The following is a 56694-nucleotide window of genomic DNA, read 5'->3' as shown; positions in this document are numbered from 1 at the left end:
CGATCCCCGGTGGCTTACCCATGGGATCACCCATCGTCAACAGGCGCCAAGGCCTGAGAGGGTCAAACACAGCCGTTAGTGGCTAAGGAGTTAACAATATGAGCAGCAATCCCAACCCAGCCCCAGTTAATCCACTGCCACCGGCCGTGGTCGCGCTGGTACTGATCATCATGGGGATCGAGGCCGCCTTTTCGCTGGGAACCCGCGGTATCATCGGTGGCCCCGGTGCGGTTGGCTGGCGGTTAGAGGCGCTGCAGGTCTATGGATTCTCCTCCGAGATATTCTGGTGGATGTGGGAGACTGGTCATTGGCCAATGGAACACCTGATCCGGTTCGTCTCATATGCTTTTGTGCACGGTGCCTTTACGCAGGCATTGTTTGTCTGCGTGTTTGTGCTGGCCATGGGCAAAATGGTGGGCGAGGTCATGGGGGATGTGGCCATGGTGGTGATTTTCCTGCTGTCAGGTATCGGCGGTGCGGTTGGCTATGCGGTGTTGGTGAGCTCTCAGTTCCCACTTTTTGGCGGATTTCCCGCCGTTTACGGTCTGATCGGTGCCTTTACCTTTATCCTGTGGCGGTCGCTGGGGATGGTTGGGGCACAGCAAAGCCGGGCCTTTACGCTGATCGCATTTTTGATGGGCATACAGTTGCTATTTGGCCTGATCATGGGCGGGCAGAAAGACTGGGTGGCGGACCTAGCTGGATTTGCCACCGGATTTGGCCTGTCGTTCTTTCTGGCTCCCGGCGGTTGGGCGCGGATGCGCGGCAAGATTCATCGGGATTAAACACTGGGGTCTCCCGCCCCCTGTGGGCTCATCAAAGATGAACCAAAAGGCGATGGGCATGGCGCCGCGCTGATGCGCGGCGCGGTCGCCAAAGGAGGCCCAATTCAGTATCGCGGTGGCTTTAACTGCGGTTTCCCCGTCGCAGGGCACGCTTGAACTCACCCAGTTTGAAGGCCCCCAGTACCTGACCTGCGCCAAAGTAGCTGACGGCCCCCAAGACAATCAGGCCAAGCAGGGCCAGATAACGCCAGCTGGGCAGGTTGAAAGCCCAAGCAAACTGGGTGGTGACAGCAAATAAAACCGCACCCATCACAGCCGACGCCGCGATGATACGCCAAATGCGATGGTGAAAGCGGGCGTCAAACCGGGCAACTTCGCCCATACCACGTGCGCCGAACATCAACATGGCCACCATGACCCAGCCTGCAGCCGTAGCCGCGATGGCGGGGGCGATCCAGCCAACAAAAGGTTTCAGACCAAAGGCCAGCCCTGCATTCACCACCATTGCAACCAACGCATAGTGGAACGGCGAGCGGGTGTCCTCGCGTGCGAAGTACAAAGGCTGCAACAGCTTGTGCAGCACAAACGAGGGCAGGCCAACGCCATAGACAGCCACCGCCATCGCAATGGCTGCCACATCCTCGGGGCCGGTGGCTCCGCGTTCATACAGCACCGAAATCAGCGGCACTGGCATCACCAGAAACGCCACGGTTGAAGGGATGGTCAGCATCAACGAGAACTCACCTGCGCGGGACAGAGCATCCCTTGCACCGGTCTCATCCCCGGCGCGCAACCGCCGTGACAGATCCGGTAGCAGCACAATGCCCACAGCAATGCCAACAACGCCTAGCGGCAGCTGATACAGCCGGTCTGCGACGAACAACCAACTCACAGCGTTTTCTATATCCGAGGCTACTAACTGGCCGACCACCAGATTGATCTGGGTGACGCCCATTGCCAACGCAGCGGGAACGGCAACACGTACCAAGTTTCGCATCTCAGGTGTCAGTCGTGGACGTCCGGGGCGCAGGCGAATGCCGGCTTTTTCCGTGGCGCGCCAAACCAAAGCCAACTGTGCCACGCCCGCCACTGGAATAGTCCAGATAAGCCAGGTGATTACCTCGCCGCCCACAACGGCACCCGCCACCATCGCGGTACAGGCAAAAATATTCAGCAAAACTGGCGCGGCTGCAGCAGCAGCAAAGCGCCCAGTGGCATTCAACACGCCCGAAAACAACGCCGCCAGCGACATGAACAGGATATAGGGGAACACGATGTAGCCAAAACCAACGGTCATGTCGAACCGCGCATCCCCAGCAAAGCCATTGGCAGTGGCCCAGACCAACCCCGGCATGAACACCATGCCCAGACCCACCAGCACCAAAACCGCCATTAACAGCAGGTTGAACGCCGCCTGTGCAAACCCTTGCGCGTCCTCGCCGACCTCTAGCTTTTTGGCGAACATCGGCACAAAGGCGGCGTTAAACGCGCCCTCGGCAAAGAATCGACGGAACATATTGGGCAGGCGAAACGCTGCAACGAACGCATCCATCACCGGGCCGGGGCCAACATAGGCCGTCAGCAAGATCTCACGGGCAAAGCCCAGCACCCGGCTGGCAAGCGTCCAGAACCCGACGGTCAGAAACCCGGATAGTAGTTTTATGGGTTTCATGATTGAGCCCGTTTTGCACCTTCGGTGATTGCCTCACGCAGCTTCTTCTCAAGAAATTTCTGCTTTGACTCTGCGTAGTATTTCAGCCCGAACATGTCTTTCACGTAGAATGTATCCACTACCTGTTCGCCATAGGTCGCGATCACCGCATTGGCGATATAAACGTTCGAGGTGGATAGCGTGCGGGCAAGGTCAAACAGCAGCCCAGGTCGATCGCGGGTGTCGACTTCGATGATGGTGTAGATTTCTGAACCATCGTTATCAAAGGTGATATGGGTCGGCACTTTAAACGCCCGTTCGCGTTTCTTGATTTTGTCTCGCGAACTCAGCGCATCCCGCGCCACGACCTCACCATTCAGCGTTTTGCGGATCATCTGGCTTAGGCGCGGCAGGCGTGCGGCCTCAAATGGGCTGCCGTCGGCGTCCTGTATCCAAAAGGCATCGGTGACATAGCCGTCTTTGGTGGTGTACGAGCGCGCATCAACAACATTGGCGCCAACCAGTGCTAACGCCCCGGCTACGCGTGAGAATATTCCGGGGTGGTCAGGCATAACAAAGCAAGCGCGCGTTGCGTCCCGGTCTTCGTCGGGGAACAGACGGATTACAATCCCGGTTGGATCGTCGCTTTCCTCTAGCTCGCGCAGCATTTCCGCAAAATCGACATGGGCCGTCAAGTGCAGCCCCTGCCAATAGGGAGAGTAATGACGAGCAGCCTCTTTCTTGAGCAGGGCTTTGGGCCAATCCGGCAGTGCCTCGCGCAGGTTCTTCTTGGCTCCGGCGCCGCGGTGCTCGCGGTTCAGTGCCTCCATACCGTTTTCCAGCGCTTCGCGGGTCTGTTTGTACAGCGCGCGCAGCAGGGCCGCTTTCCAGTTGTTCCAGGTATCGGGACCAACACCGCGAATGTCACAAACCGTTAGCACAGTCAGCAGGTCCAGCCGTTTCACCGTTTTCACGGCCTTGGCAAAGGCCCGCACTGTCCGTGGGTCGGCAATGTCTCGTTTTTGCGCCATGTCCGACATCAGCAGGTGATACCGCACCAACCATTCCACGGTTTCGCTGTCGGTTTTGCTAAGGCCCAGTCGCGGGGCCACTTTGCGGGCGATCTGTGCGCCTAGGATCGAATGGTCAACCGGCTGTCCCTTGCCGATGTCATGCAGCAGCATCGCCACCATCAGTACCTTGCGGTTCAACCCCTTGCGCATAATTCTAGAGCTAAGGGGTAATTCATCTTCCAGCTCTTCGCGCTCAATTGCAGCAAAGTTTGAGATCACCTGAATGGTGTGCTCGTCCACTGTGTACGAGTGATACATGTTGAACTGCATCATCGCCACGATAGGCGCAAACTCTGGCAAAAAGGCCGACAGGACCCCCAGTTCGTTCATCCGTCGCAGCGCCCGCTCCGGGTTACCGTGTTTTAGCAGCAGATCCAGAAAAATACGCCGGGCTTCGGGCGTGTTGCGGAAATTGTCGTCGATCAGGTCAAGATTTGCAGTCACCAAACGCATCGCATCAGGGTGAATGAGCATACCTGTCCGCAGGGCTTCCTCGAATAGTCGCAACAGGTTTAGCGTGTCGGTCAGGAATTCGTCTGGGTCAGCAATATCAAGCCGGTTATTGACCACCTTGTAGCCCGCTTTGGTACGGGGTCGACGCCGGAACAGACGCTCAAGCAGCGGCGCACCTTTCTGGTGGGTGGCCTCCAGTTTGGTCAGGAAGATGCGCGTCAGGTCTCCCACCGTAGTGGCCTGGCGAAAGTAATCTTGCATGAAGATTTCCACCGCTCTGCGCCCGGCGTTATCTTGGTAGCCCATCCTGTCGGCAACCTCGACCTGCATATCGAACGACAGCACTTCGGTTGGCCGCCCGGTCAAAAGATGCAGATGGGACCGGACCGCCCAAAGAAAGTTCTCGGCCTTGGCAAACAGATCGAATTCCTCGGGTTCGAACAGGCCCAGTGGCACCAGCTCGGCCGTATCCTGCACCTGATACAGATACTTGGCGATCCAGTACATCGACTGCAAATCGCGCAATCCGCCTTTGCCTTCTTTGACGTTCGGTTCAACCATATACCGCTGGCCTTGCTTGATATGGCGCGCCTCACGCTCACTCAGCTTGGCCTCAATGAATTCATGGGCAGTGCCCTGAAACAGATCAGCTTTTAGTCGCTCATCCATTTCATCGCCCAGCAATTCGTCCCCGGCCAGAAACCTGTGCTCCAGCATGGCAGTGCGAATGGTGAAATCTTCGCGCCCCAAACGCAAACAGTCCTGAATTGTGCGACTGGCGTGACCGACCTTCAGCTTAAGATCCCACAGGATATAAAGCATCGATTCAATGACACTCTCGGCCCAGGCCGTAATTTTGTAGGGTGTCAGGAACAACAGATCGACATCCGATGACGGGGCCATCTCACCCCGACCATAGCCGCCAACAGCTAGTACGGCGATCCGCTCACTCCGGGTTGGGCTACCCAACGGGTGCATCAGCTCGCTAGCCGCATATAGCGCCGAGGTGACAAGCCCGTCAGTAAGATACGTGTATGATCGTGTCGCTGGCCGAGAGTCGAAAGGCGACTTGGCAAAGCCCTCGGCAATCACTTTTCGCCCAGCCTTGTTGGCGTCCCGCAGCAGCGCGACGACCTCGCTCCGAAGCGATGCGTTTTCCCGGTCTGTTGCTAGTTCGGCAATCCGCTCTCGAATCTTCGTTGTATCGAAGATCAAAAGTGGATCGCAGACCAATGGCCCAGAGGCCTGAGGATGGCGGGTTACGGCATCAGCCGCCGAATCACGATCCTGCGCCGGAGAAGCTGCTTGGGGCTGGTTCAATGACAACCACCTTCTGTTCTTGGATTGTCGCAACCGCGAGGCCACGTTCATTTGTGCCATCTGGGCGCAGACGGAAGATACCACTAACCCCTTGGAAACCGGCGCCTTGCGTCAGGGCGGCTCCGGTCAGGGCATCTGATTTACCAGCACCGACCAGCGCACCAATGGCCGCGATACCATCATAGGCCAGGCCACCGACAGAGTGCGGTGCGCTGCCATAGGTAGCGCTGTAGCGATCACGGAACTGTGCAGCCTTTGCTGGATCGGGTAGGGCAAACCAGCCGCCCTGAACACCGGGCAAGGCCAGCGTTTGCGCAGGAATATCCCAGCGGGTCAGTCCCATGTACTGAGTGGTCGCCGGGTCAAGCCCTGCTTCGGGGAGCAGTTGCGTCAAAAGAGGCAAAGCCCCAGCCGTGGTCGCTGTCATAAACACCGAGGTGGCCCCGTTGCTCGCCGCTGTATCCCGAATTGTCGGAATCGAGTTGATCACATCCTGTTGCGATAGCTCATAACTGACACTGCCGACAACATTGGCAGAGGTCGCGGCTGCGGCGCTTTGGATGGCGTTTCGGCCTGCCTGCCCGCTGGCATCATTGCCGCTGACCACCAGCATGTTGCCCTTGCCCTGACGTGCCGCATAGCTGGCAAGCCTCCGGGCTGTGTTGTCATAGGTTGCACCAAGGATGTAAACGTTACCACCTGCAATGGCAGAGTTGTTAGAAAACGCCAGAACATTCACGTTGCGTTTGGCCGCAGCCACACCCGCAGCATTTGCTGCCTCGGCATACAGTGGACCCAGAATAATTCGGGCGCCGTCACTTACCGCCTGTGTCGCTGCCGTCGCTGCGGTCTGCGCATCGGCGGCAGTGTTGTACACTTTCAGATCAATCTGAATGCCCTGCAGGTCGGCAATGGCCATGCGGGCTGCGTTTTCCAGGCTTTGGGCCAGGACCTCGTCTCCGGGCTGGCCAGAGCCACGCGGCACCAGCAATGCCACAGGGACCGGTTTAGATGTGTTGATAGTTGGCCCGCCACCAGTGCTAATGGGGTCGCAGGCGGCAAGAGCAATAGAAGAAACAGCGATAATAGCCGCGAGTGCGACCTTGCGGGTAGGCTTGAAAAAAGCAAACATAATAGACTTAAAACTCCCTGGTCCGGCAATGGTGTGCCGTGTTGGTGTTAGGGGTGAATAATAAACGACGATAAAGGCGGGTCCAGCGTTGAATCACCAGAATGTCAGATTGTCTCCGGGGCTGTACTTTGTTGCCACTCCAATAGGCACAGCACGCGATATCACCCTTAGAGCGCTGGATGTTTTGGCATCCGCTGACGTGATCGCCGCCGAAGACACCAGATCCCTGCGCCGCCTGATGGAAATTCATGGTGTGCCACTGGGCGACCGTCGGGTCATTGCTTACCACGACCACAGCGGCGCAGGCGCCCGTGCGGGCCTGCTTGCGGCACTCGCCGAGGGCAAATCTGTCGCCTATGCCTCCGAGGCAGGAATGCCGCTTATTGCCGACCCCGGCTATGATCTTAGCCGCGACGCAGCCGAGGCAGGTCATGCGGTCACCGTCGCTCCGGGGGCCTCAGCAGGGCTGGCCGCGCTGACGCTTGCAGGCCTGCCGACCGATGCATTCTTTTTTGCTGGGTTTCTGCCAAATGCCAGTGGTGCCCGACGCAAACGGCTGGAAGAGGTCAGCCGCATTCCCGGAACGCTCATCTTTTACGAATCACCCAAGCGCATAGCGGCCTCGCTGGCGGACATGGCAGAAGTACTGGGGGATCGCCCTGCAGCCCTGTGCCGTGAGATTACCAAAAAGTTCGAAGAGGTTCGCCGCGCTTCGCTAAGCGAACTGGCCGCGCAACTGGCCAAGGCTGGCGTAAAGGGTGAAATTGTCGTGTTGGTCGACCGCTCCCGCACCAAAGACGTGAATCCCGATGATCTGGAACAGGACCTGCGCGCGGCGTTGCGTGATAACTCGGTCAAGGATGCAGCGGATATTGTGTCGAAGCTGCACGATCTACCCCGTCGCAAAGTCTATCAAATGGCGCTGCAGCTGCCCAAGGACGAAGGGTAGGATATGGCTGGACCACGGGATCGTATTGAACGTGGCCAACAGGCCTATCTGTCAGGCGCCGCCGCCGAAGATCAGGTGGTCAAGCTCTATGAAAAACAGGGCTACAGTGTGGCTGCACGCCGCTGGCGCGGTGCGGGTGGCGAGATTGACCTGATCCTTCGCCAAGGCGCAGCCCTAGTCTTTGTCGAAGTGAAAAAAAGCAAGACAAGCGCCCGTGCCGCCGCGCGCATCACGCAGGCCCAGATAGAGCGGATCTACGCCAGCGCGGGGCAATTTCTGGACAATGAACCCGCAGGCCAGCTAACAGAATCTCGATTTGACGTTGCTTTGGTTGATGGCGCTGGCCGCATTGAAATCATCGAAAACGCTTTTGGGCAGGGCTGACCCATTGAACATGGGCTGATGCTGGGCCATGTATCTGACCGACAGATAAGGGATAGACGCATGAAGATCGCCTTTCAGATGGACCCAATCGGGGACGTGGACATCAACGCAGACAGCAGTTTCCGGCTGGCCGAAGAGGCACAGAAACGTGGGCACGAGCTGTTTTTCTACGGGCCGGATCAGCTTGCCTACCAAGAGGGTCGTATCACCGCTCGTGGTCAGGATATGACCGTACAGCGCGTTGCCGGAGATCCAGCCGTCCTTGGCCTAGAACGAGAGGTGGACCTGGCTGATTTCGATGTGGTCTGGCTGCGTCAAGACCCTCCGTTCGACATGCACTACATCACCGCCACCCATTTACTGGATCGTCTCAAGGGGCAGGCCTTGGTAGTGAACGACCCGTTCTGGGTGCGCAACTACCCAGAAAAACTGCTGGTACTGGATTTCCCGGACCTGACACCACCAACAACCATCGCCCGTGATCTGGATACCATCAAGGCGTTCAAAGCCAAACATGGCGACGTGATCCTAAAGCCGCTGTACGGCAACGGTGGGGCAGGGGTGTTCCGTCTGGATACCAACGACCGCAACCTGACCTCGCTGCACGAGCTGTTCACAGGCTTTAGCCGGGAACCATTGATCGTGCAGAAATTCCTGCCTGACGTCAGCAATGGCGACAAACGGGTTATTCTGGTCGATGGCGAGCCAGTAGGTGCGATCAACCGTGTACCTGCGGCAGGCGAAACGCGATCAAACATGCATGTCGGCGGCCGCCCTGAAAAGATTGGCCTGACCGAACGTGATCTGGAAATCTGCGCTGCCATCGGCCCGCTGCTGAAGGAAAAGGGCCAGGTTTTTGTCGGCATCGACGTGATCGGTGACTACCTCACTGAAATCAACGTGACCTCTCCGACTGGCATTCAGGAACTAGAGCGTTTCGACGGTGTGAACATCGCCGAGAAGATCTGGGAAGCGATTGAAGCCAAGCTTTAACTCATAGGGTTCGCCCGGCCAATTGGCCGGGCAGCACCTGACATGCCTATCCAGCATCTGCGATCGCGTATCGTTACCTCAAAGAACAACAATGACCACGGTGCCCACCACCGTCAAAACCGCACCCAAGGTTGCTTGTGCGCGTGGCATATGGCCTTCCTTGAACCAGAGGATTGGTAGAACAAGCACTGGCGATAAAGACCCAAGTACAGCCGCAATGCCCGCATCGAAATTTGCAAAGGCATAAAGCAACAAAGACGAAGACACGCCGTAGCCTATGAACCCTGGCAATATCGTTCGGCCAAGTAACCGTGGTGACAACTCACTCTGGCTCTGAAACATCTTGGACGGCCACAGCGCTACAATTGAAATCAGAAATGCGGCCCCCAACAGGCGGATGGCTGATGCAGCTATTGGCTCAGTTCCTGCAAGCATCGCTGGCTTAATGACGAGAAACCCGAACCCCTGAAGGCCCGTTGCAGTTATGCCAAGCAGCACGATTGTTGATATCCGGCCCGTCGTCACATCGCTGTCAGAGCGTTTGTTGCCACCGAAAAAGATCGCAAGACAGACACAGGACAGGGTGATGCTCGCCCCTAGCAAGTCCATGACTGATGATGTTTCCTGCAGCCAAAAATATGCCATTGCAGCAACCAGCGGCGCTTTGAGAGACAACAATAACTCCGTGCGCCTTGGGCCGCCTCGTCGCAGGCATTCGATCATCGCGAGATTTCCCAAAACGATGCCGAAACACGTACTGGCAGCAAAATGCGGCCAGTAAGACCATTCAACGGACTGCCAGTACCCAAGACCAGTACAGGCGACTGCAAGAATAGCTGCGCAAGATATCAGCTGAATACGGGTGAATTCAAATGAACCGAGTAATTTTGCTGGGCTTTGTGCAAGGACAATACCCGTGGCCCACCCGAATGAAGCACTCAAAGCTGCGAGAACTGGAAGAATAATCATGGCAACGCCTGACAAGTTTGCTACATAAGGCGTAGCAATACGGCGCTACATAAAGAGTAGCAATAGGAGTCAGCCATGTCGACACAAATTCCCACACCGGGAAAACCAGTCAGGGGATCGCAATCGGGCAAGCCAATCATGGCCTTGTTCGATCTGCTGGGGCGAAGCTGGGCGCTTGGGGTGATCTGGCAGCTATCACGCGGTCCAATGACATTTCGCGAGATCCAAACCAGCTGCGAGAGGGTTTCCCCAACAGTTTTGAACAAACGTCTAAAAGAGCTGACATCAAGCGGTTTAGTCGCGCGTGGAGACACAGGCTACGAACTGACTGCCACTGGGGAGGAACTATTCGGATTGCTCGAACCTTTTGGCGCTTGGTCAAAACAATGGGCTGACAGCCTGCAGGAAAGTGATCCCCACGCATAGCGCCCAACGGGAGTTTTGCCGACCCAGCCCGCAATGGCTTCAGCCATGACGAAAGATTTAAGCTGAGGTGGCCAATCTGAAACTCAGCGCCTCCGCCACATCTCTGCGCCGAATGTCAGTCACGTTATCAAGGTCTGCAATGGTTCGGGCCACCCGCAGGACCCGGTGATACCCCCGCGCCGTTAGGCCGAATCGTTCGGCGGCGCGCTTCAGCAGGTCTCGGCTCTCGACGTCTGGTCGTGCGACCTGTTCCAACAATTCCCCCTCGACATCTGCGTTCTGCCTCAGGTCAGAGAAGTCTTCAAACCGCCTGCTTTGCACGTCCCGCGCGGCGGCAACACGTGCGGCCACCTCGTTAGTGCTATCACCATCTGCCGGGAGATCCAGATCGCTAAAGGCAACCGGTGGCACCTCAACCCGCAGATCAAACCGGTCCATGAGTGGGCCAGAGATCCGTCCCATGTAATCCTCGCCACAGATCGGAGCACGGGAACAGGCGCGGGCTGGGTCCGTCAGGTAGCCGCACTTGCAGGGATTGGCCGCCGCCACCAACATGAACCGGCTGGGGTATTTCACATGCGCATTGGCGCGGGCAATCATCACTTCGCCAGTTTCAATTGGCTGGCGCAAAGTTTCCAGCACAGCACGATTGAACTCTGGAAATTCGTCTAGAAACAAAACACCATTGTGGGCCAGACTGATCTCGCCCGGTTTTGCCTGCCGTCCGCCACCAACTATCGCTGCCATTGATGCGGTGTGGTGTGGCTCCCTGAACGGACGTGTGCGATTGATGCCACCTTCTTCGATCATTCCGCATAGGGACTGAATCATCGATGTCTGCAGTGCTTCGGTTGGCGTCAGCGGTGGCAAGATGCCCGGCAGTCGTGCCGCCAACATTGATTTCCCTGACCCTGGCGTGCCTACCATCAGTATGTGGTGACGGCCCGCCGCGGCGATCTCCAGCGCGCGTTTGGCTCGTTCCTGTCCCTTGACGTCCCTTAGGTCTTTGGTTGGGGCAGGGCTGCTCACCTCGCCCGGTCGGGCCAAATCGATCAACATTTGCCCGGTGAAATGGCGCACCACGTCGGCCAAACTGGCAGCCCCCACGACCTTCGCCGCCTCCACCCATGCCGCCTCCGCCCCTGATGCTTGTGGGCAAAGAAGCGTACGGTTCTTCTCGGCAGCGGTCATCGCGGCCGGAAGCGCGCCAACTACAGGAACCAATGTGCCATCAAGGGACAACTCACCCAATGCGATGGTTTCGGCGGCGGCATCTGCCGGGATGATTTCGATAGCGGCCAATAGTGCGAGCGCAATTGGCAGGTCGAAATGACTGCCCTCTTTGGGCAAGTCAGCAGGTGAAAGGTTTATGGTGATCCGTTTTGAGGGCAGCGCAATCGACATGCTGGCGAACGCTGACCGTACCCGATCACGGGCCTCTGACACCGCCTTGTCGGGTAGCCCAACCACCGAAAACGCGGGCAGGCCCGGCGCCACTGCGCATTGCACCTCAACCTGGCGGGCTTCGACCCCTTGGAACGCAACGGTATAGGCGCGTGCGGTCATCTCTCCCTGCTCCCTATCGTTCAGTCCGAGATGGTTGAGAGATATGGTTTCCAAGGGGTTAATGCGGTCGTCATTTCACAATGAAATCGACCTTATCCGTCCAAACTCCAGGGACGATTTGGCAGGTCTATTTCATAGGGCATAGGATCATACTGCACCTCCTGCGCCTGTTCCTGCCATTTCAAGACAGCGGGGTCTGACAGCAGGGTCTTGCAGTAGGCGCGTGATGCCTCTGACACCGGCAGGTCATACCCAACGATGCGCGCGGCTACGGGTGTGTAAAAGACTTCCGCCAGTGAATACTCCCCAAACAGGAAACCATCTGAGCTGCCGGAAATGGCTCGGGCATGGGCCCAAAGGGTTTCCACGCGCGCTAGGTCGGCTTTGACGGCATCGGATGGGACAAAGCCCTTCCAGACATGGCGAAATTGCATGGCGCAATCGCTGCGAAGCGCACCAAATCCACCGACCATTTCGGCACAGAGCCAGCGCGCGGTTGCCCGTTGCGCAGGGTCACTGGGCCACAGGCCAGCCGTTGGGTTTTGTTCGGCCAGGGTTTCCCCCATTGCCAAGGATTCCCCAACAACTAGTCCGTCTGGCGCGCGAAGGGTCGGAACCAATCGAGCTGGTGCCAATTCTTCCATGTCTTCGGCCATGGTGCCGGAATACAACCCAATCATGTGGGTGTTATGCGGGATTGCGAATTTTTCGAACATGAGCCAGCCGCGTAAAGACCAACTGGAGAACATGCGGTCACCGATATAAAGATCATAAGTCATGACCGCAGCATAGGGCTGCAAAAGGTATCACGTAAAATGATGATTTATGGTGCCCACCATCAAGGGCAGTGATTGATCTTTCCAAGGCTCCAGCCGCCGGGGCCTCTGCTGATTTCGCTCACTGACAAATTATCAATTCGATGGCCAAACGCTTCTTCGGCGCTCAATTGGTCAGACCGCTGTACTTGGGTCAATATCTGCCCAAAGTGACCGACGACAATCAAACACCTGCCTGAGTGAGCCTGTTCAAGGCAGTCAATGGCTGTATTCACCCTTGCGCAGACTTGATTCCAGCTTTCGCCGCGCGGAGGAGCCACATCTCCTGGACGTTCCCAATAAGCGCTGATCCGTTCCGGGTCCTCCGCGTCAATTTCCGCCCAGGTTCGCAGTTCCCAGTCGCCAAAATGGATTTCACGCAGATCTGGATTGTGCGGCAGGCGCTCTCTACGCCCTTGAATAGCGTCGGCGGTGTCTATTGCACGGCTTAGGTCCGATGAAACAACAAGCGCGTCCTGTGGCAGGTATGCGTCCAGACGTGATAGCGCAGCGATATCAGACAGATCTGCGGGTAGGTCCGACCAGCCGACCATACACTTGGCATGGGTTGGACCATGGCGAACCAGAAACAGGTCGGTCGTCACAGCGTCCCTTTCAATGCCAACGGCAACCCTGCGGTGACCTGAATAACCCGATCCGCCTGCGCCGCCAAAGCGATATTCAGACGCCCCTGCACCTCGCGGAATTGGCGGGCCAGCGCGTTATCCGGTACAATTCCCATTCCGACCTCATTTGACACAATTACGAGTTCAGCTTTGCAACGGGAAATTGCACCTAGCAAATCCTGCTGCGCAACTTGCAGGTCACTTCCGGTCAATAGGTGATTTGATAACCACATTGTAGCGCAGTCCAGCAGGCAAATAGTTTGTCTACCTAAAGAGTCAAGTACCGCAGAAACGTTCAAATGCTCCTCATAGGTTGTCCAGCCTTCGCCTCTTTGCACCACATGTTTGTCTATTTTAACGCGCATTTCATGATCAACTATTTGTGATGTGGCTAGGTAAGATCTTGTTTTGTCGCTATTAAAACAGATTTGTTCGGCATATGAACTCTTTCCAGAGGCTGCTCCGCCCAAAATCAGTGTGACTTGAATAGACAAATTGAATAACCTTTTAGATACAGAAGCCGTGCCTGTGGGTAACTGCAGGGCCCGCTTAAAACAAGCCGAGACTAAGGCAGTTCTCTGTGTCACTGCTCGACCAGAGTGGCCAGTAACAGGACGGGCAACATTCGCCCAGTCACTCACAACGCCTGTTGCCGCGTGGCAGAATGCCACTAAGCCGATAAAAACTGCAAGCAGACATGTTGGGCCTATTTGGAATTTTGCGTTGCTCCAGGACGTAGACGGCTTTGCTGTTTTCGGGGGATAAATGCATGGCACGAGAAGCACACATTGACAACCCATTGCCTAAGAAGGCGATGAAGGCCGAATTACTTGATGCAGAAACGGAATTACGGCTGGCCTATGCCTGGCGTGATCACAAGGACGAGGCGGCGCTTCACCGTCTTATCAATGCATATCTAAGACTGGCAATTTCAATGGCGGCCAAATTCAAACGCTACGGTGCGCCGATGAATGATCTGATCCAAGAAGCGGGTCTGGGGCTGATGAAAGCAGCCGATAAATTTGATCCTGATCGGGGTGTCCGGTTTTCAACCTATGCAGTTTGGTGGATCAAAGCCTCTATTCAAGATTACGTAATGCGCAATTGGTCGATGGTCCGGACCGGTTCGACGTCGTCGCAGAAATCGCTGTTCTTCAACATGCGGCGTGTGCAGGCCCAGTTAGAGCGTGTGCAGGCGGCACGAGGATACAAGTTGGACCGCCACCAGTTGCACCAGAAAATTGCCACCGAAATTGGCGTGCCTATCCGTGACGTGGAAATGATGGAGGGCCGGTTGTCCGGGTCTGATTTCTCGTTGAATGCGGTGCAGTCGACTGACGAAGATGGCCGCGAGTGGATTGATGCGCTGGAAGATGACAGCGCGCAAGCTGATGAACTGGTGGAACGGCGTCACGACCGACGGCAGTTGCGGGTCTGGCTGGTGTCAGCGATGCAGGCTTTGAATGGCCGCGAGCGGTTCATTGTAAAAGAGCGCAAACTGCGGGATCGGCCACGCACTCTGGAAAGCCTTGGAACTGAGCTGGGATTATCCAAAGAACGCGTTCGTCAGCTAGAAGCCGCAGCGTTTTTGAAGATGCGCAAGAGTCTTGAAAATCAATCGCGAGAGGTTCATAGCCTACTCGTATGAACATCCTTTTTGATTACGTACGAAATAGCGCTGCCTGTTGGGGCGGCGCTATCTTTGTTTGCCTAACTGCTGCGTCCGCGGCTACTGCGGCGCCTGACCCTGATGTGGTTAAACAGCTAGCACAGGCGGATGTGGTTATCCTTGGTGAGGTTCACGACAATCCGGTGCATCATCAGATGCAGGCGGATATCCTGACGGCGCTGGCCCCCAATGCAGTGGTCTGGGAGATGATCACTCAGGCACAGGCCGACGGGCTGGCCTCCATTCCCTTATCGGATGCTGCTCGGGTGGCAGATCATCTAGACTGGGCAACATCAGGATGGCCGGATTTTGAGCTCTACTCTCCGGTGTTTGCCGCTGCCACGGGGGCGCAGCAGTTTGGCGGTATGGTACCCCGGTCATCATCCAAATCGGTGATGGAACAGGGCGCGGCAGGTTTCTTTGGCCCGGATGCGGCGGTATATGGGCTGGATCAGCCGCTGCCGATTGCAGAACAACAGATCCGGGAAGCTGACCAGATGACCAATCACTGCGATGCATTGCCAGTCGAAATGCTGCCGATGATGGTCGACTTCCAACGCCTGCGGGACACAGCTCTGGCGGATGCGGTGGTCCAGGCGTTGCAGGCCACCGGCGGCCCGGTTGCGGTGATCACCGGTAACGGCCATGCCCGTACAGATCGCGGTGTGCCGGTCTATCTGGCAAAGGCACGCCCGGACGTTGTGGTGCTGTCATTGGGGCAGGCAGAGGCGGGTCAAGTCGCGGGCACATTTGATTTGGTTCTGGATGCCGACCCGGTAGAACGCCCAGATCCCTGTCTGGCGTTTCAATAGAAATACTAGAGAATGCAAAACGGCTGTGACGGCCAGAATGGAAAATCATTTCACACTTTCGCTGCTGCGCAGTAGTGTCGCGTGGATTGCTGCGCAAGGACGGGTGAAATGTTGGCTGACAAACGTATTCTTCTGATTATCGGCGGCGGCATTGCAGCCTACAAAGCACTGGATCTGATCCGTCGGTTGCAGGATCAAGGCGCTACAGTGACGCCGGTTCTGACCCGTGGTGGCGAGGAGTTCGTGACGCCACTGTCAGTCTCGGCCCTGGCAGGAACTGCGGTCCACCGGGACCTGTTTGATCTAACCACCGAGGCAGAGATGGGCCATATCCAGCTGTCGCGCAGTGCCGATCTTGTTGTGGTCGCACCGGCCACGGCGGATCTGATGGCAAAGATGGCGCAGGGGTTGGCGAATGATCTGGCCTCGACCCTGCTGCTGGCGACAGACACACCCGTACTGGTCGCGCCTGCGATGAATGTTCGTATGTGGGAACACCCGGCCACCCAGCGCAATATTGAAACGCTAAAGGCGGATGGTGTCAGTTTTGTCGGCCCAGACGAGGGCCGCATGGCCTGCGGTGAATTTGGTCCCGGCCGTTTGGCCGAGGTCGAAGACATAATCGCGGCGATTTCAGCCCAGCTGTCAGATGGACCATTACAGGGAAAACGGATTCTGGTGACCTCGGGGCCGACGCATGAGCCGATCGACCCGGTGCGCTATATCGCCAATCGATCATCAGGGGCGCAGGGGGCTGCGATGGCCCGTGCTCTGCGCGATCTGGGGGCTGAGGTGGTGTTTATCACGGGTCCGGCAACGGTGCGCCCACCTGAGGGGGTGCAAGTGGTGGCGGTTGAAACCGCTCAGCAGATGTCTGAAGCGGTTGAGGCGGCGCTGCCAGTCGCGGCCGGTGTCTTTGCCGCTGCGGTGTCAGATTGGCGAGTGCTGAATGCATCAGACCGTAAGCTGAAGAAATCCAAAGATGGGTTGCCGGTGATGGAATTTGCCGAGAACCCGGATATTCTGAAAAGGGTGTCACGGATGGCAACAGGGCGGCCGCCGCTGGTGGTGGGTTTTGCTGCTGAAACTAACGATGTGGTCGAGCACGCCACCGCCAAGCGCCTGCGCAAGGGGTGTGACTGGATTGTCGCCAACGACGTATCCCCAGCTACAGGCATCATGGGCGGCAGTGAAAATGCCGTGGTGCTGATCTCGGAAGAGGGCGCCGAGACCTGGCCCCGCATGGGCAAGGATGATGTGGCACGGCAATTGGCCGAGCGGATGGCAGTGGCGCTAGCCCAGTAAATTCGCCTTTCGGCGAGAGTATTTTTAGCAAAAAGAAGCAAAGGGTGCCGATATGGTTTTGATCCGGGTGATATATGACGCGGGCGCGGATCAGTCTGTGCCGCTGCCGTCCTATGAAACGGCAGGTGCTGCGGGGGCAGATCTGCGTGCGAACCTGGCCGATCGCGGCAGCATTGTGTTGCAGCCGGGTGCGCGGGCGTTGGTGCCCACGGGTCTGAGGATCGAAATCCCGCAGGGGTACGAGGTGCAAATCCGGCCCCGATCCGGTTTGGCGTTGAAACATGGGATTACCCTGCCCAACACACCGGGAACCATCGATAGTGATTATCGCGGCCCTCTTGGGGTTATTGTGATGAACGCCGGGCAAGAGCCATTTGAGATCACCCATGGTGATCGTATTGCGCAGATGGTGGTTGCACCTGTCCTGCAGGCTGAATTTGAGCTGACCGAGGCGCTGAGTGACACCCAGCGTGGCGACGGCGGCTTTGGGTCAACAGGTCAGAACTGATGCTTTCAATCGTGATTTTTGCCGCCATCATTTGGTGGGGTGGGCGTTTTCTTGGCATGCCCAAAGCTGTACGTGGCTCGGTGGTTCTGGTTCTGTACTTGGCGCTGTTGACGGTTCATCTGACTCTTCCCGATGGGCATAACCTACGTCTTGCCACTGGGGGCTCGGCAAGGTCCTGGTTGATACTGGGTGGCATTGGCCTATTGGCGGTGGGCTATTGGCGCATTATTGCTGTCCTAAAGACGCGCGCTCAGCCCAAGGATGCCCCCATGTCACAGAAAACCGGCACTTTTTCAGAAACCGAGTTGGATCGCTATGCGCGCCATATTGTGCTGCGCGAATTGGGCGGACCCGGGCAGAAAAAGTTGAAGAATGCCAAGGTGTTGGTGATTGGTGCCGGCGGTCTGGGTGCCCCAGCGCTGCAATATCTGGCGGCGGCGGGTGTCGGTACCATCGGTGTGATCGATGACGACGAGGTCGAAAACGCCAATCTGCAGCGTCAGGTGATCCACCGAGATGAGGACATTGGCGTGCCCAAGGTGTTTTCGGCGGAAAAGGCAATGAAAGCGCAGAACCCATATGTCGAAGTACGCCCCTATCATCGCCGACTAGAGGGTGACAATGCCGAGGCATTGTTCTCTGACTATGATCTGATCCTGGACGGCACCGATAATTTCGACACTCGCTATCTAGTCAACCAGACAGCTGTCGCGCTGGGCAAGCCGCTGATTTCCGGCGCGCTGTCACAGTGGGAGGGCCAGCTGAGCTTGTTCCATCCCAAGGCAGGTGGCCCATGTTATCAGTGCATATTCCCCGAAGCCCCCGCAGCCGGGTTGGCGCCGTCCTGTTCCGAAGCCGGAGTGGTTGGCCCATTGCCCGGCGTTGTAGGCGCGATGATGGCGCTAGAGGCGATCAAACATATCACTGGTGCAGGGAAAACCTTGCGCAGCTCGATGTTGATCTACGATGGGTTGTACGCTGAAACGCGGCGCATTCAGCTGAAACAAACGCCGCATTGCCCGGTTTGTGCTACAAAAAGCGACTGATCACTTGCGCTGCCGACTTGCACGCGGCAAGTCTGTTGCAAATAAAAAATAGAAGAGGGGATATCATGAAATCGATTATCACACTGACCGCAGCAGCGTTGTTCGGGCTGGCCAGCGGCGCGATTGCGGCGGATCTGCCTGATCTGGGTGGTCAGGAAGTCGTTGTCGCAACTGAGAACGCCTATCCGCCGTTGCAGTTTGTTGACCCCAAAACGGGCGATCCCATTGGCTGGGAATATGACGCCATGGCGGAAATCGCCAAGCGCATCAATATCACCGTCGTTTATGAAAACAGCAGCTGGGACGCGATGATCCCTGCCGTCAGCGAAGGCCAGTACGATCTGGGCATGACCGGCATCACCATCCGCGAGGACCGCAAGGAAAAGGTCGACTTTTCCGACAAGTATCTGACCTCGCAGATGCGCATGATCGTGGCCGGTGACGAGACCCGCTTTGACGATGCCAAAAGTTTTGCTGCCAACAGCGACTTCCTTGCCGCGGCTCAGCCGGGCACCACACCGTTCTACGTGACTGTGTACGATATTCTGGATGGCGATGAAGCCAACCCACGTATCAAGCTGTTTGAAAACTTTGGTGCAGCCATTCAGGCCCTGCGCGTTGGTGACGTTGATCTGGCCCTGTCCGACAGCACCGCGGCCAACGGTTATGTTACTGCCTCTAACGGTGGTTTGAAAATCGTAGGCGAGCCACTGGGCACCGAGGATTTTGGTTTCATCTTCCCAAAGGGGAGCGAGCTGGTCCCATCGATCAACGCTGCGATCGCCTCGATGGAGGCCGACGGCACGCTTGAGGCGCTGAACACCAAGTGGTTCCTAGACTATAAAATGGGCCAGTAACACCAACTGGTTTTAATATCCTGATCCCCGGTCCTTTGGGCCGGGGTTTTTATTTGAAAGACGACTATGGCTGCGCCCACAAACGACAAAGAAGATTTTCCATGGTGGCTGGCAGCGGTTGTGCTGATTGGCTTGTATTTCGGTTGGCAGGTTGCATCGGATGAGCTGTACCTGCAGGTTTTGACGACCCTGTCCAAAGGGATCAAGACCACCATCTTTGTGACGATTGTCAGCTTTACCCTTGCCTCTTTGTTGGGGCTGCTACTGGCCGTTGGGGCTGGATCAAAATGGTTGGTTATCCGGCAGGTTACCCGGTTCTATGTCGAAGTGGTGCGTGGTGTTCCGATCATTGTGCTGCTGCTCTATGTGGCTTTTGCCATGGCGCCAGCACTGGTGGAGTTTCGGAATTGGGCGGGCGAGTTTCTGGGCCTTGACCCAATCCGCACCCGGCAGTTCCCGCTGATCTGGCGCGCGATCATTGCCCTGATGATTGCCTATTCGGCCTTTATTTCCGAAGTATTCCGGGCTGGATTGCAGTCTGTGGATGTTGGGCAGATTGAGGCCGCGAAATCCTTGGGCTTGAACCCTTGGCAGACATTCCGTCTGGTGGTGTTCCCACAGGCCATCCGCACTATCATGCCGCCCCTTGGCAATGACTTTGTGGCGCTGGTAAAGGATAGTTCGCTGGTGTCGGTGCTGGGCGTGTTGGATGTCACCCAACTGGGCAAGGTTATTGCGGCCGGCAACTTCCGCTACTTTGAAACCTACAATGTGGTGGCGCTGATCTATTTGACCATGACCATTGGCCTGTCCTTGCTTCTGCGGCGGTTTGAGCGGCACCTGCGGGATAAAGAAAAGCTCGAGTAGGCGAATTTACAGCCAGAAACGGGGTTTGTTGGTGAGAGCTATTGAAGTCGGGTTGGGCCAAGCACTAGCTTGTTGGCAAAGGAGACTTTGCCATGACCAACCCGCTTTTACCCAAATGGGACACTCCATTTCAAATTGCCCCGTTTGGTGCCATTTCTGATGATGATTTCGCACCCGCACTGGATCAGGCGCTAACCGCTCATAACGCCCAGATCGCGGCCATAGCAGACAGCACGAAGCCGCCAACATTTGCCAATGTGATCGAGGCGCTGGAAAGCCCATGCCGCGAGCTGGATCAGGTCCTGTCGGTGTTTTTCACCGTTGCAGGCGCAGACAGCAATCCCAAGCGTGAGGAGCTACAGCGAGAGTTCTCGCCTAAACTGGCCGCGCATATGTCAGCTATCACTGCCAACAAAGCACTGTTCGCGCGTATTGCCGCGGTCTGGGATGCTCGTGAAGCCTTGGGTCTGACGGACGAACAGCAGCGGGTGCTGATGTTGACGCATCGTGGTTTTGTACGCGGTGGGGCGGCTCTGACGGGCGACTCTGACACCCGGATGCAAGAGATCAAAGGGCGGCTGGCAACACTGGGCACATCATTTACCCAGAATCTGCTGGCAGATGAACGTGATTGGTTCATGCCGCTAAGCGAGGATGACCTGCAAGGCCTGCCAGACTTTGCCATTGATGCCGCCCGCGCGGCTGGTGTCGAAAAAGGTGCTGATGGTCCGGTGGTGACGCTGTCGCGTTCAATCATCACACCGTTCCTGCAGTTCTCTCCGCGCCGCGATCTGCGCGAAACGGCGTTCAACGCTTGGGTTGCTCGTGGGGCCAATGGAAACGAAACCGACAACCGCGCCATTGCCGCCGAAATCCTTGAACTGCGGCATGAACGGGCGCAGCTTTTGGGCTATGACAGCTTTGCCGACTACAAGCTGGAAACCGAGATGGCCAAGACACCGGATGCGGTGCGCGGGTTGTTGATGGATGTCTGGGGCCCTGCCAAGTCGCAAGCCGAGGCGGATGCAGATGTGCTGACAGGGATGATGCAGGCCGATGGTATCAATGGTGATCTGGAGCCCTGGGACTGGCGCTACTATGCCGAGAAACGCCGTAAGGTCGAACATGATCTCGATGAGGCCGAGCTAAAGCCATACTTGCAATTGGACCGGATGATTGAGGCTTCTTTTGACTGCGCCACCCGCCTGTTTGGGCTGCAGTTCGCGCAACTGGATGTTGACCTGTACCACCCTGATTGCCGCGCATGGGAGGTCACACGGGACGGCAAACATGTGGCTGTGTTTATCGGCGACTACTTTGCACGCGGTTCCAAACGCTCTGGCGCCTGGTGTTCGGCTATGCGCAGTCAGGCCAAGTTCCCCGAGGTGCAGGCGCCTGTGGTGATCAACGTTTGCAACTTTGCCAAGTCCGAGCCTGCGCTGTTGTCTTGGGACGATGCCCGCACATTGTTCCACGAGTTCGGCCATGCACTGCATCAGATGCTGTCAAACGTGACCTACGAGAGCATTTCCGGAACATCCGTGGCGCGCGACTTTGTTGAGCTGCCCAGCCAATTGTATGAACACTGGCTAGAGGTGCCCGAGGTGCTGGCTGAATTTGCCACTCATGCGGAAACAGGTGAAGCAATGCCGCAAGAGATGCTGGACAAGGTGCTTGGAGCGGCCAATTTCGACATGGGGTTCCAGACCGTCGAATATGTTTCTTCGGCGCTGGTGGATCTGGCATTTCACGAGGGCGCGGCCCCAGCTGATGTGATGGCCAAGCAGGATGAGGTGCTGAGTGAGATCGGCCTGCCACCAGCGATCACCATGCGCCACGCCAGCCCGCATTTCGCGCATGTCTTTTCTGGCGACGGATATAGCTCGGGTTACTACAGCTACATGTGGTCCGAAGTGATGGACGCCGATGCCTTTGCCGCGTTCGAGGAGGCCGGAGGTGCCTTTGATGTTGAACGTGCAAAAGCACTGGAAGAAAACATTCTATCCACCGGGGGTTCCGTGGATCCGGGTGAACTGTATGTGGCGTTCCGTGGTCGTCTGCCGGGGGTTGAGGCCCTGCTAAAGGGCCGCGGTTTGGCCGCCGAATAAAGCGCCCGTTCCGGACGCGGCCTCCGGCGGAGGTATTTAAGACAAGAAGAAGGCGCCTTGGCGCCCTCTTTTTTGTTCAGTAGCCCTGTTTACGATCTACCAAGTTTAGCCACGGTTCACCGACCTCGCCGCGGCGGATGTTTTCGGCGATGACCTGTGCCGATGTGACTGCTCGGGTTTCGGCAGCAATATGCGGCGTGACCGTGACATTGGGATGGGCCCAAAAGCGGTGATCGGCGGGCAAGGGCTCAACCCGGAACACATCCAGTGTGGCATGGGCGACATGACCGCTGTCCAGCGCGGACAGCAGTGCCTCGTCGTCGATTAATGGGCCGCGACCGGGGTTGATGATACGGGCTCCACGCGGCAGCAACGCCAGGGTTTCGGCATTCAGTGTGTTTTCGGTTGCCGGGGTGTCGGGCAGCAAGAGGATCACAATCTCTGCATGCTTTAGGGCCTGCGCCAGCCCTGTGTCGCCATGCAGGCAAGCTATCCCGTCTATGGATTTAGGAGACCGCGACCAGCCGGTCACCGGGAACCCGAGTTGAAATAGTTGCTTGGCACAGGCCTGACCCAGCGCACCAAGCCCCAGCATGGTCACGGGGCGCTCCATCGCCAATGGTGGGATCACCGGCTCCCACCGATCCTGCATGGCGATCGAGCGGTCGATATCCAGATGATAGCGCAGCACATGCCCAGTGACCCATTCCACCATCCCCGCCGTCAGCCCCGGATCGACCATCCGGCATAGCGGCATGGTCAGGCTTTCGTTGCCAATGATTTTCTCGACTCCAGCCCATAGGCTCAGCACTGCCTTGCAGCGGGTATAGGGGGTGAAATCGGACAGAGGCCCGTTAGGGGCATAGACAATGTAGTCCACGGTGTCTGGCGTGTGATCCTGCCTCAGATCAACCTCTAACCCGGCATCGGCAAAGGCTGCCTTTAACGGTGTGGAATAGGCCTCCCAGCGTTCAGGGCGGGCGGCGAACAGGACATTGATCATGTGGCAAAAACTCCGGCCATATCTGCAAACCCCTTGATCTCGATCGGGTTGCCCGCCGGATCATGGAAGAACATTGTGCTTTGTTCCCCCGGTTGTCCCGCAAAACGTGTGGTTGGTGCAATGGTGAAAACAACACCTTCCGCAACCAACTGATCTGCCAGCGCCCGCCATTCTCCTTGGGGCAGGATGACCCCCAGATGCGGCATTGGTACCATATGGTCCCCAACCTTACCGGTATTGGCCGTTGCGAAAACAGGTCCTAAATGCAGCGAGATCTGGTGGCCAAAGAAATTAAAATCGACCCAGGTTTCAGTGCTGCGACCCTCGGTGCAGCCAAGAAGCCCGCCGTAAAAGGCCCGCGCCCGCGCAAGGTCATCAACGTGGTAGGCTAGGTGGAAAATACTCATGCGAAATGCTCCTTTTGTTGCTCTTCTTGTAAGGAAACGACAGACAGTACCCTAGCTTATTTTTCTATGTTCAGACATAAGGAGAGCTATGGATTTAAGATTTGTCTCCAGCCTGATTTCGGTGGTTGATCAAGGTTCCCTTGCAGCTGCCGCGCGTGTCGAAGGGATCACCGCCTCGGCCGTGAGCCAGCGGGTGGCAGCACTGGAAGCTGAACTGCAGGTCAGATTACTGTCGCGCGCGGGGCGGGTGATGCAACCGACACCGCAGTGTCGCGCGGTGCTGCCGCTTCTTCGTCAACTCTTGACGATGAGAAGTGATGTGATGGCTACCCTGCAAGATCAGGATATGTCGGGCCCATTGCGACTGGGGGCGATTTCAACCGCGCTGGGCGACTACGCACCTGACATTGTTCGGGTGTTAAGGCAACAGGCGCCAGAGGTAGAGTTGCACTTGGTTCCGGGGACATCCCAGCAGCTATACGCCGCGTTGGAAGCCGAAGAACTGGATGCCGCGTTGATTGTACGCCCGCCATTTGAGTGGCCAAAAACCCTGTCGTTCACTCTGGTTGAACGTCAGGCTATTCAACTGCTGCGGCCCGCGGGAACTGAAGACTGCGCTGATCTTCCATTTATTGTTTACAGCCGGGATGCATGGGGCGCGAGCACCTGCTGGACCGCTCTGACGGACCTGGCACCTTCACCTCGGATACTGGCGGAAATGGATGCTGTAGAGACCATCGCCCAAATGGTACAGGACGGGTTGGGGCAGGCCGTATTGCCTGATTGGCCCGGACGGGCGCAGCGCAACCCGGATGTTCAGGTCACTGTTATTGACGCACCGGCCCGTGAAATTGGGTTGCTAACGCGAACACGGGACAAAGATTGGCCGGTGATGCGGTTGCTCCTTGATACCTTGCTAGGCACCTGAAGTGCTGGATCTACCGTGGCCTGTGAACATGGGCGCTTTGCACCAAGCCAAAGGCCGCCAGTAGCACCAGCATCACCGATCCCCCATAAGAAACCAATGGCAAGGGCACTCCGACCACCGGCGCTAGCCCCATGACCATCGACATATTCACTGCGAAGAACAAAAAGAACGTCAGCGAGATGCCCATGATCACCAATGACGAGAAACGGTCCTTGGTGGCCAGTGCTGCGGCGATACAGAAAATGACGATCAGCATGTAGATGCCCAGCAGGGATACCCCGCCAACAAAGCCAAATTCCTCGGCCAGTGTGGTGAAGATGAAATCCGTGTGTTTCTCGGGCAAAAAGTTCAGCCGTGATTGGGTGCCCTGCATGAATCCGCGCCCTGACCAGCCGCCTGACCCCAGCGCAATTTTAGATTGGGTGATGTGGTATCCAGCCCCCAAAGGATCGGTCGAAGGATCCAGAAAGGTATCAATGCGACGATACTGATAATCCTTGAGCAACTGCCAAGAGGTGCCGCGACCTTGAAAAACGGCGGTGATCAGTCCCACCCCAGCGCCAATGACAGCGGCAAAATAGGCCCAGTGAACACCGGCCAGAAACATCACGCCGCCACCTGCTGCCATCAGCAGGATTGAGGTGCCAAGATCGGGCTGGCGCAGGACCATGAATGTCGGCAGCAGGATCAGCACAACAGGGAGCAAGACCCACATAGGGCGCGACGTACGTTCCCTTGGCAGCCAGTCATAGTAAGCGGCCAGCAGCATCACTAGGGTGATCTTGGTCAGCTCGGACGGCTGTAATCGCATGAAGCCCAGATCGATCCAGCGTTGAGCCCCCATGCCGACAGAGCCAAAAAATTCAACTGCCAACAGCAATGCGATGGATAGCATGTATGCCAGAACTGCCATGTTGCGCCAAAACCAGATCGGCACCATGGCGATAAAGAACATGGCGAATAACCCCATGCCAAACCGCTTTACCTGCGGCTCTACCCAAGGGCTGGCTGACCCTCCGGCCACCGAATACAGCATAAGGAACCCAACGCAGGCGACAGAGACCAGTAACAGGATCAGCGGCCAATTCAAAAACAAGACCTTGCGCAGCCCGGCCGGGGTCGTCTTGGCGTTATACTCAAGATAACTCATGCGCGGTCGCTCGCCTCATGCATCCGCTCGGGGCGCTCCCGCTCTAGCCGTTCCTGCTGTGCCCGGATGCGATTGCGATCTTTCTTGGGGTAGGCATCAAGTGGCGGTGTCCCACCATACAGGGCCTGCAACATGACATCGCGCACAATAGGGGCCGCAGCTGTAGAGCCGCCTCCGCCATGTTCCACAATGACCGCGATCGCAAATTTCGGGTTATCAAACGGGGCAAAGCTGACGAACAAGGCGTGGTCGCGCCGTTCCCAGGGCAGGTCACTGTTGCGAACGACCCCAGCGGCGCGTTCGGCGGCTGTGATGTTTCGCACCTGACTGGTGCCCGATTTGCCGGCCATGCGCATTGTTTCTTCGATGATGCGCGACCCATACCCGGTGCCGCGTCGATCATTTGATACCGAATACATGCCCCGGCGCAGGGTCCGCAGGTTGTTTTCGTTCAGCCCCATCGACTCGCCGGCTCCGCCTGGTTGTTCGATCCCGTCGATGGACTTGATCAACCGCGGTGTCACACTGCGCCCAGTGGCCAGCCGCGCGGTCATAACCGCCAGCTGCATCGGTGACGCCAGCATATAACCCTGCCCGATAGAGGCGTTGGCGGTGTCGCCAATCAGCCAGTCTTCGCCTCGGTTGCGGTTCTTCCACTCTTTGGTTGGGGTTAGCCCCGAGGCAACCGCCGACATCGGCAGATCGTGGCGAATGCCCAATCCCATGCGCTGCGCCATGGCAGATATCTTGTCGATGCCGACCTTTAGCGCCAGATCATAGTAGTACACATCACAAGAGCGCTTCAGAGAGTTGTTCAGGTCGACATTACCATGTCCGCCTCGCTTCCAGCAGTGGAAGCGGCGACCAGCCACCTCTAGGTAGCCCGGACACCAGACGGTCTCTTCCGGGCCAATGATGCCTTCTTCCAGCGCTGCCAGTGCAACGATCATCTTGAAGGTTGATCCGGGTGGATAGGTCCCTTGGACGGATTTATTGGCTAGTGGTCTGTATGTATTCTCAGTCAGCTCTCTGTAATCAGCGACCGAAATACCACGCACAAACAGGTTTGGGTCAAAGCTGGGGGCTGAGGCAATGGCGCGCAGGTCACCGTTTTCGCAGTCGATGACAACGGCGCTGGCGCTTTCATTTCCCAACCGCGCCTGAACATAGCCTTGCAATTCGGCATCGACGGTCAGCTGCATGTCCGCACCCGACACACCATCACGCCGGTCCAGTTCGCGCATGACCCGACCAGTGGCATTGACCTCTACCCGTTTGGCGCCGGCTTTGCCGCGTAAAACGTCTTCACGCTTGGCCTCAAAACCAACCTTGCCAATCTGAAAACGCGGGATGCGCAGAATGGGTTCAGGGTCTTCTATCTGGCTGAGGTCATAGTCGGAAACCGGGCCGACATAGCCAACGACATGGGCAAAATCGGCCCTGCGAGGATAGATGCGGGCCAGACCAACCTCGGGTGTGATGCCGGGCAGGGCCGGCGCATTCACTGCAACCTTTGAAATGTCCTCCCAGTCGATCTGATCTGCCAGTGTCACTGGTAGGAACGGTGGAGAGCGACGCATCTCGGCAATGGCCCGCTCCAAATCCTTGGGATCGATATCGATCAACCGCGACAGATCATTGATCACCTTGTCCACGTCACCAGCATCTTCGGGCACGATGATGATGCGGTACGAGGGAAAGTTGCGGGCGATAGCAATGCCGTTGCGGTCAAAAATCTCACCACGGGCAGGGGCCAGAAGTCGGATATTGATGCGGTTCTCTTCGGCCAGCAGCCGGAACTGGTCCGCCTGATCCACCTGCAGATGGCGCATCCGCATGGCTAGACCACCGGCGAAAACCAGTTGAATACCACCAAGCAACAGCGCCCGTCGGCTAAGAGTGCGATTGGTGGTTTCCAGTTCCTTTGGGTTGCGTCTCATAGCCGTATTCCCAGCGCCTCAAGCTCGGCAGAGGTCAACCTGCGCACGCCCAATATAGACTGGCAGACAAGCACCACCAAGGGATAGACCGCAATGGTCAGTAACATCTGTATTAGGATCAGCCCAAACGGCGCTTGTTGTACGTTTACCAAAGACAGGGCCAAACGGTTAAGGACTGTAATTGCGGTCAGAACCAAACTGACCGAAATCCATTCCGCAACAAAGCCTGTGTCTCGGTGGGTCAGGGCGCGGGGTTTTAGAAACTCACATCCCAAAAGAACAAGCATCGCCATCAGACCGGGGGGTCTTTGAAACATCAGATCCGCCAGCAACAGTGTCACCGCCAGTATGACAGTCGGGATGTAATCCGGACGGCGCAGTGACCAGGCAAGGGCCATGGCCACCAGCAGGTCAGGCGGTGCCCACTGGCGTGGAACGGTATCCAAAGGCAGCAGGTGGAAAAAGATATACAGCAGGGCCAGCGCCGGGAACACAGCCCGCATGAGCCAGATATGCGCAGGCGATGTGCTATCCATTGTCGGCGCCCAAATTTTCGGGGCGGGCTCGTGGCAATGTCGCACCGGGTGGGGGAGCCACTAGGCTACCGGGGGTGTCGATCCCTTCGGTTCCATGGTGGCGTAGCACACGCAGGAACTCTAGCCGCTCATAATCGGCAGACAGGCGCACTCGCAAACGGCCCGATGGGTCGGTAGCTACTTGACCAATCAACAGCCCCGCTGGGAACACATCGCCATCACCCGATGTAATCACCCGGTCACCGGGGCGCAGTTCATCCGGGTTTTCCAGAAAGTCGATCACCGGCGCGGCGTTATTGTCGCCAGCAATCAGGGCACTTTGGCCCGAGGGTTGTATCGTCGCCGGCACCGAGCTGGCAGCATCGGTCAACAGGATCACCCGCGCCGTATTGCGCCCTGTTCCCGAAATCCTTCCAACCAGACCAATGCCATCCATCGCCGCCCAACCATCGCGCACTCCGTCACGAGAGCCGACATTCAGTAGCACAGATTGGTGAAATGGCGATCCGCTGTCGGCCATCACCACGCCGGTGATATAGGTCAGCCGAGGATCCAGCCGTACGTTGTTCAGATCCAGCAACCGGGCGTTTTCCTGTTCCAACTGCAATGCCGCCTCTTTCCAGGCCTGCATCTGTCGCAACTCGGACCGCAACTCTCGGTTCTGGTTGGATAGTCGTTGATAGGATTGAAAATCACGGACCAGATTGATGGCTCCGGTCACCGGCACCATCGCCCATTCCATGTTGGGGACCACAGCGTCCACCACCTGCGCCCGAAATCGCTCGACCCTTGGGCTGTCGATGCGCCAGACAATAAAGATCAGCGCCAGACACAGACAACACAGCGCAATCAGCAAACGCTTTAGCGGGGCGGTATAGTCTTCGCGCTGGGATCGATCTCTGGCCAAGGGGCTCCTCTCGGGTACCTAAACGGCACCGCACATATGGCGAAAGGTAAGAGCCTTAGCTGTCGTAATCAATCGCGTGGCGTAGTTGCTTTTCAAATTCCAGCGCCTTGCCGGTGCCAAGGGCAACGCAGTTCAGGCTTTCATCGGCGATTGAAACAGCCAGTCCGGTCTGCTCGCGCAATGTCAGGTCCAAATCGCCCAGCAGTGCACCACCGCCGGTCAACATGACGCCGCGATCAACAATATCGGCAGCCAGATCTGGCGGAGTGGCTTCCAGCGCGGTCATAACTGCTTCGCAGATTTGCTGCACCGGTTCGGCCAGCGCCTCGGCGATCTGAGCCTGGCTGATTTCGATTTCCTTGGGCACACCGTTCAACAGGTCACGACCCCGGATCTGCATCGACTGACCCCGACCATCATCGGGCATACGGGCTGTACCGATCGATGTCTTGATCCGCTCGGCTGTTGCCTCACCGATCAAAAGGTTCTGTTGACGGCGCAGATAGGAAATAATGGCTTCGTCCATCCGGTCGCCACCAACGCGAACCGAACGCGCATAAACGATGTCGCCCAGCGACAGAACGGCTACCTCAGTGGTACCACCACCGATATCAACCACCATGTTGCCGGTGGGATCGGTGATCGGCATGCCAGCCCCAATAGCGGCAGCAATGGGCTCGGCAATCAGACCGGCCTTGCGGGCCCCGGCCGACAAAACCGATTGGCGGATCGCCCGCTTCTCAACCGGAGTGGCACCATGTGGCACACAGACAATAATCTTGGGTTTTGAGAAGGTTGACCGTTTGTGCACCTTGCGAATGAAGTGTTTGATCATCTCTTCCGCAGTGTCAAAGTCAGCAATGACACCTTCGCGCATTGGCCGGATCGCTTCGATCGAACCGGGGGTCCGGCCCAGCATCAGCTTGGCGTCTTCACCCACAGCCAGTACTTTCTTGACGCCGTCCTTGACGTGATAGGCCACCACCGAAGGTTCTGACAGGATCACGCCTCGGCCTTTGACGTAAACCAGCGTGTTTGCTGTTCCAAGGTCAATTGCCATGTCCGACGTAAACAGGCCGGACAAAAATCCAAAGATCGACATATAAAGGGATCCTGTAAGTGCTGTTATGTTGGCCCACGACTCTGCGCAAATCCCGGACTTCTGATCTTATAAGCAGCCCAGCCACGCCGCGAAAGAGCGTATTCTGTCTGATTAGCGCCTTTTCGCCGGCTTTTCCGCTTTTCCGGGCTCACGTCTCGGGCATTTGCGACAGGTATCCCAACACCGCACGCCGGGCGCGGGCAAACAGAGCATTCCCGTCAGGTTCACCGGCCATGGCCGCAGCATTGATCAATCCTTTGGTTATGGCAACCACATCGCGCGCCTCTTGCAGACCTGCGCTTGGCTGCAAACGACGAACCGTCGCCAGAACCCATTGCGCCATTTCCTCGGCCAACGCGGCGGTCTCATCCGCCAGTTCCAACCGCTGTTCGATGTATTCAACCTCAAACGCCAAGGTCGGGCGTTCATACTGATGCATCATGCCAGCGCGTATCAACGCCTCTACCGCGTCAGCGGGCGACGCGTCTTGTGTGTCCAGCACAGCCTGCTGCATCCCCTTCAGCAATTTCTGGCGCTTGTCCCGGATCAACGTTGCCAGAATGGCCTCTTTGTTGGGGAAATACTGATACAGCGATCCAACACTAACCCCGGCACGTTCCGCGATGGCATTGGTGGTCAATCCGTTTCGTCCCTGCGATTCCAAAAGGCGAGCCGTGGCCTCGATAATGGCCGTCTGGGTGACGCGAGAACGCGCCTGACGCGCCTGTTTTCTAGGCTGATGCATGGGGGAACAGTCCTGTTGTGGAACGCGAGTTGCGAAATGTGAGCAATCATTCAGATTTCAAGGCCAGACGCAACTGGTTTTGGACGACTCATGAAACTCACAATATTCCTCCTTCTTCGCGCCAACCCGTCATGGCTGAAATTGACGCGCGACCAACGGGCCCGCATCGCGGAGCATGGTCTTGGATCACACTTCTCACAGCCGGGGATGAAGCTGCGTCACTTCGATGCCGAGGCCTTTCACGCCAGGATCAGCGACATTGCCGTGATCGAGGCCGACGACCCGCAGGCCTACTATTTCGCCATCGAAGCCCTGCGCGACTCGCCTCTGATTGCTGATGAGTATTTTGAACTGGTTGAGATCATTCCCAGCTATGAAAACGGGTTTAAAGCCTACGAGGCATCCTATGTGGCTTGAGGGAAAACATATTCTGCTAACTGGCGCGACCCGCGGCATCGGACGGGCGCTTGCCACGCAATTGATCAAGGATGGCGCGACGGTAATAGCCGTGGCACGAAATACCGAGGCCTTGACTGCACTGGCGTGGGAACTGGGCCCGCAATTGCAGCCCTACACCTGCGATTTGCAAAACGTACAAGATAGAGAAGAGTTAATCGAAAAACTCACATCAGCCCCCCAGCCATTGGATGGGGTGATCAACAATGCGGGCATCCAAATCGAAGCGGATTATATGGTTGCCGGACGTAATGACCTGGCCAAGAATATCGCGGCCGAGATCGACATAAACCTTGTCGCCCCCTTGCACCTCTGCGCATCACTGGCGATCCATCTGGCGCAGCGCCCCGAGGGATTTATCGTCAACGTCACTTCAGGTTTGGTCCTGTTTCCAAAGCAGAATGCGCCAATCTACTGCGCAACCAAGGCCGGGTTACGCAGCTTTACCACCGCGCTTCGGTATCAGGCAGAGCAGCTTGCCCCCAATATGTTGGTCTGTGAGTGCATCATGAGTTTAGTCGACACGGACATGACTCAAGGCCGGGGGAGCGGCAAAATCACCCCTGACAAGGCGGCACAGCAGTTGTTGCAGGGGCTTAGACGCGGATCAGATGAGATCTGGATCGGCAAAACCCGCGCCCTGCGCTGGATCAACCGATTGTCACCCAAACTGGCCGCCAAAATCCTGCACGGCTAACGAAATCCTCCCGCGCCCTTGCTCTCTCATCACAGATGAGAGGCAAAGCCTTGGGCCCGGCGCCGCTGCGCGGCGCGGGTTCGCCTAGGGGTAACAGGCATCGCTTATCTCGAAGGGCGAGTGGATCAATTGCCCGCCTTTTTTTCGCGCCGATAGCTGCGTGGCGACAGGCCGGTGGCTGTTTCAAACGCACGGCTAAAGGCGGTGCGGCTGGCATAGCCAACCTCCGCGCTAATGCGCTTTACCGGCAGGTCAGTGCGGGCCAACATGTCGGCCGCCTTCTGCATGCGCATCACCCGCAGCAACTCCATCGGGCCACTGCCATAGGTTTCGGCAAACCGATGCGCTAGGGTACTGCGGCTCATCCCGGCATGGTCTGCCAGAGTTTCCAGAGAGTGATCATCGCCCGGTGTCGTCATCATGTGGGTCAGAACAGGCCACAGTTTGGGGTCATGCAGGGCCTTCATCCATGCCAGTTCAGGACCATGAGACTGCAATTTATGCCGCATCAGTGCGATCATTGCCTGTTGTATCAGGACCCGCAGCATAGCGCCGCTGCCCAGCGAAGGCTCGGCGATTTCCTGTAGGATCTGGTCGACGGGCGTAGCCAGGCCGGGGTTGGTGGCAACCGTATCGACAATGGGGCTGCGCACCAAGTCAATCACGTTGTGCAGGTTCTTCAGGGAAAGGCTGATATGCGCACAGATCGCCACTAAACCACCGCGCGCGTCGTCGGCGTTTTGCTTGTGGACCAAATGCACCAAATTCAAACCCGCAGGTCTGCACTGTGGCAGTGGATCAGTTCCCTCGCCAAAACTGCGCAACACATGGGACCGTAGGGCAGGGACCAGCACCAGCGTGCCGCGCGACACCGGAAGGTTTGGTTGTCCTGATATCAGGATCTCGCCATGCCCAGACAGTATGTAATGCAGCGTTGCTGTGCTGTCCTGCCCTAGCCCGAGATCGCCCTTGCCATTCAGTTCACACAGGGCAAATGGGGCCGTCTCAATTTGCATCTGCTCTAGAATAAAGTCGTGTTCCATTCCGGCATTTGATCACAGGATTGGATGAATGAATACAAATAAGCAGCAGGTGATACCTAAACCGGACCAAATGATACATAAGCCCATCTAGATTGATCTCATCAACCGATGAGGAGACACCCCATGTGCAACGACCACGATCACAATCACAATCACCTAACACGCCGTCAGGCTCTGCGTGGGGCCTTGGCCACTGGCGCTGCTGCAGCGGCAGTGACCGCCGGGTCCGCAGCCCAAGCGCAAGACAATCCATATGCTGATCCGGCTTCCCCAGCCTTGCCGCCCAGCAACATGAAGTTGGACCTCAGCCGTACCGCGCTGGTGGTTACCGACCCGCAGATCGATTTCCTGCACCCCGAAGGTGTGACCTGGGGCGTGGTCGGTGAATCGGTGCAAGAGCAAGGCACCGTTGAAAACATTGAACGGCTATTCAAGGCAGCCAAGGCAGCTGGCATCACCGTGGCCGTGTCGCCGCATTACTATTACCCCACTGATCACGGTTGGAAATTCGAAGGTGCACTGGAAAAACTGATGCACAAGATCGGCATGTTTGACCGTAAGGGCGCTCTGACGACTGACGGGTTCGAAGGTTCGGGCGCCGACTGGATGCCGCAGTACAAAAAGTACATCGACGACGGCAAAACCATCGTTTCCTCACCGCACAAAGTCTATGGCAATGACACTAATGACCTGAGCCTGCAGTTGCGCAAGCAAGGGGTGGATCAAGTGATCCTGGCTGGGATGTCCGCCAACCTCTGCACCGAGAGCCACATGCGTGAGCTGATCGAACAAGGGTTCGAGGTGGCAGTGGTGCGCGACGCCACCGCAGCGGCAAAACTGCCCGAGGGTGACGGCTATCTCGCGGCTCTAACCAACTTCCGCTACATTGCCAACGCGTTGTGGACCACCAGCGACGTCGAAGAGAAGCTGGCCGCCGGTTAAGCACTCTCTGGCAAACAAAGCGATGACCGGTTCTGGTCATCGCAACAACAGAAAGCTCCCGCGCCTGCGCTCTCTCATCACAGATGATAGGCAAAGCCTTGGGTCCGGCGCCGCTGCGCGGCGCAAACCGATTTACCAGAACTGTTCCGGGTCAAGGGGCGCGTCAGCGCCCGTGCGCAGCACGGCTTGCCCTTGACGCGGAAGGTTTAAACCATAATTGAACAGGCGCTTTCAGGGCAAACCTGCCCCTGAAACGCCTCCCCAGCCAAAGAAACACCGCGCAGCGGTGCCCGGCCCAAGTCCCTAATCTGGTTCGGCATAGCCGAAACAGCTTGGGGCGCGGGAGCACATGGTTTGTTTCAAAAGCACCAGCAATGCAAAAGGGCCACCCAAATGGATGGCCCTTTGCTCGTGTCTCAACACCACTCAGGTGATATCTTTGTACGAAATCTCACGCGTATCCGCACCTTCGCCAACTTTGCCACGTCGTACAATTAGCCGGTTCAGGGCGCTGATATAGGCCTTGGCCGAGGCTACGACTGTATCAGTATTGGCGCTCTCACCGGTGGCGATGATGCCGTCTTCTTCCAACCGTACCGAAACAGTGGCCTGAGCGTCGGTCCCAGCGGTCACCGCTTGCACCTGATACAGTTGCAGTTGTGCAGTGTTCGGATGGATCTCGCGGATCGCCTTGAACGTAGCATCAACTGGGCCGTCACCTTCGGCCGTGGCTGTCACATCCTGACCGTCGACCTCCATTTCAATCGTGGATTCCGCCGGGCCACCTGTGCCGCAGACCACTTTCATCGAGACCAGCTGCAGATGATCATCGTCATCGGTGCCAGTGCGCATCAGGGCGATGATGTCGTCGTCAAACACCTCTTTCTTGCGGTCGGCCAGCTCTTTGAATCGGACAAACACATCCTTCAGCTGGTTGTCGCCAACCTCAAAACCCAGTGTGTTCAGCTTGTCACGCAACGCAGCGCGGCCCGAGTGTTTGCCAAGTGGCAGCGAGGTGCCGGACAGGCCCACATCAGCGGGGCGCATGATCTCAAACGTTTCGGCGTTCTTCAGCATGCCATCCTGGTGGATGCCGGACTCGTGGGCAAAAGCGTTCTTGCCGACGATGGCCTTGTTGAACTGCACCGCAAAGCCCGACACGGCCGCAACACGGCGCGAGATATGCATGATCTTTTTGGTGTCGATGCCGGTGTGCCAAGGCATGATGTCATTGCGCACTTTCAGCGCCATCACCACCTCTTCGAGCGCGGTGTTACCGGCGCGCTCACCCAGACCGTTGATGGTACATTCGATCTGACGTGCACCACCAGCCACGGCCGCCAGCGAGTTGGCGGTCGCCATGCCAAGGTCGTTGTGACAGTGAGTGGCAAAGATAACATCATCCGCGCCGGGAACCGTTTCGATCAGCTTCTTGATCAGCTCGGCGCTTTCCATCGGAGCAGTATAACCCACGGTGTCGGGGATGTTGATGGTGCTGGCACCGGCCTTGATCGCAATCTCGATCACCCGGCACAGATAGTCCCACTCGGTCCGAGTGGCATCCATTGGTGACCATTGAACGTTGTCACAAAGGTTGCGCGCATGGGTGACGGTCTGGTGAATGACATCGGCCATTTCATCCATCGACAGGTTCGGAATCGCACGGTGCAGCGGCGAGGTGCCGATAAAGGTGTGGATCCGGTTCTTCTCGGCGTGTTTGATCGCTTCCCAGCAGCGGTCGATGTCACCCGTCTTGGCGCGGGCCAGACCACAGATACGGCTGTTGCGGCTGTTCTTGGCGATCTCTGAAACCGCGTTGAAATCACCCTCGGATGCAATCGGGAACCCGGCTTCGATAATATCGACGCCCATATCATCCAGCAGCCCGGCAATCTCGAGCTTTTCGTTGTGGGTCATAGTCGCGCCAGGGCTTTGCTCGCCATCGCGCAGGGTGGTGTCAAAGATCACTACGCGGTCTTTGTCGGATGTATTTGTCATGTTGGTATCTCTCGTATCTTCTGTCCTAAGCCATGTGGCGCGCTGGCGATCCCCTCTGAGCGGACGCGCCGGATGGCACGCTCAGAGGCGAGTTAGGATCAGTAGGCCACGCAGCGAGGCGCTGCAAATGGCAGCGTCGACGAAAAGGATATGTGCGCGGTTGATCATGGCAGCGATTTATACATCCCCAATAGTAAATGAAAAGCCTCAAAAGAACCAAATTCCAGGGTGCGTGGATCTAACACCTTACTAAGTTTTTTCATTGAGCTCGGAGGAAGGGGTTTGACTGCCTGGAAGTTAGTGATTACTTGCTTACTTATGAAATTGGAGGAAAGCGAATGAAACGTGGTTGTTGGGTGTGTAAAGGCATCAGCTTGGTTCTAGCATTGACGCTGGTTGGGGTCGGCTACATCTTTGTGGTAAAGGGAAATGTCGAACCCCACGCTGATGGGCGGACGGTTGTGCTGTTGTCTGCGGACGAACGGAACATGGTGCTGGGTGAAATGCGCGGGCTGCTAGAGGCCGTGCAGACGGTGGTGCAGGCCGCAACCAAAGGTGACATGGCAGAGGTCAGTTCTGCAGCTCGTGCCGTGGGCATGGTGGCGGCCGAGGGGGAAAGTGCGGCGATGCTTGGCAAGATCCCACTGGATTTTATGAAACTGGGTATGGGCACACACAAAGCCTTTGATGCTTTGGCCGATACCGCTGACAGTACAGATGATCCGCTAGTGGTGTTGGGTGAACTGGGCAGCCTGATGGATCGTTGTACCAGTTGTCATGCCGGCTATCGTTTTGGTATCGAAGGGGAAGATCGAGAGAACTAAGGATAGTCATGACCAAGTCGCGTAAAAGTGCCCAAGAGCGGAAGGCAGAGATTGTGGAGACCGCAATCCGCCTTGCCGGCGAACAGGGGCCTGACCGGGTGACCACACAGGCGCTTGCGGATGCCATTGGGCTTAGTCAGGCTGCGATCTTTCGTCACTTTCCAACCAAGGCCGACATTTGGCTGGCAGTGGGCAAAAGCATCACCAGCCCAATTGTTCAACTGGACAAGGATGTGCCCCAAGACGATCCACTGGTGGTGTTGCAGGGGCTAATGGAGCGGCACCTGCGCCAGATTGCGCAGAACCCGGCTATTCCGGCGATCCTGTTCTCGCGGGAACTGCACGCGGAAAATGATGCTTTGCGCCATCACTTTGAAACGGTGATGGTGGCGCGCCGGGCTGGCTTGGCTCGGTTGCTAGAGCAAGCTCAGAAACAACGGCATTTAAATGCCGAGGTTGCCTCCGCCGATATCGCGGCCCTGTTGCTTGCATCTATTCAGGGGCTGGCGATGCGATGGTCACTGGAAAACCAGGGCTTTGATCTGGCCGCCGAAGGGGGGCGGTTGATTTCTGTTCTGTTGGGAGGTTTCTCGCCCAGGTCAGGTAATGCGCAGGTGTTGCCTGATAATCCCCAATAGAGAGTCGAGTTGCCCAGAAATAGCATCAGGCTGGGATTGGCAGAATCCGATCAGCAGGCCCTGCGCTTGGCCTGACGGGTCGCAGCTTGAAAGGCCACGTATGGAAATTCCAGCGGCGCGGGCAGCGGTGACGATTGGCGTATCGCGCATGTCGTTAGACAAGTGAAACGCAATTTGCATCCCGGCCTCATGACGGTGAAAGCTTCCTATGTCGGCGGGCCATTTCTCTAATGCATCGGCCGCCGCCGTATAGCGTTGCGCATATAGTCGCCGGGCGCGTCGGATATGTCGATCATATTGCCCAGATGCCAGAAACTCGGCCAATGGTCTTTGCGCGGTCACCGCTGCTCCACCGGACGACTGGCTTAGTGCGGCGCGAAACCGCTCAACCAATCCCTGTGGTAGGATCAGGTAGCCAAGCCGTAACGCATGAGAAAAGGTTTTGGAAAACGTGCCGACATAGACACAGCGACCACCATGATCCAAGGCAGCCATTGCTGGCACCGGTTGGCCAGCATAGCGGAATTCACTGTCGAAATCATCCTCGATGATCCAGCCGCCGCGGTCTTTGGCCGCCTGTAGAAAGGCTTGGCGCATTGGAACGGGCAGGGTGCCGCCCAATGGAAACTGGTGCGATGGCGTCAGGATAGTCACCTGAGCAGGCCGGGCTGGTGGCGTTGCGCCCTGTTTCCCAACAGGCAACCAATCGACCTCCCAACCTCGGGCAGCTGCAAAATGATGTGTGGGGGTATAACCCGGAGTTTCCAACGCCAACTGGCCATCTTCGACCAGCAGTATCATGGCCAGTTCCAGCGCTGCAGTTGCGCCACCTGTGACGATAACCTGATCTGCCGTTGCCGTAATCCCGCGCCAACGCCCGGCATAGGCTGCAATCTCACGCCGCAATTCCGGATCACCAAAGGGGTCTTCCAGTTGGATCAGCGCCACCGGAGTATTACGCGCCACCCGTGCCACGCAGCGTGCCCAGGGTTGGACCGGAAAGACATCAGGGTCCGGTTCCCCGGGTGACAGAACGCCCGGCAACGCGGGAGAGGAGGGGATGTGCTGCGCTGGCTCGGCAGCTGGTGGGGCTATCGGTGTAATATCGCAAACAAAAATCCCGGCGCCGGGTCGGCTCTCTAGATAACCCTCAGCGACCAGCTGTTCATAGGCTGTGACAACCGTTGATCGGGCAACGCCAAGATCCTGAGATAGCGCGCGCGAAGCTGGAAGCCGAACACCGGGCTGCAATTGGCCCTGCGTGATCTGCGCCCGCAATCCATCACAGATCTGCTGATAGCGTGGGGTCGGGTCCTCAGGGGACAGAAGGCAAGCAAAGTCGCTCATAATTGGACTGGTCATATTGATCAAAAGTGGAAGTTAATATCACTCCGCGCCAAGGCTACCTGTCAAGCCGGAATTGACATGAAGGTGAGAAACAAGATGGACCAGCCCCAATCCGATACCGAGCTTAAGACCGATCGCAGCCGCCTACGCCGTGCGCATGAGAAGGGGGCATATGACCGTGACAGTCTGAATGCGGTGCTTGATGCCATGCCGATGTGCCATATTGGCTATCAGATTGGCGGCAAGCCATCGGTGCTGCCAACCTTGCAATGGCGCGAAGGCAACCATGTTTATTGGCATGGGTCGTCAGCCAGCCGCGCCTTGCGGGCCATGGTCGGTGCAGATGTCTGTGTGACCGTAACCATGTTAGACGGCTATGTGCTGGCGCGCTCGGCTTTCCACCACTCGGTCAACCACCGTTCCGCGATGATCTTTGGTCGTCCGGAAAAGGTGACGGATACAGCGGCCAAGGAAAAGCACCTGAAAACCATGGTCGATCAGGTGTTCCCCGGCCGCTGGGAAGACCTGCGCCCGATGACGTCTCAAGAGGTCAAGGCGACATCCGTTTTGCGCATGCCAATAACCGAGGGCGCGGCCAAAATACGAAGCGGCCCACCGGTGGATGATGACGAAGATTATGAACTGCCCATCTGGGCCGGGGTGGTGCCCATGTCATTGCAGCTGCATGCGCCTGAACCAGACCCGGCGAACCAGCAGGGACTGGTGATGCCTGATCACCTCAGCCGTATTCGGATCGGTTGATTATAAAAGAGCGCGGTGCCGTCCGACGCTGGCTTAGTTGCCAGCGTCGCTTGCTGCTGGGTCTGCAGTCGTAGCATCTGTTATATCTTCGGGCGCAGTGGCAGCCTCCGCTGCACCATTCAACGCCCCATTGTCCCAACTGCCGCTGGTCTCTTGGCCGCTGGCATAGCGCATGGTGCCAGCCCCTTGGCGTTTGCTGTTCAGAAAATTGCCTTCGTAAACGTCGCCGTTGGCATAGGTGGCAACACCCTGACCGCTGATCTTGCCCTGCTGCCAGTCGCCCTCGTAAACAAAGCCGTCTTGCATCTCGATTTTGCCAGTCCCGTGGCGTTGGCCTTCGAAAAAGGCGCCGGTATAAATTGAGCCATCCGCATAGATGACCTTGGCCGCCCCATGGCGCAGGCTGTTTTGCCAGCCGCCGTCATAGCGATAGCCGTCCGTATAGGTCATGATCCCCTGACCGTGGTTGCTCGCATTCTTGAAGGTCCCAGTATAGACTACACCGTTCGGGTAGGTGGCGGTGCCTTCACCCTCGATAACACCGGCGGTCCAGTTGCCCTCGTAGGTCGACCCATCCCGATAGGTGATTTTGCCCTGACCATCGGGCAGGTCGGTGCGGAACTGGCCCTCATAGATCGACCCATCAGGATAGGTCACATGGCCCTGGCCCTCGATCTGTCCGCCCTGCCAGGCCCCGGTGTAGATATATCCGTCCGTCCCCTTGAACGTGCCCTGACCATCGCGCAAATCTGCAGTGAAGTTGCCAGTGTATGTATCGCCATTGGCATAGGTCAGTTTGCCTTGTCCATGCCGCCGCCCAGCATCCAGAGGGCCCTCATAGATGTCGCCATTTGGCTGCGTCAGAATGCCATCGCCGTGCATCTGATCGTCGGCCCAGCTGCCCTCGTAGATCAACCCATCAGGCAAGACCAGCTTGCCTTGACCATGCAGTTTTCCTGCTACCACATCGCCTTCATAGACCGCACCATTGGGATAGACGATCTTCGCCTTGCCTTCTTTCTTACCGTTCACCCAGGCGCCATTATATTCATAGCCGCCGGGGTTCTGCATGACACCATGACCGGTGTGCTGTGCATCAACAAACCCGCCCTCATAGCGCACACCATTGGCGTAGATCGCGACGCCCTGACCGTTGATGACGCCATCTACCCAGTCGCCTTCAAAGGTGCCCCCGTCGGAAAAGGTGATTTTGCCCTTTCCCTCAGGTTTACCCTTGGCAAAGGCCCCTTCATATACAGATCCATTCGGGAAACGCGCAACGCCTTGACCAACGATTTCGCCGTCTACCCAATCGCCCGAGTATTCATATCCGTTGGGTAACCGATAGGTTCCGGTACCATGCTGAAGCCCACCGCGAAACGTGCCCTCATAAACGCCGCCGATTTCGTCTTGGGTCGAAATCACCGGGCTGTCCTGTGCTAGTGCTGCCGAGCCCACCATCAGGGTCAGGGAAAATGCCAGTACGTTGCCAAATCGGATCATCGAAACCTCTGCCTGCGTATGAAAAATATTGCCGCAGCGTATCACGGCTTGACTTAAAACTAGGGCAGCCTGCTAATTGTCGCAATGTCTTTTGCGTCTGCTCTCTTTCCCTTGATGCAAGATCTGTTAAATGGCTGCAGTGGATTGTTAAAGGACTAGAGCAGGATGACTGATCGCTTCCGCGTAACCTTGGCCCAGCTGAACCCCGTTGTGGGCGACCTGTCAGGCAATGCAATACAGGCACTGAACGCCTGGAAACAAGGGCGTGACGCAGGTGCAAATCTGGTGGCACTGCCGGAAATGTTCATAACCGGCTACAACACCCAAGATCTGGTGATGAAGCCCGCGTTTCATCAGGCCGCCATTGCCGAGGTAGAAAAACTCGCGGTCGCAATGGCCGACGGACCTGCGCTGGCCATCGGTTCGCCTTGGGTCGAAGGTGGCAAGCTCTACAACGCTTACCTGATCCTCAAGGGTGGCAAGATCGCCAGCCGGGTGTTGAAACATCACCTGCCCAATGAAACCGTCTTTGACGAGGTCCGCATTTTCGAGGCAGGGCCACTGGGTGGTCCCTATGCGGTGGATGACATCCGCATCGGAAGCCCAATCTGCGAGGATGGCTGGCACGAGGACGTTGCCGAAACACTCGAAGAAACCGGCGCTGAGTTCCTGCTGATCCCCAATGGCTCGCCCTATTACCGCAACAAGATGGAAGTCCGGTTCAATCACATGGTGGCCCGCGCGGTTGAGACTGGTCTGCCCGTCATCTACCTCAACATGGTGGGCGGTCAGGATGATCAGGTCTTTGACGGTAGCTCCTTTGTGCTGAACCCAAACGGGGCGCTTGCCCTGCAAATGCTCGCTTTTGATGAGGCCGTGACCCACCTCGATCTTGAACGCACCGCTGATGGCTGGCGCGCTATCGAAGGCGACAAGGCGCATCTGCCGGACGAGTGGGAGCAGGACTACCGCGTCATGGTAGAGAGCCTGCGTGACTACCTGCGCAAATCCGGTTTCTCCAAGGTGTTGCTGGGCCTCTCCGGCGGGGTCGACTCAGCCATCGTAGCTGCCATCGCGGTTGATGCCATCGGCGCCGAAAACGTGCGCTGTGTGATGCTTCCATCCGAATACACTGGTCAGGAATCGCTCGACGATGCCGAGGCCGTGGCCAAGGCGCTGGGCGTGCACTACGACTACGTGCCGATCTCCGAAGGCCGTGCCGCGATCACCAACACACTGGCACCCCTGTTTGCCGGACGTGATGCAGACGTCACCGAAGAAAACATCCAGTCCCGCCTGCGCGGACTACTGCTGATGGCGATGTCTAACAAGTTTGGCGAAATGCTGCTGACCACCGGCAATAAATCCGAGGTCGCAGTGGGTTATGCCACCATCTATGGCGACATGAACGGCGGCTATAACCCGATCAAGGACATGTACAAAACACGCGTCTTTGAAACCTGCCGCTGGCGCAACGCCAACCACCGCCCCTGGATGAAAGGCCCAGATGGCGAAGTGATCCGCCCCAATGTCATCGACAAGCCGCCCACGGCTGAACTGCGCGAAGATCAGAAAGACAGCGACAGCCTGCCGGACTACCCCGAGCTGGACGCCATGCTGGATATTCTGGTGGACCAAGAAGGCTCCATCGCTGACTGCATCGCTGCCGGGTTCGACCGTGATGTCGCCAAACGGGTCGAACACCTGATCTACATCAGCGAATACAAACGCTATCAATCCGCCCCCGGCGCCCGCTTGACTCCACGCGCCTTCTGGCTCGACCGCCGCTACCCCATCGTTAACCGCTGGCGCGACCCAAGCTAGAAATAGCCCCCCCTTTCTTCTTGTTGAAAATACCTCGGGGGTGAATGGAAAGCCAACTTCTGGCTTTCCAGAGGGGGCAGCCCCCCCAATCCACAATCTAAGACATTTGAACAAAACAACTGTTGCGACCCGCCGAAACGCGCCTCGCTGCCGTTGCTCATGCGTATACGGCTCAAGTGATTCTGGTTAATTGTCGCCTGTTTGCGGACAGTGCCGCGGGCAGGCTGTATTGTTGCCGCATTTCCGCCCGTCATCCGGCATTTTCGTCTAATTTTAGGCAAAACGAACACACATGCGGCGGGATGGGCTATATTGCGCCAGCACTCCGCAAGACGTCTGTCGTGGATGTGCACGCCAAGATTTTGATTTGCCAGAGGTGCCGCATGGGACAGAGTTATCAGCCGGATTTTGACAAGATGATCAAAGGTCAAAGCATTGAGCTCAGCGATGCCGAAATAATGGCCGAGGTCCGCAAAGTGATGGTTTCCGACAGCGTCGAACACCCTGAAATTTTCAAGCAACAGGCATCGGTACCGGAGCAGGTCGCAGTACAGGAGCAGCCACAAGAACAGGTCTCAGAGCCAGCTGTGGTGACTGAACTACAAACACCGTCTCCAGTAAAAGCCTTTGCCAGCAGGTTCACAGGTTACCAACCCCGCTGGAGCCACAACCTGATGATCCTGTCTCTTGCCGCAGTCCTTTACAGCCCGGCCGGTGTTATTGCTGTTGTCGCACTGTCGATTGCTGCGTTTGTTCTACTGTTCTGGATTGTCGGCGCAGATCGGATGGGGCGCGTCGGTCGTGCCTGTTTTGGCCTCTACCACCGGGTTCTGCCCACACAGGCGGACAACGTGCTGGACAGTGCCAATCGGGTCAGCGACCGGATGCAAGCTCTGTGCAATCGACTGCCCGCGCGGCTAAATCAAGGGCTCTATGTCCCCAGCTTCTCAGGTAACTCAGAGTCCGATTTGGACCTGGTCGAACCCTTTGACCGGCTTCTGGCTCGGCGTCAGGGTGACCAGTAAACAACATCTGGCGCATTACGTTTAACGCCTTGCGTCATAACGGATGATTTCCCATTGCGCGGCCATCAGGTCTTTGCATAGTGCAGGTCTTTGAATTTGCATTTGTCGGAGTCGTTTTTTGCCTGGTCCCGAGTTACCGTCCTTCCCCGAGGACAAACGTCTCCCCAAATCAGTTGATACCGTTGTCATCGGCGGCGGTATCGTAGGGGCCTCAACCGCTCTGGAGCTGGCGTCGCGCGGTCAGTCCGTTCTGCTCTGTGAAAAGGGCCGCATTGGCGGCGAGCAAAGCTCACGCAATTGGGGCTGGGTGCGCCTGTCGCAGCGCGACCCACGTGAAATCCCGCTGATGATCGAATCCATGTCAATCTGGCAGGGGCTAGAGGAACGCACAGGATACCAGACCGGCTATCATCGATGCGGCAGCCTGTTTGTAGCCAACACCGACAAACGCCACGATCATCTGCAGCGTTGGGCACAGAACCTACAAGACTTTGACGCAGCCAGCGAAATGGTCAGCGGCGATACCCTGCAAATGATGTTGCCGGGGCATGAGGGCCAGATCCAATCCGCCCTATCGACCCCCATGGATGGCCGTGCCGAGCCACAGCTGGCAACCCATGCCATTGCCATGGGCGCCCGTGATGCAGGCGCCGCAGTCCTCTCCAATTGCGCTGTACGCTCTGTGGATACTCAGGCAGGTCAGATCACCGGGGTAATCACCGAACGCGGCCGGGTGGCCTGTAGCTCGGTGGTTGTCGCAGGTGGGGCCTGGTCGCGACTGTTCCTTGGCAATGCCGGGATATCCCTGCCACAGCTCAAAGTCCTGAACTCGGTGCTGCGCTGCTCTGCTGTGACCGGCGGGCCGGACGTCGCACTTTGGGGTGACGGCTACGGTCTCACCAAGCGCGCTGATGGCGGTTATACCGTCGCTAACAGCGGCGAGAGCACGGTTGATATCGTGCCCGACAGTTTTCGCCTGGGCCTGAAATACTTGCCTGCTTTCCTAAGCGAATGGCGGTCGCTGCGCTTTCGCCTATCGGGCCGTTGGCAAGAAGAGGCTGCCCAGGCGCGCCGCTGGACACCCGATCAGGAAACCGCGTTCGAACAATGCCGTATCCTCGACCCAGAGCCCTCGCAATCAGCACTGAAATCCGGCTGGGCTGCGGCGCAGCAAGCCTTTCCATTTTTGCAAAAGGCCGACGTGGTACAAAGCTGGGCCGGCATGATCGATGTGATGCCCGATGCCATTCCGGTGATCTCCGCTGTGGATGACCTGCAGGGCCTGTTCATCTCTACAGGATACTCTGGCCACGGCTTTGGCCTTGGGCCCGGGGCAGGGCGTCTGATGGCAGATATGGTAACCGGTGCGACACCAATTGTGGACCCCCATGCCTTCCGTCTGTCGCGCTACACCGACGGTAGCCGGGTGCGGATGGACAACGGCGTCTAGGCCACCCCCCCCCGTCAGCTTCTTTTTGCAAAAAATACTCGCGCCGCAGGCCCGCGCCCTTGGCGCGGATACTTCTCATCAACTGGACAAAACCCTGCCTATGTGAGATGGGCAAGACAACAGGAGACATGTGATGACCACCACCCGTTTTGCCCCATCGCCCACTGGTTACATCCACGTAGGCAACCTGCGCACCGCGCTGATGAACTATCTGATCGCCCGCAAGGCTGGCGGTACATTCATTCTGCGTATCGACGACACCGACCCAAACCGGTCGGAAGAGAAATATGTCGATGCCATCAAGCAGGATATGGAATGGCTTGGCCTGACCTGGGACCGCATCGAGCGCCAGTCTGATCGCTTGGATCAGTACGCCGACGCTGCCGACAAACTGCGCGACATTGGCCGGTTCTACGAGGCGTTTGAAACCCCAACCGAGCTGGACCTGAAGCGCAAGAAACAACTGAACATGGGCAAGCCACCGGTCTATGATCGCGCTGCGCTGGACCTGTCAGACGCTGAAAAAGACGCCCTGCGCGCCGAGCGTGGCGACGGCGTCTGGCGTTTCAAGCTGGACCACGAGCGGATCGAGTGGACCGACGGCGTACTAGGTGACATCTCCATCGATGCGGCCTCAGTCTCTGACCCAGTGTTGATCCGTGGTGATGGTCAGGTTCTGTATACCATCGCCTCTGTCGTCGATGACACCGAAATGGGTGTGACCAATGTTGTACGTGGCTCAGACCATGTGACCAACACTGCAACTCAGATCCAGATCATCAAGGCGCTGGGTGGCACCCCACCTGAATTCGCCCACCACTCGCTGCTAACTGGCCCTCAGGGCGAAGCCTTGTCGAAACGCTTGGGCACCTTGGCGCTGCGCGACCTGCGTGAACAGGGTGTGCAGCCGATGGCGCTACTGTCACAGATGGCACGTCTTGGCTCATCCGACCCGATCGAGCTGCGCAATGAAATGGCCGAGCTGATCGAAGGTTTTGACATCAACCGCTTTGGATCAGCGCCGACCAAGTTCGACGTGCAGGACCTGTTCCCACTGACTGGCCGCTACTTGCAGTCGCTGCCTCTGGAAAACGTAAAGTCCGACCTCGATGCACTGGGTGTTCCTGCTGACAAGCAGGCAACGTTCTGGGATGTCGCTAAGGAAAACATCACTACTCTGGGTGATCTGGAAACTTGGTGGACCCTGTGCCATGACGGCGCCGAGCCGCTGATCGCGGATGAGGACAAAGAGTTCATCGCCGAGGCAATGGCCCTGCTGCCCGAAGGTCCCTATGATGCGGACACTTGGAAAACCTGGACCACAGCGGTGAAGGAAGCCACCGGCCGCAAGGGCAAAAAGCTGTTCATGCCACTGCGTCACGCGGTGACCGGCATGGAACGCGGCCCAGACATGAGCGCGCTGTTGTCGCTGATGCAGGTTGTCCGCGCTCGCGGCTGATTTGCCTTATCTATATGATTTTGAACCGCGCGCACCTTCTTGGTGGGCGCGGTTTTTTGTGATGCAGAGGCCTTCATGCCCGAAAGGGGGAGCGGTACGCTCAGAGATTTGAAGGTCTGGTCCAGAAGCACCTTCGGAATTTGAGTATTTAGAAGCAAAAAGAAACAGTGGTGTTGTCCCGATCGCAGACTTCTTTTTGCCAAAAATACTCATTGCTCCCGCTGGCCGCGAAATGCCGCTTTTGGGAAGGGCGTTGCGCGGGCACCGTACGGTCTGTTTACGGTAAATTCTGCCGTATGTCGCAGTATTCGGCCAATCGCGATTACTGCTGGGCCTATCACCCCCGGCACATGGAACAGGGTCCCGATACGATAGGGGCGCGCAGAGACAACGTTTAGCACGCGGGGTTTGATCCCCGTCCGCATCCGCTTTGGCGACGTCGCCATTCTTATACCTGAGTAAGCAGGATTAAACCGCAGACAAGCTGAATAACCGGAAGCTACAGGCCGACCGGCCAATTGGCGTGCAATGACCAATCGCTCGCTTGTTGTTGTGTGGATGACATTTGACAGAGCTCTCAGGCAATCTATTCTGGTCACAAGTCCAATGCGTGTTTCTACAGAAAGTGGAGTCCCCAATGGCCAAATCCCCAGAAGAAATCGCCGCCATGGTCGAGGCCACAGGAGGCAAGAAAGCCAAACGCAAAGCGCTAAAGAAAGCGCCCGAAGGCACCAAGGAAAAGAAGCTGCCCAAGGATGTTCGCGATGGTTTGGAAAAGCACTTTGGGGCCAAGCTGGCCAAAGTGCGGGTTCATACCGGCGGCAACGCCAAAGAGCTGTGCAAAGAGCTAAAGGCCAAGGCTTTCACTATGGGGCCTAACGTCTATTTCATGCGACCTGGAGACGCCAAAAAGCCAGAGATGTTGGTGCATGAACTTGCCCACGTGCTGCAACAAACACGGGGCAAGGTTAAAAAGGTCAAGGAAGGAGAGGCCCTGATCGCCAAGTAGATCAGACGCTGAATGTTAGGCTTTGACCCAGCCAACGATCTGACCTTCACGCATCGCGCCAGACTGGCGCTTCTTTTCCTTGCCACGCTCAAACGCGACCATCGTGGGGATGCCTTTTATGCGATAGCGGGCTCCAGTGGATTGGTGGGCTTGGGTGTTCAGCTTGACCAGCCGTGCCTTGCCGTTCAGCTTTTTCGCGGCTTTGGCAAACTCGGGGCCCATTGCCTTGCAGGGGCCACACCAAGGGGCCCAGAAATCAACGATCAACGGCAGGTCATCGTTCTGTGATGCCTTTTGCAAAACGGCGGGATCCACGTCCATTGGCTTAGTCGGCATCAATAGGTCACCGCAGGTGCCACACTTTGGCGCTGCCCGCAGTTTATCCTCGGGCACCCGGTTCAACTGGGCACAAGACAGGCAGGTCAGGGTTTTCGCCCCCATGGTGCATCCTCCGAAATTGGTTTCGAAATCCCATATAGGCATTGCTGTGCGGGGCTCAAGTTCAATTCATTGGCATCGGGGCTCTACTTAAGCGGACAGCATAGGGTCATGTCTTTCCAATGACAAAGTAGAAGCAGCGGGTCCTGCTCTGAAAGGTCGGTAATTGACCGCAATCTCGGACCTAAGATGCGTCAGGAAGATGGGGTCAGCACGTTGTAAAAGGTCAAAATCCTCCGTTTTTGGCGTCCCCGTCAATTTTCCTTGCTCCGAATCCCCATTGCATACAACACTGTAGCCGCGATGTTACGCTATCGACCATTGACTGCCCACTAACGGCTCAGGCTTCGATTATGCACTGACCTTGCCGACCTGCCGCATGGTGTGGGCAGATTTAACGATTGGGAGAAATGACGATGGCAACTGGCACCGTCAAATGGTTTAACACAACAAAAGGCTTCGGATTCATCGCTCCTGATGATGGCGGCCGCGACGTATTTGTTCACATTTCTGCTGTTGAGCAGGCAGGCCTGACCGGTCTGGCTGACAATCAGAAGGTCTCATATGAGATGCAGCCCGGCCGTGATGGCCGAGAGTCTGCGGTGAACATCGCACTGGTTTAACCCGGTGTAAGCACGGCCCCGCGCGGGGCCGTTTCCATTGGGAGCTAGGCAAATCGCTTGGCCCCGATGACGCAGGTGACAACAAACAAAGTCACTGCAATCATGACTGGCGCGATGGTTTCGCCCAGCAAAACAGCCGCCAGAGTGAGCCCGAAAAACGGTTGCAGCAGCTGTAGCTGACCAACCCCGGCGATACCGCCCATGGCCAGCCCACGATACCAGAACACAAACCCTACCAGCATCGAAAACACCGAGACATAGCCAAGGCTGATCCAAGCCGCGGTGCTGATGCCGGTCCAACTATCGGGCCAGACTGCCAGCGCCACCAGAGCCATCACTGGCAGGGACAGAACTAGCGCCCATGAAATCACCTGCCAACCGCCCAACCGACGCGATAGGGTGGCACCTTCGGCATAGCCCAAGCCGCAGGCGATAATGGCCGCGACCATCATCAGATCCCCTTGCACCGACATCTCGGCGTCTAGTGAAAGGGCGTACAGCGCAACCGCCAATCCGCCGAGGCAGGAAAACACCCAGAACATGGGCCTCGGCCTCTCGCCCCCGCGCAGCACTCCGAAAATGGCTGTCGACAGGGGGAGTAGCCCGATAAACACAACCGAGTGCCCGGCCGTGATGTGTTGCAGCGCAAGGGCGGTCAGCAGTGGAAAGCCAACGACTACCCCCAGCGCGACGATCAGCAGCGAGGACAAGTCCCTGCGTTCTGGCCGCGATTGTTTCAGGGCCACAAGCAAGACAAGCCCTAGCAGGGCCGCAATCACCGCCCGTGCTGAAGTCAGGAATATCGGATCAAATCCGCCCACGGCAATTCGTGTTGCGGGCAGTGACCCGCTGAATATCAACACGCCGATCAATCCGTTGCCCCAGCCTCGCATCGGCTCGCTGTTTGTGAGTGTGTGCACGTAACCTGTCCTCTTTAACTTGCCTGACCCTAGGCCAGTGGGGCTGGCCAAGGTAGCGACAGGTCGGTACAATCCCGCCAAACTGTACTGGTGCAATAAGCAATACGGATGAGGCAGGGTGAAGCAGGGCACGCGCACAAACACGGTCATTGATGCCATCCAGCGCAAGATCAACAGTCGCGCGCTAAAGCCGGGTGAAAAGCTGCCCTCGATCCGTGGGTTTGCCGCGACTATGCAGGTTTCTCCGTCTACGGTGGTCGAGGCCTACGACAGACTGGCCGCTGATGGCACCATCTATGCACGGCGCGGGGCTGGGTTTTATGTGGCGCCGCTTATCCAGCCATTTGCTGTGGCCAAGGTCGGACCAGAGCTGGATCGCGCGGTGGATCCTTTCTGGGTGTCGCGACAGTCACTGGATGCTGCCACGGATGCGCTGAAACCCGGTTGTGGATGGCTGCCCGCCGACTGGATGCCCCACAACCAGATGCGGCAGGCGCTGCGCAGCGTGGGTCGAGCCGAGGATGCCTTGCTGGCGGATTACGGTAGCACCAAAGGGGCCGATAACCTGCGCCGCTTGCTGGCGCGACAGTTCATCGACGAAGGGCTAAATACCGGGCCGGACCAGATCCTGCTAACGCCGTCAGGCACCCAAGCGATTGACCTGATCTGTCGCTTCTTGCTGCGCCCCGGTGATACGGTGCTGGTGGATGATCCCTGCTATTTCAATTTTCAGGCTCTATTACGGGCACATCAGGTGAATTTCGTCACTGTACCCTATGGGAAAAACGGCCCGGATGTTGATCAATTTGAACAGGCTCTGATCCAGCATAAACCCAGCCTGTATATCACCAACTCGGCGCTTCATAATCCCACCGGGGCCACCCTGTCACCGCAGGTGGCGCATAAGATCCTGAACCTTGCTACGACCCACGACATGGTCATCATCGAGGACGACATCTTTGCCGCGTTTGAGCCCGCACCGTCGCCGCGTCTGGTGGCAATGGATGGGCTGGACCGGGTGATCCGGGTCGGCAGCTTTTCTAAAACCCTGTCGGCGTCAGTACGTTGCGGATACATCGTGGCGCGTCCGGATTGGATTGAGGCCTTGGTGGATTTGCAAGTGGCGACCAACTTTGGTGGCCCCAGTCCGCTGGCTGCCGAGTTGATTTATTCAGTGCTCAGCAGTGGCAGCTATCGCAAACATATGGAGGCTTTGCGGTCGCGTCTGGATACCTGCCGAAGCGAGGTCGCCGCAAAGCTGGCGGCATTGGGAATAGAGCCATGGCTGATGCCCCGTGGTGGGTTTTATCTGTGGTGTAGCTTGCCGGGTGGGGTGGATTCGGCTGATCTGGCCAAGGCTGCACTGGCCGGGAGTATGGTGCTGGCTCCCGGCAATGTGTTCAGCGTACCGCAGTCAATGGGCGGCTTTATGCGGTTCAACGTCAGTCAGATGCAGGACCCACAGGTGTGTGAAACCTTGGAACGGGTGCTGCGCACGGTGCGGTCTGGCATAGGTTAGGGATTGGAAACTCGCTCAACCAACTCTAGCGCGACAGGTCCCAGAGCCGCGACATTGAGTGCAACACCTTCGGCATTGGGGTGAATACCGTCGTCCTGCAAGTACCGCTGTGCGGCGATGGGGTCACCTGACACCTGTGCGGATATCCCGGCGAATGCATCGTCAAATAGCAGGCTACCAAACTCTGTCGCCAGCTCGCCATAGATCGCATCAAACTCAGCCTTATAGTCCGGACCAAAATTGCCCGGGGCCAGCATTCCGATCAACAGCACCTCGACCCCCTGCGCGCTGGCTGCGCTTAGGATGGTCGACAGATTGGCCTTGGCCTCGTCAGGTCGCATCCCGCGCAGCAGGTCGTTGCCGCCCAGTAGCACGATCAACCCCTGTGGCTTGTCGCCCAACGTCCAGTCTATCCGCGCCGCGCCACCAGCGGTGGTGTCACCTGACACGCCGGCATTGGTCAGCACGACATCTGCACCGTTATCATTCAGCCAGCGTTCTAGCTGAGGCACCAATCCCTGATCGCTGTCCAACCCATACCCGTGCACCAAACTGTCGCCAAACGCGGTGATCCGCAGCGGTTCAGCCATCGCCATTGCAGAAATAAAAACAAAGACCAAAGTGGTCAGCACCTTGTGCATTTCTGTAGAACCTCCATATGGCAACGATAAACCAATTAGGCTCGGCATTATGACATTACAAACCACCGCCCCAATTCTTCGCCTCCAAGATGCGTCTTTGTCGCTGAATGGCAATACCGGAGTGGTGGATATCCTGCATCAGATCAATTTGGTTGTCTCTGCGGGCGAAACACTGGGGCTGATTGGGCCTTCGGGGTCGGGTAAGTCATCGCTGCTGATGTTGATGGGTGGTTTGGAACAAGCCAGCGGTGGCCAGATTACTGCTCTGGGTCAGGACCTGACCGCAATGAACGAGGATGAACTGGCCCTGTTCCGCCGTGACCACATGGGTGTGGTGTTCCAAAGCTTTCACCTGATCCCCACCATGACGGCGCTTGAAAATGTTGCCACGCCACTGGAATTGGCCGGACATGCCGATGCCTTTGACCGTGCTCAGGCCGAGCTTGAGGCGGTGGGGCTAGGTGCTCGTTCTGGGCATTTCCCGGCGCAACTATCCGGGGGTGAGCAACAGCGCGTGGCGCTGGCCCGTGCGGTGGCTCCGCGGCCTGACATTCTGCTGGCAGATGAACCCACCGGCAATCTGGACGAGGCCAACGGCCGGGCGATCATGGATCTGCTGTTTGACCTGCGCGACCGACATGGCGCGACACTGATCATGGTGACCCACGCGCCCGAACTGGCCGCACGTTGTGATCGTGTGGTGCATCTGCGAGATGGCCATATCGACACTGCCGCCAATCAAAAGGCCGCAGAATGAGCTCGCTATCGCTGGCCTGGCGCTTTGCTCGGCGCGAGCTGCGTGGTGGCCTTCGTGGGTTCCGCATCTTTCTGGCCTGTCTGGCACTCGGTGTTGCGGTCATCGCTGCCATTGGCACCGTGCGTTCGTCGATCGAATATGGCCTGTCCAGCCAGGGCGCTGTGCTGCTGGGCGGCGAAGCGGAAATGGAGTTTACCTATCGCTTTGCCGATAACGAGACCCGTGCCTGGATTGCAGATCGCGCGACTGCAGTGTCCGAGATCGCAGAGTTCCGGTCGATGGCCGTGGTCGGTGAAGATCGTGTCCTGACGCAGGTTAAATCGGTTGATGATGCCTATCCTCTGACTGGCACGGTAGAGCTGTCGCCCCCGATGCCACTAGCGCAGGCCTTGGCGGGCGCCGACAGTGTGCCGGGTGCGGTCATGCAATTGGCCTTGTCGGCGCGTTTGGGATTGCAGGTTGGCGATACATTTCAGTTGGGCACACAACAGTTTCGCCTGATGGCTGATCTGGTGACAGAACCCGATGCCGCAGCCTCTGGGTTTTCTATCGGCCCACGTACACTGGTCGCGACCGAGGCTTTGCAATCTTCGGGGCTATTGGCCCCCGGTACTCTGTTCGACACCAAATACCGAATGTTGCTGCCAGTTGATGCAGACCTGGATGCCACCAAACAGGCGGCATTGGACCAGTTCGCCGAAGGTGGAATGCGGTGGAGCGACGCCCGTAACGGCGCTCCCGGCATCTCTCGGTTTGTGGAACGGCTGGGCTCGTTTCTGATCCTTGTTGGCCTGTCCGGTTTGGCGGTTGGCGGGGTCGGGGTCTCGGCTGCAGTACGCGCCTATTTGGCAACCAAGACCTCTACGATTGCCACCCTGCGCACCCTTGGCGCGGATCGCTCGACCATCTTCCTGACCTACTTCCTGCAAATCGGTGCACTGGCCCTATTGGGGATCGCCATAGGACTTGTGATCGGTGGTTTAGGGCCGGTCCTGCTGGGCCCGCTGATCGCCGCACAATTGCCATTTCCGGCAGATTTCTCGCTGTACCCATCAGCCCTGGTCGAGGCAGCTATCTACGGCGCACTGACCGCATTCATCTTTACCCTCTGGCCGCTGGCCCGCGCTGAACGTATTCGCGCGGCAGCCCTGTTCCGCGATGCCTTTGCCGGGCGCAGCCACCTGCCTGCACCGCGCTATCTGCTGGCCACTGCTGTGGCGCTGGTGCTTTTGGTCGGGTCTGCGGCGCTATTCAGCGGTTCGCCTGAACTCACGCTGTGGAGCGCGGCTGGACTGGCTGGCTCGCTGGCGGTTCTACTGATTGCCGCGCTGGCTTTGGGCTTTGTTGCCCGCCGCTCAACGCGTCTAGTTCGAGGGCGTCCGGCGCTACGCTGGGCGTTGTCCGCAATTGGCACCGCCCGCGATGGGGCCACTCCGGTTGTTCTGTCGCTGGGGCTGGGACTGACGGTATTGGCGGCAATAGGCCAGATCGACGGCAACATGCGCCGCGCCATTGGCGATAACCTCCCTGACCGCGCGCCATCCTATTTCTTTGTTGATATCCAGCGCGATCAGATGCCTGATTTCACGGATCGCGTCACCAACGACCCGGCCGTGTCCAAAATGGAAAGCGCGCCGATGCTGCGCGGCGTCGTCACCAAGATCAACGGCCAACCTGCCAAAGAGGTGGCTGGCGATCACTGGGTGGTGCGTGGTGACCGGGGGATCTCTTATGCTGGCGAACTTCCAGACGGCACCGAGGTTGTTGCGGGCGAATGGTGGGCCGACGATTACACGGGCGACCCGCAGATCAGCTTTGCCGAAGAAGAGGCCGAGGAGCTAGGGATTGAACTGGGCGACACCATGACCCTGAACATTTTGGGCCGCGAAATGACAGCCACCATCACCAGCTTCCGTGCGGTGGATTTTTCCAGTGCGGGTATGGGCTTTGTGCTGGTGTTCAACGAGGCAGCACTGGCGGCAGCGCCACACAGTTTTATCGCGACTGTGTATTCGGACGAGCAGGCCGAGGCGCAGATCTTGCGGGATTTGGGGCGCGAGATGCCAAACGTCACCGCCATCCGGGTCCGCGACGCGATTGAGCGGGTATCCGAGGTTCTACGACAGATCGCTTCGGCTACGGCCTATGGCGCAGCGGCGACCTTGCTGACCGGGTTTCTGGTGCTGCTGGGTACGGCTGCGGCTGGCGAACCTGCACGGCGGTATGAGGCGGCACTGCTAAAAACCCTTGGCGCGTCACGTGGTCGTATCCTTGGCAGCTTTGCCCTTCGGTCGGTCATTCTGGGGGCAGGGGCAGGGTTGGTGGCGCTGGGCGCCGGGACCGCCGGGGCCTGGGCGGTGAACACCTATGTGTTCGAGATCAGCTATCAAGTGATCTGGCCCAACGCGCTGGCCATTATTGCCGGCGGTGTACTGGCGACCTTGCTGGCGGGCCTGGCGTTCGCCTGGCAGCCGTTAGCGGCCCGTCCGGCGGGGCAGCTTCGCTCTCGTGAATAACCTACCCATCTGCCGCCCTTCCTGATGCATTGGCAGGGCACAGGGCGGCAGGTTAGGCGCGACCACAAGTGATCGGTTGCAGGATCTTCATCAGGTCCAGGTTATCACAGACCAGCGCCTCAAGCGTGATGTCATCCAGCGAGGCATAAAACGCCTGCGCGGCATCTGTCAGCGCCACTTTCAGGCGGCAGGCATCGGTCAGCGGGCAGGTGTTATCCGAATCAGCAAAACACTCGGCGATGGGCAGCTCACCTTCGACTTTGCGGAACACCTCTCCGATGCGGATAGAGGACGTCGGCAAGGCCAGACTCATGCCACCGTTTCGGCCACGCTGCGTATTTAGAAAACCCAATTGCCCCAATTGGTTAATTACCTGAGCCAGGTGATTTTCGGACACATTGCAGCACTTGGCGATCTCTGATTTAGTAACCAGACGGCTGGGGTTGGCGGCACAGTACATCAATAGGCGAACGGCAATATTTGTTCGTTTTGTAATACGCATTTGATATGCTCCAAATGGATTTGATAAATCAGTATTGCACATTAACCGAAAAAGCGGTTTGACATGCATCAATACGGCAAAATGACGAAACGTAAGGCCAGATCCCGATGACCAATCCCTACTTCTTTGGCTATGGCAGCCTGGTGAATGTGGCGACCCACGACTATCACAACCCACAGCCCGCGCGGCTGGCTGGCTGGCGTCGGGCCTGGGTGCATACGGATCTAAGCGAAGCGGCGTTTCTGACAGCAGTCCCCTGCGAGGCCAGCGAGATTGACGGGCTGATCGCAGCAGTACCGGGTGCTGACTGGGACGCGCTGGACGAGCGCGAGCACGCCTATGATCGACTGCCTGCCGATGGTTCTGTGACCCACGCGGTGCAACCCACCCCTGCGATCTCGGTCTATGCGGTGCCACGCTCGGCGCATAATCCGGGATCCGCGCGCCACCCGATCTTGCTTAGCTATCTGGACGTTGTGGTGCAGGGCTATAGCCAAGTGTTTGGCACCGATGGTGTGGCGGAGTTCTTTTCCAGCACCGACGGCTGGGACGCCCCCATCCTGAATGACCGCGCCACCCCGATCTACCCGCGCCATCAATTGCTAGAGGCCGCACAGACAGAGCTGGTGGATCATCATCTGGCGGCTGTTGGGGCCAAGGTAGTGGCAGGGTAGAGCAGGGCCCTAAGGCCCGCGCCTGACCTTCCCTCCGTGGAGTTCACACTGGTTCCCGAAGGGACAAACAGTCCGGGGGATTGTTTGAAGTGTGG

General features: G+C 57.6%; 54 protein-coding genes. 30 read left to right on the top strand and 24 right to left on the bottom strand.

The genetic code is table 11. The annotated features are described in order from the left end of the window. Positions 1 to 98 precede the first annotated feature (98 nt). Entirely contained in the window at positions 99 to 785 is a 687-nt protein-coding gene (locus DL239_RS09560) for a rhomboid family intramembrane serine protease (RefSeq protein ID WP_167683779.1), read from the top strand. A 121-nt stretch (positions 786 to 906) separates the two neighbouring features. Here the strand turns inward: DL239_RS09560 and murJ are convergent, their stop codons facing one another. The 3 genes from murJ to DL239_RS09545 are packed head-to-tail and all read right to left on the bottom strand — an operon-like array spanning position 907 to position 6414. Beyond that, entirely contained in the window at positions 907 to 2457 is a 1551-nt protein-coding gene (gene murJ, locus DL239_RS09555) for a murein biosynthesis integral membrane protein MurJ (RefSeq protein WP_167683778.1), read from the bottom strand. After that, the gene (locus DL239_RS09550; protein ID WP_439650861.1) at positions 2454 to 5282 is read right to left on the bottom strand and encodes a [protein-PII] uridylyltransferase; all 2829 of its coding nucleotides are present in this window, start codon (positions 5280 to 5282) and stop codon (positions 2454 to 2456) included. Before DL239_RS09550 ends, murJ begins: the two co-directional genes overlap by 4 nt. Beyond that, on the bottom strand, positions 5242 to 6414 hold the full coding sequence (locus DL239_RS09545) for a penicillin-binding protein activator (protein ID WP_167683777.1): 1173 nt from the start codon (positions 6412 to 6414) through the stop codon (positions 5242 to 5244). The genes DL239_RS09550 and DL239_RS09545 overlap by 41 nt, the downstream gene beginning before the upstream one ends. 88 nt (positions 6415 to 6502) lie before the next feature. On the opposite strand from DL239_RS09545, the gene rsmI reads away from it, so the two are divergent. The 3 genes from rsmI to gshB are packed head-to-tail and all read left to right on the top strand — an operon-like array spanning position 6503 to position 8740. Next, complete coding sequence (gene rsmI / locus DL239_RS09540; protein WP_167683776.1) at positions 6503 to 7363, top strand: 16S rRNA (cytidine(1402)-2'-O)-methyltransferase; 861 nt, start codon at positions 6503 to 6505, stop codon at positions 7361 to 7363. A gap of 3 nt (positions 7364 to 7366) precedes the next feature. Beyond that, positions 7367 to 7747 (top strand): YraN family protein, encoded by a 381-nt coding sequence (locus DL239_RS09535; protein WP_167683775.1) that lies wholly within the window; start codon positions 7367 to 7369, stop codon positions 7745 to 7747. A gap of 60 nt (positions 7748 to 7807) precedes the next feature. Then, positions 7808 to 8740 (top strand): glutathione synthase, encoded by a 933-nt coding sequence (gene gshB, locus DL239_RS09530; protein WP_167683774.1) that lies wholly within the window; start codon positions 7808 to 7810, stop codon positions 8738 to 8740. A 78-nt stretch (positions 8741 to 8818) separates the two neighbouring features. Here the strand turns inward: gshB and DL239_RS09525 are convergent, their stop codons facing one another. Continuing rightward, positions 8819 to 9709 carry an EamA family transporter gene (locus tag DL239_RS09525; RefSeq protein WP_167683773.1) on the bottom strand — a complete coding sequence of 297 codons (891 nt, stop codon included), beginning with the start codon at positions 9707 to 9709 and terminating at the stop codon, positions 8819 to 8821. A 75-nt stretch (positions 9710 to 9784) separates the two neighbouring features. Between DL239_RS09525 and DL239_RS09520 the strand changes: the two genes are divergently transcribed. Continuing rightward, positions 9785 to 10135: a winged helix-turn-helix transcriptional regulator gene (locus DL239_RS09520; protein WP_167683772.1), complete on the top strand. Its 351-nt coding sequence runs from the start codon at positions 9785 to 9787 to the stop codon at positions 10133 to 10135. Positions 10136 to 10192: 57 nt separating this feature from the next. Here the strand turns inward: DL239_RS09520 and DL239_RS09515 are convergent, their stop codons facing one another. The 4 genes from DL239_RS09515 to cobU all read right to left on the bottom strand — a co-directional run bounded on the left by DL239_RS09515 (position 10193) and on the right by cobU (position 13636). Then, the gene (locus tag DL239_RS09515; protein WP_167683771.1) at positions 10193 to 11701 is read right to left on the bottom strand and encodes a YifB family Mg chelatase-like AAA ATPase; all 1509 of its coding nucleotides are present in this window, start codon (positions 11699 to 11701) and stop codon (positions 10193 to 10195) included. Positions 11702 to 11793: 92 nt separating this feature from the next. Continuing rightward, the gene (locus DL239_RS09510) at positions 11794 to 12480 is read right to left on the bottom strand and encodes a glutathione S-transferase (RefSeq protein WP_167683770.1); all 687 of its coding nucleotides are present in this window, start codon (positions 12478 to 12480) and stop codon (positions 11794 to 11796) included. 59 nt (positions 12481 to 12539) lie between these two features. Continuing rightward, on the bottom strand, positions 12540 to 13121 hold the full coding sequence (locus DL239_RS09505) for a histidine phosphatase family protein (protein ID WP_167683769.1): 582 nt from the start codon (positions 13119 to 13121) through the stop codon (positions 12540 to 12542). After that, positions 13118 to 13636 (bottom strand): bifunctional adenosylcobinamide kinase/adenosylcobinamide-phosphate guanylyltransferase, encoded by a 519-nt coding sequence (gene cobU / locus DL239_RS09500; RefSeq protein ID WP_167683768.1) that lies wholly within the window; start codon positions 13634 to 13636, stop codon positions 13118 to 13120. Before cobU ends, DL239_RS09505 begins: the two co-directional genes overlap by 4 nt. 275 nt (positions 13637 to 13911) lie before the next feature. Here cobU and DL239_RS09495 point away from each other — a divergent pair, with 275 nt between their 5' ends. From DL239_RS09495 to DL239_RS09460, 8 genes are all read left to right on the top strand, one after another. Further along, a complete protein-coding gene (locus DL239_RS09495; protein ID WP_167683767.1) occupies positions 13912 to 14790 on the top strand; it encodes an RNA polymerase factor sigma-32 in 879 nt (292 codons plus the stop codon). Beyond that, positions 14787 to 15623 (top strand): ChaN family lipoprotein, encoded by an 837-nt coding sequence (locus DL239_RS09490; protein WP_167683766.1) that lies wholly within the window; start codon positions 14787 to 14789, stop codon positions 15621 to 15623. Before DL239_RS09495 ends, DL239_RS09490 begins: the two co-directional genes overlap by 4 nt. Positions 15624 to 15731: 108 nt before the next feature. Then, positions 15732 to 16928: a bifunctional phosphopantothenoylcysteine decarboxylase/phosphopantothenate--cysteine ligase CoaBC gene (coaBC, locus tag DL239_RS09485; RefSeq protein WP_167683765.1), complete on the top strand. Its 1197-nt coding sequence runs from the start codon at positions 15732 to 15734 to the stop codon at positions 16926 to 16928. A 52-nt stretch (positions 16929 to 16980) separates the two neighbouring features. Continuing rightward, the gene (gene dut, locus DL239_RS09480; RefSeq protein WP_167683764.1) at positions 16981 to 17436 is read left to right on the top strand and encodes a dUTP diphosphatase; all 456 of its coding nucleotides are present in this window, start codon (positions 16981 to 16983) and stop codon (positions 17434 to 17436) included. After that, positions 17436 to 18482, top strand: coding sequence for a HesA/MoeB/ThiF family protein (locus DL239_RS09475; RefSeq protein ID WP_167683763.1), 1047 nt, complete (start codon positions 17436 to 17438; stop codon positions 18480 to 18482). Before dut ends, DL239_RS09475 begins: the two co-directional genes overlap by 1 nt. A gap of 65 nt (positions 18483 to 18547) precedes the next feature. Beyond that, on the top strand, positions 18548 to 19339 hold the full coding sequence (locus DL239_RS09470) for a transporter substrate-binding domain-containing protein (RefSeq protein ID WP_167683762.1): 792 nt from the start codon (positions 18548 to 18550) through the stop codon (positions 19337 to 19339). A gap of 66 nt (positions 19340 to 19405) precedes the next feature. Then, entirely contained in the window at positions 19406 to 20206 is an 801-nt protein-coding gene (locus tag DL239_RS09465; protein ID WP_167683761.1) for an amino acid ABC transporter permease, read from the top strand. A 92-nt stretch (positions 20207 to 20298) separates the two neighbouring features. Continuing rightward, a complete protein-coding gene (locus DL239_RS09460; RefSeq protein ID WP_167683760.1) occupies positions 20299 to 22314 on the top strand; it encodes a M3 family metallopeptidase in 2016 nt (671 codons plus the stop codon). 76 nt (positions 22315 to 22390) lie between these two features. Here the strand turns inward: DL239_RS09460 and DL239_RS09455 are convergent, their stop codons facing one another. After that, complete coding sequence (locus DL239_RS09455) at positions 22391 to 23317, bottom strand: 2-hydroxyacid dehydrogenase (RefSeq protein ID WP_167683759.1); 927 nt, start codon at positions 23315 to 23317, stop codon at positions 22391 to 22393. Beyond that, entirely contained in the window at positions 23314 to 23724 is a 411-nt protein-coding gene (locus tag DL239_RS09450; RefSeq protein ID WP_167683758.1) for a VOC family protein, read from the bottom strand. Before DL239_RS09450 ends, DL239_RS09455 begins: the two co-directional genes overlap by 4 nt. A gap of 88 nt (positions 23725 to 23812) precedes the next feature. Between DL239_RS09450 and DL239_RS09445 the strand changes: the two genes are divergently transcribed. Then, positions 23813 to 24652, top strand: coding sequence for a LysR substrate-binding domain-containing protein (locus DL239_RS09445; protein ID WP_167683757.1), 840 nt, complete (start codon positions 23813 to 23815; stop codon positions 24650 to 24652). A 10-nt stretch (positions 24653 to 24662) separates the two neighbouring features. On the opposite strand, the gene rodA is transcribed toward DL239_RS09445, so the two are convergent. The 6 genes from rodA to DL239_RS09415 all read right to left on the bottom strand — a co-directional run bounded on the left by rodA (position 24663) and on the right by DL239_RS09415 (position 31032). Beyond that, positions 24663 to 25802: a rod shape-determining protein RodA gene (gene rodA / locus DL239_RS09440; protein WP_167683756.1), complete on the bottom strand. Its 1140-nt coding sequence runs from the start codon at positions 25800 to 25802 to the stop codon at positions 24663 to 24665. Continuing rightward, entirely contained in the window at positions 25799 to 27742 is a 1944-nt protein-coding gene (gene mrdA / locus DL239_RS09435) for a penicillin-binding protein 2 (protein ID WP_167683755.1), read from the bottom strand. The genes rodA and mrdA overlap by 4 nt, the downstream gene beginning before the upstream one ends. Next, positions 27739 to 28278 (bottom strand): rod shape-determining protein MreD, encoded by a 540-nt coding sequence (locus tag DL239_RS09430; protein WP_167683754.1) that lies wholly within the window; start codon positions 28276 to 28278, stop codon positions 27739 to 27741. Before DL239_RS09430 ends, mrdA begins: the two co-directional genes overlap by 4 nt. Then, on the bottom strand, positions 28271 to 29185 hold the full coding sequence (gene mreC / locus DL239_RS09425; RefSeq protein WP_167683753.1) for a rod shape-determining protein MreC: 915 nt from the start codon (positions 29183 to 29185) through the stop codon (positions 28271 to 28273). The genes DL239_RS09430 and mreC overlap by 8 nt, the downstream gene beginning before the upstream one ends. A 55-nt stretch (positions 29186 to 29240) precedes the next feature. Then, a complete protein-coding gene (locus DL239_RS09420) occupies positions 29241 to 30287 on the bottom strand; it encodes a rod shape-determining protein (RefSeq protein WP_167683752.1) in 1047 nt (348 codons plus the stop codon). Positions 30288 to 30435: 148 nt separating this feature from the next. Continuing rightward, positions 30436 to 31032 (bottom strand): TetR/AcrR family transcriptional regulator, encoded by a 597-nt coding sequence (locus DL239_RS09415; protein WP_167683751.1) that lies wholly within the window; start codon positions 31030 to 31032, stop codon positions 30436 to 30438. Between the two features lie 90 nt (positions 31033 to 31122). Here DL239_RS09415 and DL239_RS09410 point away from each other — a divergent pair, with 90 nt between their 5' ends. Together DL239_RS09410 and DL239_RS09405 are read left to right on the top strand one after the other, a co-directional pair. Beyond that, positions 31123 to 31449, top strand: coding sequence for a darcynin family protein (locus DL239_RS09410; RefSeq protein WP_167683750.1), 327 nt, complete (start codon positions 31123 to 31125; stop codon positions 31447 to 31449). Further along, complete coding sequence (locus tag DL239_RS09405; RefSeq protein ID WP_167683749.1) at positions 31439 to 32185, top strand: SDR family oxidoreductase; 747 nt, start codon at positions 31439 to 31441, stop codon at positions 32183 to 32185. Before DL239_RS09410 ends, DL239_RS09405 begins: the two co-directional genes overlap by 11 nt. 125 nt (positions 32186 to 32310) lie before the next feature. Here the strand turns inward: DL239_RS09405 and DL239_RS09400 are convergent, their stop codons facing one another. Further along, positions 32311 to 33228 (bottom strand): helix-turn-helix domain-containing protein, encoded by a 918-nt coding sequence (locus DL239_RS09400; protein ID WP_167683748.1) that lies wholly within the window; start codon positions 33226 to 33228, stop codon positions 32311 to 32313. A 123-nt stretch (positions 33229 to 33351) separates the two neighbouring features. Between DL239_RS09400 and DL239_RS09395 the strand changes: the two genes are divergently transcribed. Beyond that, positions 33352 to 34170 (top strand): cysteine hydrolase family protein, encoded by an 819-nt coding sequence (locus tag DL239_RS09395; RefSeq protein WP_167683747.1) that lies wholly within the window; start codon positions 33352 to 33354, stop codon positions 34168 to 34170. A gap of 426 nt (positions 34171 to 34596) precedes the next feature. On the opposite strand, the gene DL239_RS09390 is transcribed toward DL239_RS09395, so the two are convergent. After that, on the bottom strand, positions 34597 to 36168 hold the full coding sequence (locus DL239_RS09390; protein WP_167683746.1) for a 2-isopropylmalate synthase: 1572 nt from the start codon (positions 36166 to 36168) through the stop codon (positions 34597 to 34599). 338 nt (positions 36169 to 36506) lie between these two features. Here DL239_RS09390 and DL239_RS09385 point away from each other — a divergent pair, with 338 nt between their 5' ends. Together DL239_RS09385 and DL239_RS09380 are read left to right on the top strand one after the other, a co-directional pair. Further along, positions 36507 to 36992, top strand: coding sequence for a hypothetical protein (locus DL239_RS09385; protein ID WP_167683745.1), 486 nt, complete (start codon positions 36507 to 36509; stop codon positions 36990 to 36992). An 8-nt stretch (positions 36993 to 37000) separates the two neighbouring features. After that, positions 37001 to 37630, top strand: coding sequence for a TetR/AcrR family transcriptional regulator (locus tag DL239_RS09380; RefSeq protein ID WP_167683744.1), 630 nt, complete (start codon positions 37001 to 37003; stop codon positions 37628 to 37630). On the opposite strand, the gene pdxR is transcribed toward DL239_RS09380, so the two are convergent. Next, positions 37592 to 38977: a MocR-like pyridoxine biosynthesis transcription factor PdxR gene (pdxR, locus tag DL239_RS09375; protein WP_167683800.1), complete on the bottom strand. Its 1386-nt coding sequence runs from the start codon at positions 38975 to 38977 to the stop codon at positions 37592 to 37594. The two genes, DL239_RS09380 and pdxR, sit on opposite strands and share 39 nt — an antisense overlap. 78 nt (positions 38978 to 39055) lie before the next feature. On the opposite strand from pdxR, the gene DL239_RS09370 reads away from it, so the two are divergent. After that, a complete protein-coding gene (locus DL239_RS09370) occupies positions 39056 to 39739 on the top strand; it encodes a pyridoxamine 5'-phosphate oxidase family protein (protein ID WP_240931821.1) in 684 nt (227 codons plus the stop codon). Between the two features lie 33 nt (positions 39740 to 39772). Here DL239_RS09370 and DL239_RS09365 read toward each other — a convergent pair whose 3' ends face one another. After that, positions 39773 to 41242: an MORN repeat-containing protein gene (locus tag DL239_RS09365; protein WP_167683742.1), complete on the bottom strand. Its 1470-nt coding sequence runs from the start codon at positions 41240 to 41242 to the stop codon at positions 39773 to 39775. 165 nt (positions 41243 to 41407) lie between these two features. Between DL239_RS09365 and DL239_RS09360 the strand changes: the two genes are divergently transcribed. From DL239_RS09360 to DL239_RS09335, 5 genes are all read left to right on the top strand, one after another. Next, positions 41408 to 43066, top strand: a complete 1659-nt coding sequence (locus DL239_RS09360) for an NAD+ synthase (RefSeq protein ID WP_167683741.1) — start codon at positions 41408 to 41410, stop codon at positions 43064 to 43066. A gap of 383 nt (positions 43067 to 43449) precedes the next feature. After that, positions 43450 to 44091, top strand: a complete 642-nt coding sequence (locus DL239_RS09355) for a hypothetical protein (RefSeq protein ID WP_167683740.1) — start codon at positions 43450 to 43452, stop codon at positions 44089 to 44091. A 118-nt stretch (positions 44092 to 44209) separates the two neighbouring features. Continuing rightward, positions 44210 to 45541 (top strand): NAD(P)/FAD-dependent oxidoreductase, encoded by a 1332-nt coding sequence (locus tag DL239_RS09350; protein ID WP_167683739.1) that lies wholly within the window; start codon positions 44210 to 44212, stop codon positions 45539 to 45541. Positions 45542 to 45674: 133 nt separating this feature from the next. Further along, positions 45675 to 47000 carry a glutamate--tRNA ligase gene (gltX, locus tag DL239_RS09345; protein WP_167683738.1) on the top strand — a complete coding sequence of 442 codons (1326 nt, stop codon included), beginning with the start codon at positions 45675 to 45677 and terminating at the stop codon, positions 46998 to 47000. A 637-nt stretch (positions 47001 to 47637) separates the two neighbouring features. Beyond that, entirely contained in the window at positions 47638 to 48009 is a 372-nt protein-coding gene (locus DL239_RS09335; protein WP_167683736.1) for an eCIS core domain-containing protein, read from the top strand. 15 nt (positions 48010 to 48024) lie between these two features. Here the strand turns inward: DL239_RS09335 and trxC are convergent, their stop codons facing one another. Continuing rightward, positions 48025 to 48450, bottom strand: coding sequence for a thioredoxin TrxC (gene trxC / locus DL239_RS09330; RefSeq protein WP_167683799.1), 426 nt, complete (start codon positions 48448 to 48450; stop codon positions 48025 to 48027). 413 nt (positions 48451 to 48863) lie between these two features. On the opposite strand from trxC, the gene DL239_RS09325 reads away from it, so the two are divergent. Further along, positions 48864 to 49070, top strand: a complete 207-nt coding sequence (locus tag DL239_RS09325; protein WP_167683735.1) for a cold-shock protein — start codon at positions 48864 to 48866, stop codon at positions 49068 to 49070. 44 nt (positions 49071 to 49114) lie between these two features. Here DL239_RS09325 and DL239_RS09320 read toward each other — a convergent pair whose 3' ends face one another. Further along, complete coding sequence (locus DL239_RS09320) at positions 49115 to 49990, bottom strand: DMT family transporter (RefSeq protein WP_369410556.1); 876 nt, start codon at positions 49988 to 49990, stop codon at positions 49115 to 49117. A gap of 118 nt (positions 49991 to 50108) precedes the next feature. On the opposite strand from DL239_RS09320, the gene DL239_RS09315 reads away from it, so the two are divergent. Continuing rightward, positions 50109 to 51509: an aminotransferase-like domain-containing protein gene (locus DL239_RS09315; protein ID WP_167683734.1), complete on the top strand. Its 1401-nt coding sequence runs from the start codon at positions 50109 to 50111 to the stop codon at positions 51507 to 51509. On the opposite strand, the gene DL239_RS09310 is transcribed toward DL239_RS09315, so the two are convergent. Continuing rightward, a complete protein-coding gene (locus tag DL239_RS09310; RefSeq protein ID WP_167683733.1) occupies positions 51506 to 52150 on the bottom strand; it encodes an arylesterase in 645 nt (214 codons plus the stop codon). The two genes, DL239_RS09315 and DL239_RS09310, sit on opposite strands and share 4 nt — an antisense overlap. Positions 52151 to 52199: 49 nt before the next feature. Between DL239_RS09310 and DL239_RS09305 the strand changes: the two genes are divergently transcribed. Both DL239_RS09305 and DL239_RS09300 read left to right on the top strand, forming a co-directional pair. Further along, the gene (locus DL239_RS09305; RefSeq protein ID WP_167683732.1) at positions 52200 to 52907 is read left to right on the top strand and encodes an ABC transporter ATP-binding protein; all 708 of its coding nucleotides are present in this window, start codon (positions 52200 to 52202) and stop codon (positions 52905 to 52907) included. Then, positions 52904 to 55423 carry an ABC transporter permease gene (locus DL239_RS09300; RefSeq protein ID WP_167683731.1) on the top strand — a complete coding sequence of 840 codons (2520 nt, stop codon included), beginning with the start codon at positions 52904 to 52906 and terminating at the stop codon, positions 55421 to 55423. The genes DL239_RS09305 and DL239_RS09300 overlap by 4 nt, the downstream gene beginning before the upstream one ends. A gap of 52 nt (positions 55424 to 55475) precedes the next feature. On the opposite strand, the gene DL239_RS09295 is transcribed toward DL239_RS09300, so the two are convergent. Beyond that, on the bottom strand, positions 55476 to 55925 hold the full coding sequence (locus DL239_RS09295; protein ID WP_167683730.1) for an RrF2 family transcriptional regulator: 450 nt from the start codon (positions 55923 to 55925) through the stop codon (positions 55476 to 55478). Positions 55926 to 56032: 107 nt separating this feature from the next. On the opposite strand from DL239_RS09295, the gene DL239_RS09290 reads away from it, so the two are divergent. After that, positions 56033 to 56599 (top strand): gamma-glutamylcyclotransferase family protein, encoded by a 567-nt coding sequence (locus DL239_RS09290; protein WP_167683729.1) that lies wholly within the window; start codon positions 56033 to 56035, stop codon positions 56597 to 56599. Positions 56600 to 56694 lie beyond the last annotated feature (95 nt).

The organism is Parasedimentitalea denitrificans (assembly GCF_011813015.1).
GTDB lineage: Bacteria > Pseudomonadota > Alphaproteobacteria > Rhodobacterales > Rhodobacteraceae > Parasedimentitalea > Parasedimentitalea denitrificans.
This window is presented reverse-complemented; position numbering and strand designations above follow the sequence as displayed.

Excerpts from the sequence above, each read along its gene's own strand:
- DL239_RS09460 (WP_167683760.1), top strand. The coding sequence starts at position 20,299 with ATGACCAACCCGCTTTTACCCAAATGGGACACTCCATTTCAAATTGCC.
- DL239_RS09325 (WP_167683735.1), top strand. The coding sequence starts at position 48,864 with ATGGCAACTGGCACCGTCAAATGGTTTAACACAACAAAAGGCTTCGGA.
- DL239_RS09515 (WP_167683771.1), bottom strand. The coding sequence starts at position 11,701 with ATGACCGCACGCGCCTATACCGTTGCGTTCCAAGGGGTCGAAGCCCGC.
- coaBC (WP_167683765.1), top strand. The coding sequence starts at position 15,732 with ATGTTGGCTGACAAACGTATTCTTCTGATTATCGGCGGCGGCATTGCA.
- pdxR (WP_167683800.1), bottom strand. The coding sequence starts at position 38,977 with ATGAGCGACTTTGCTTGCCTTCTGTCCCCTGAGGACCCGACCCCACGC.
- DL239_RS09470 (WP_167683762.1), top strand. The coding sequence starts at position 18,548 with ATGAAATCGATTATCACACTGACCGCAGCAGCGTTGTTCGGGCTGGCC.
- DL239_RS09355 (WP_167683740.1), top strand. The coding sequence starts at position 43,450 with ATGGGACAGAGTTATCAGCCGGATTTTGACAAGATGATCAAAGGTCAA.
- DL239_RS09455 (WP_167683759.1), bottom strand. The coding sequence starts at position 23,317 with ATGATCAATGTCCTGTTCGCCGCCCGCCCTGAACGCTGGGAGGCCTAT.
- DL239_RS09495 (WP_167683767.1), top strand. The coding sequence starts at position 13,912 with ATGGCACGAGAAGCACACATTGACAACCCATTGCCTAAGAAGGCGATG.
- DL239_RS09475 (WP_167683763.1), top strand. The coding sequence starts at position 17,436 with ATGCTTTCAATCGTGATTTTTGCCGCCATCATTTGGTGGGGTGGGCGT.
- DL239_RS09535 (WP_167683775.1), top strand. The coding sequence starts at position 7,367 with ATGGCTGGACCACGGGATCGTATTGAACGTGGCCAACAGGCCTATCTG.
- DL239_RS09465 (WP_167683761.1), top strand. The coding sequence starts at position 19,406 with ATGGCTGCGCCCACAAACGACAAAGAAGATTTTCCATGGTGGCTGGCA.
- DL239_RS09385 (WP_167683745.1), top strand. The coding sequence starts at position 36,507 with ATGAAACGTGGTTGTTGGGTGTGTAAAGGCATCAGCTTGGTTCTAGCA.
- DL239_RS09300 (WP_167683731.1), top strand. The coding sequence starts at position 52,904 with ATGAGCTCGCTATCGCTGGCCTGGCGCTTTGCTCGGCGCGAGCTGCGT.
- dut (WP_167683764.1), top strand. The coding sequence starts at position 16,981 with ATGGTTTTGATCCGGGTGATATATGACGCGGGCGCGGATCAGTCTGTG.
- DL239_RS09490 (WP_167683766.1), top strand. The coding sequence starts at position 14,787 with ATGAACATCCTTTTTGATTACGTACGAAATAGCGCTGCCTGTTGGGGC.
- DL239_RS09305 (WP_167683732.1), top strand. The coding sequence starts at position 52,200 with ATGACATTACAAACCACCGCCCCAATTCTTCGCCTCCAAGATGCGTCT.
- DL239_RS09420 (WP_167683752.1), bottom strand. The coding sequence starts at position 30,287 with ATGTCGATCTTTGGATTTTTGTCCGGCCTGTTTACGTCGGACATGGCA.
- DL239_RS09365 (WP_167683742.1), bottom strand. The coding sequence starts at position 41,242 with ATGATCCGATTTGGCAACGTACTGGCATTTTCCCTGACCCTGATGGTG.
- mrdA (WP_167683755.1), bottom strand. The coding sequence starts at position 27,742 with ATGAGACGCAACCCAAAGGAACTGGAAACCACCAATCGCACTCTTAGC.
- DL239_RS09295 (WP_167683730.1), bottom strand. The coding sequence starts at position 55,925 with ATGCGTATTACAAAACGAACAAATATTGCCGTTCGCCTATTGATGTAC.
- DL239_RS09445 (WP_167683757.1), top strand. The coding sequence starts at position 23,813 with ATGGATTTAAGATTTGTCTCCAGCCTGATTTCGGTGGTTGATCAAGGT.
- DL239_RS09525 (WP_167683773.1), bottom strand. The coding sequence starts at position 9,709 with ATGATTATTCTTCCAGTTCTCGCAGCTTTGAGTGCTTCATTCGGGTGG.
- DL239_RS09310 (WP_167683733.1), bottom strand. The coding sequence starts at position 52,150 with ATGCACAAGGTGCTGACCACTTTGGTCTTTGTTTTTATTTCTGCAATG.
- DL239_RS09450 (WP_167683758.1), bottom strand. The coding sequence starts at position 23,724 with ATGAGTATTTTCCACCTAGCCTACCACGTTGATGACCTTGCGCGGGCG.
- DL239_RS09370 (WP_240931821.1), top strand. The coding sequence starts at position 39,056 with ATGAAGGTGAGAAACAAGATGGACCAGCCCCAATCCGATACCGAGCTT.
- DL239_RS09430 (WP_167683754.1), bottom strand. The coding sequence starts at position 28,278 with ATGGATAGCACATCGCCTGCGCATATCTGGCTCATGCGGGCTGTGTTC.
- gltX (WP_167683738.1), top strand. The coding sequence starts at position 45,675 with ATGACCACCACCCGTTTTGCCCCATCGCCCACTGGTTACATCCACGTA.
- DL239_RS09520 (WP_167683772.1), top strand. The coding sequence starts at position 9,785 with ATGTCGACACAAATTCCCACACCGGGAAAACCAGTCAGGGGATCGCAA.
- DL239_RS09290 (WP_167683729.1), top strand. The coding sequence starts at position 56,033 with ATGACCAATCCCTACTTCTTTGGCTATGGCAGCCTGGTGAATGTGGCG.
- DL239_RS09510 (WP_167683770.1), bottom strand. The coding sequence starts at position 12,480 with ATGACTTATGATCTTTATATCGGTGACCGCATGTTCTCCAGTTGGTCT.
- DL239_RS09545 (WP_167683777.1), bottom strand. The coding sequence starts at position 6,414 with ATGTTTGCTTTTTTCAAGCCTACCCGCAAGGTCGCACTCGCGGCTATT.
- DL239_RS09415 (WP_167683751.1), bottom strand. The coding sequence starts at position 31,032 with ATGCATCAGCCTAGAAAACAGGCGCGTCAGGCGCGTTCTCGCGTCACC.
- DL239_RS09400 (WP_167683748.1), bottom strand. The coding sequence starts at position 33,228 with ATGGAACACGACTTTATTCTAGAGCAGATGCAAATTGAGACGGCCCCA.
- murJ (WP_167683778.1), bottom strand. The coding sequence starts at position 2,457 with ATGAAACCCATAAAACTACTATCCGGGTTTCTGACCGTCGGGTTCTGG.
- DL239_RS09560 (WP_167683779.1), top strand. The coding sequence starts at position 99 with ATGAGCAGCAATCCCAACCCAGCCCCAGTTAATCCACTGCCACCGGCC.
- DL239_RS09390 (WP_167683746.1), bottom strand. The coding sequence starts at position 36,168 with ATGACAAATACATCCGACAAAGACCGCGTAGTGATCTTTGACACCACC.
- DL239_RS09360 (WP_167683741.1), top strand. The coding sequence starts at position 41,408 with ATGACTGATCGCTTCCGCGTAACCTTGGCCCAGCTGAACCCCGTTGTG.
- DL239_RS09380 (WP_167683744.1), top strand. The coding sequence starts at position 37,001 with ATGACCAAGTCGCGTAAAAGTGCCCAAGAGCGGAAGGCAGAGATTGTG.
- gshB (WP_167683774.1), top strand. The coding sequence starts at position 7,808 with ATGAAGATCGCCTTTCAGATGGACCCAATCGGGGACGTGGACATCAAC.
- DL239_RS09335 (WP_167683736.1), top strand. The coding sequence starts at position 47,638 with ATGGCCAAATCCCCAGAAGAAATCGCCGCCATGGTCGAGGCCACAGGA.
- DL239_RS09405 (WP_167683749.1), top strand. The coding sequence starts at position 31,439 with ATGTGGCTTGAGGGAAAACATATTCTGCTAACTGGCGCGACCCGCGGC.
- DL239_RS09395 (WP_167683747.1), top strand. The coding sequence starts at position 33,352 with ATGTGCAACGACCACGATCACAATCACAATCACCTAACACGCCGTCAG.
- rodA (WP_167683756.1), bottom strand. The coding sequence starts at position 25,802 with ATGAGTTATCTTGAGTATAACGCCAAGACGACCCCGGCCGGGCTGCGC.
- trxC (WP_167683799.1), bottom strand. The coding sequence starts at position 48,450 with ATGGGGGCGAAAACCCTGACCTGCCTGTCTTGTGCCCAGTTGAACCGG.
- DL239_RS09410 (WP_167683750.1), top strand. The coding sequence starts at position 31,123 with ATGAAACTCACAATATTCCTCCTTCTTCGCGCCAACCCGTCATGGCTG.